This window comes from Microbacterium phyllosphaerae (genome assembly GCF_017876435.1).
Classification (GTDB): domain Bacteria; phylum Actinomycetota; class Actinomycetes; order Actinomycetales; family Microbacteriaceae; genus Microbacterium; species Microbacterium phyllosphaerae.
In genome coordinates this window covers 3,463,455-3,520,342 of record NZ_JAGIOA010000001.1, presented here as the reverse complement: position 1 = coordinate 3,520,342, position 56,888 = coordinate 3,463,455, and the positions used below count along the sequence as shown (strand labels likewise).

Below are 56,888 nucleotides of genomic sequence, written 5' to 3'. Positions count from 1 at the left end.
CAGGGATGCGGGATCGAGCGGATCCTGCGGTGCGAGCGCGCGCAACAGGTCGGTGCCGGTGACGCCGGCGGCTCGCAGCGCGGTGAGCTCTGCCGTGTTCACGCCGACCGGGGTGGGGCCGTTGCCCATGTCGGTGCCGTAGAGCACCGTGCCACCGGCCGCGTGGAAGCGGCGGACGTTGTCGACGGCTGTCTTCTGGGCGTCGCCGTCGTGGACCGACAGCGTCGAGATCCACGAGACGGAGACCGCCTGAGCGGCGATGTCGGCGTCGTCGAGGCGCTCGGTGAAGGGTGCGTGCGCGAGGAATGCGGCGCCGAGGCCTGCCGTGCGCTGCGCTTCTCCGGCGCCTTCGGCATGTGAGACGACCGGAAGTCCGCGCTCGGCCGCGGCGACGACGATCGCGCGGAACAGGTCGTCGGTGAAGACGGGGCCGGCGGCGCTGTTGCTCGTGACCTTGATGCAGGATGCTCCGGCATCCGCCATCTCGGCGACGGCACGCGCGGCCGCGGCGGCGTCGGCGATCTCGCGGACGGAGCCGGCGGGTGCCCAGTCACGGTCGCTGGGGTAGCCGCCGACCGGGGTGAGGAACGCGCCGGCGAACTCGACGGTGACCGCGTGTGGGGTCGAAAACGCACCGCTCACCTCACCTCGCTCGCTCTGCGGGGTCGAAAACGCACCGTAAACCCTCGATTCGGGTGCGTTTTTGACCCCGCCTGGGAGGTCGGGTGCGTTTTGGTCTCCATGGATCGGCGCTGCGGGGAATGCGCGGGCGGCGATCGTGGCGATGACGGCCGGGTTCGCGCCGAGATCGACGACGCGACCGAGTGTCGAGCCGTGCAGCAGAGCGTGGTCGACGAGCTGCAGATGCACGTGGTGGTCGGTGAACCCGCCGACGATCACGCCGTCGAGGCGGGGCAGATCGCGCGCGGGGGACTCCTCGCGCAGCAGCATCCGTCCGTCACGCAGCTCGACGATCCCGTCGCGCCATCCCTCTCCGTCGAAGAATGTGGCGGCGTGCATCAGCCGCCGATCTCAGTGCGCACGGTGTACAGCTCGGGGAAGAACGTCAGGTCGAGTGCGCGCTGCAGGAATCCGACTCCGCTCGAGCCGCCGGTGCCGACCTTCATGCCGATCGTGCGGGCGACGGTCTTCAGATGGCGGAAGCGCCAGAACTGGAAGTTGTCCTCGAGGTCGACGAGGTCTTCGCACGCCTCGTAGAGGTCCCAGTGCTGCTGGTGATTCTGGTAGATCTCGCGGATCGCGGGCACCAGCTCGGGGGTCTCGCGGTAGGGGAGGCGCACGTCGCGGTCGAGGATCTCGGCAGGGATCGGCAGGCCGCGGCGAGACGCGTAGCGCAGGAACTCGTCGTACAGGGTGGGCTTGTGCCACTCGGCGGTGAGCAGCGCGAGATTGGCGGGGTGATCGCTGAAGACGCTCAGCATCTTCTCGTTCTTGTTGCCGAGCGCGAACTCGACAGCGCGGTACTGCACCGACTGGAAACCCGAGGAGTTGCCGAGCGCGCCGCGAAACTGCGCGTACTCGGTGGGAGTGAGCGTGGCGAGGATCGCCCACTGCTGGGTCATCACATCCTGGATGCGCTTGACCCGCGCGACGCGCTTCAGCGCCTCGCGAAGGTCATCGCTCGCGAGCAGCTCGCGGGCGGACGACAGCTCGTGCAGCAGCTGCTTGAGCCAGAGCTCGGTGGTCTGGTGCTGGATGATGAACAACAGCTCATCGTGGTGCTCGGGAACGCTGACCGGGTTCTGCGCGGTGAGCAGCTGGTCGAGCGACAGATACGACCCGTAGGTCATGCGTCCGGACAGATCGGTGACGATGCCGGCCTCGAGCTCGCGCTCGTTGTTCTCGGTGCTCATGGGTCGCTTCCTGTCGTGGGGGACAGGAAGAACATATAACAATCGTGCCGAGCGTCACAATAGTGAAATGTCCATGCCCTCAGGGTAGACCCGGGGCCCGCATCGTCACAGCCTCGGCGTGCGTGGAGGAGCGGTGCGTCGCTCGCCCGGTGCCCCGATCGCCTCGAAGCAGGCCGCGAGGCGCAGCAGTGCGGAGTCGTCATAGGCGCGACCGGCGAACGTCAGGCCGATCGGCATGCCGATGTCTGCCATGAGGCCCATCGGTACCGTGACGGTCGGGATGCCCAGGTGACGCACGGTCAGGTTGCCGTTGGCGATCCAGGTGCCGTTGCGCCAGCCGAGATCAGCGGACGCCACGTTCACGTCCATGTCGGCGGGCCCCACGTCGGCGACCGCCGGGAAGACGACGGCATCGAGCTCGTGCTCGTCCATCCACGCCTCGAGGTCGATCCGACGTGTCTCTTCGAGTCCGCGAAGGCCGTCGCGGAGTTCAGGCATGTCCGCGAATCCGACGCCCGGGTTGTCACGCACCCAGCCGGGGTACTCGGCGATGTCGTCGTCGAAGCCGGTATAGCGGTCGGGGAGCGCCCCCTCGGGGTGCGGGAAGATCGACGCGCCGTCGACCTCCGCGAGCGTGTGCAGCTGGGGGTCTCCGTTCGCCTGCAGGAAGTCCTCCCAGCCCCACGCCGACAGATCGACGATCTCGCGCTGCAGGTACTCCGCAGACACCAGCCCGCGGGTCGCGATCGTGGGCGCACCGGGTCGGTCGCCCTCGTAGTTCGACACCACGGGGAAGTCGACCTCGACCACCGTGGCGCCGGCGCCCTCGAGGTCGCGGCGCGCGGCGTCCCAGCGAGCGACCACCGACGAGCGGGTCTCGATGCGCTGCCCCGTGGGGCCGCCGATTCCCGGCTCGTCACCCGTGCCGGCATCCGGATCTGCGTTGATGTACATGCGGGGGATGCCGATGCGCGCGCCTCGGAGCGCCGCGCCCGCGTCTTCGAGCAGTGCCGGATAGGACTCCGGACGCACCTCGGACGACGACGGCAGCGCCACCCACGGCTGGGCGCGCCAGAAGTCACCGCGCACCTCGGCGTCATCGGCGACGATCACGTCGAGCACCTCGAGCAGGTCTGCCATGGTGCGCGCGTGCGGCACGACGACGTCCATGGTCGGGACGAGCGGCCAGTTGCCGCGCGTCGAGATCACGCCGCGTGAGGGTGTGTACGCGCACAGCGCGTTGTTCGTGGCGGGCCCGCGACCGCTCGACCACGTCTCCTCGCCCAGACCGAACGCCGCGAAGCTCGCCGCCGTCGCGGTGCCCGAGCCGTTCGATGATCCGGAGGCGAAGGGCGCGGTGAGATAGCCGGCGTTGTAGGGGCTCTCGGCGCGGCCGTAGACACCGCGCTGCATGCCGCCGTTCGCCATCGGGGGCATGTTGGTCAGCCCGAGGCAGATCGCGCCGCCCGCGCGCAGTCGCTCGATCGTGAACGCGTCGCGCTGTGCGACCAGGTCGGCGAACGCGGGGCTTCCGGCGGCGGCGGTGAGTCCGCGCACCAGGTAGCTGTCCTTGGCGGTGTACGGGATGCCGTCGAGCGGGCCGAGTGTCTCGCCGCGTGCCCGGCGGGCATCGGATGCCGTGGCCACGGCGCGCGCATCGGGGTTCGCGACGACGACAGCGTTCAGCGCCGTCTCCGTCTCTGGCTCGTCGTAGGCCGCGATGCGGGCGAGGTAGGCGTCGACGAGCTCGACGGCGGTGGCTGCACCGGTCTCGAGCGCTCGCCGCAGATCGGCGATCGAGGCCTCGACGACGTCGATCATGAGTGCACCGCCACGCTCGGCTGCTGCTGGGTGATGCAGTGGATGCCGCCGCCGCGGTCGAAGAGCGGGCGGGCATCGACCGTGACCACGCGTCGACCCGGATAGGCGTCGGCGAGGATCTCTCTGGCCGTGGCGTCGGCCTGCTCGTCGCCGAAGCCGCAGGCGACCACGCCGTCGTTCGTCACGAGGTGGTTGACATAGCTCCAGTCGACGAAGCCCTCCTCGTCGCGCAGCGTGGCGGGCGCGGGCAGGTCGATGATCTCGAAGCGGCGGCCGGCGGCATCCGTCTGCTGTGCGAGGTGCGCGCGCAGCTCGCGTGTCACCGCGTGGTCGGGATGGTCGGGGTTCGCCTGGTCGTGGAGCAGCAGGCGGCCGGGAGAGACGAGGGTGGCGACGATGTCGACGTGCCCGTTCGTGCCGAAGTCGTCGTAGTCGCGGGTGAGTCCGCGGGGCAGCCAGACGGCCTTGGTCGCGCCGATCGTGCGAGCCATCTCGGCCTCGACGCGCTGCCTGTCGGCGAAGGGATTGCGCCGGGGGTCGAGCTGCACGGTGTCGGTGAGCAACACGGTGCCCTCGCCGTCGACGTGGATACCGCCGCCCTCGTTGACGAGCGTCGAGCTGACGAGCTCTGCGCCGACCGCGCCCGCGATGACTCGCGCATGTTGCGCCGCCTTCTGCCACTGCGCCCAGGCGGGGGCACCCCAGCCGTTGAAGATCCAGTCGACGGCGCCGAGAACGCCGGGGCGGTGGTCGTCGATCACGAAGGTGGGGCCGGAGTCGCGCATCCAGAATTCATCGACGGGCGCCTCGACGATGTCGATGCCGCTGCCCAGCATCCGCCGGGCGCGGGTGATCTCGGCCGGATCAACGATCATCGTGACCGGCTCGAACTCGGCGACCGCGTGGGCGACGGCCGTCCAGGTGACGTAGCCCTCTTCGCGCTCGGCCGCGGTCTCGCCGAGGGTCGGCCCCTCGGCGGGGAACGCCATCCAGGTGCGGTCGTGCGGTGCGGTCTCGGCGGGCATGTGCCAGGCCATGATTGTCTCCCTCGCTGCTGATCTCGACCTCGCGGATGAGGAGTCGCGATCGCTATTGAACACGTGTCCAACGAGTGATACGGTAGCCCGTGATGAAGACGACGTCAAGAGCTGCCGCACCCCGCCGGCTGCCGCCCGAGGAGCGTGAGCGCTCGATCCTCGACGGCGCCGTCGCGCTGGCCTCCGAGAGCGGACTCGAGGCGCTGACGGTGCGTGCCGTGGCCGCGCACGTCGGCGTGACGCCCGCCCTCGTGGCCCACTACAGGCCCGTGATGGAGTCGTTCGTCGCCGAGGTGTTCACGGCGATCGTCGCGGCCGAGCGCGACGAGGTCATCGCCGCGTACGACCCCGCCGTCGACCTGCGCGCGAACCTCCTGCGCCTCATCGAGACGCTGCTCGACGACTCGCGAGACGACGTCGCGATGGTCTGGGTGCAGTCGTGGGCGCTCGGTGCGCGGAACGAGGCGCTCGGCGCGCGAGTGCGGGCCGAGATGGACCACTGGCACAGTGCGCTCGAAGACCTCATCACCCGAGCGATCGCCGAAGACTCGGCGCTCCCGGTCGATCCTGCGTCCCGTATCGACGCCGCATCCTCGGCGTGGATGCTGTTGGCCATGGTCGACGGCATGAGTGCCCATTCGCTCGTGCACTGGGCCCCGCGCGACCGCGCCGACCTTGCCCGCCGCACCCTCACGGCCGTGCTCGACGTGCCGGTCGCTCCGGCAACGGTCACCCCCTCACAGCTCGCAGAAACCCACAGGTAAGGACAGCTCATGGGAGCAGAACGCATGCACGCGGCCTCGGCCGAATCGACGGCGATCGTCGATGCGGTGCTCGACTACTCGCGACGACGGATGCTCGCCGCCGACGTGCCGCTCGACAAGCCGCAGAGCCCAGCCGAGCTCAACCGGCTGGTCGGCACGACGATCACCGATGCAGGCCTCGGCTCGCAGCGCGCTCTGAGCGTGTTCGAGCACATCCTCGCTCCCGCGTGCCTGACGACGAGCCACCCGTCGTACCTGTCGTTCATCCCCACCGCGCCGACGATCGCCTCGATCGCGTTCGACCTCGTGGTGTCGGCATCCGGCCTCTACGGAGGCAGCTGGCTCGAAGGGGCAGGAGCCGTGCACGCCGAGAACGAGGTCCTCTCGTTCCTCGCCTCCGAGTTCGGCCTCCCCGACACCGCGGGCGGGGTGTTCGTGCAGGGCGGCACGATCGGCAACCTGTCGGCTCTGGTCGCGGCTCGCGAGTCCGCGAAGGCGAAGCTTCTCGAGGCGGGCAAAGAGCTGCCGACGCGGTGGAAGATCGTCTGCAGCGTCGAGGCGCACTCGTCGAACAAGTCGGCGGCGAAGGTCATGGATGCCGATGTGCTGCTCGTGCCCGCGGGCGACGACGGGGTGCTGCGGGCGGATGCCGTGCGCGAGGCGCTGCGCGAACACGGAGACGAGATCTGCGCGGTCGTGGCCACCGGAGGCTCGACCAACTTCGGCATCGTCGACGACATCGCCGGCATCGCCGCGCTCAAGGACGAGTTCGACTTCTGGCTGCACATCGACGGGGCCTACGGTCTCACCGCGATGCTCGCCCCCGAGGCCCGAGGAATCTTCGCGGGCGTCGAGCGCGCGGACTCGGTCATCGTCGATCCGCACAAGTGGCTGTTCGCGCCGTTCGACTGCTGTGCCTTGATCTACCGCGACCCCGAGGCCGGTCGCCGCGCGCACACTCAGCACGCCGAGTACCTCGACACCCTCACCGACGCGGGCGACTTCAGCCCGTCGGACTACTCGATCCAGCTGACCCGGCGCCCTCGCGGGCTCCCGCTGTGGTTCTCGTTGGCGACCTACGGCGTGACCGCCTATCGCGAGGCCGTGAGCGCGACGCTCACTCTCACGAAGACGATCGCCGCAGAGATCGCCGCCCGCCCCGAGCTGCGCCTCGTGCGTGATCCTCAGCTCTCGGTCGTCGTGTTCGAGCGCGAAGGGTGGAAGCGCGAGGACTACGACCGCTGGTCCGACGAACTCCTCGACTCGCAGCGCGCGTTCGTCGTGCCGAGTTCGCATCGCGGGCGTCCGAACACGCGCTTCGCGATCCTCAACCCGCTCACGACCTTCGACGACCTCGTCGGCATCCTCGACACGATGAAGTAGGCGCGTGCGCCCGATGTGCGGACGCGCGTACGTTTCGCGGACGGATCCGGCCACTTCGTCCGCGGATCGGGTCATGCTCCGCAGATCGTGACGCAGGGCGGCGGCGGCAGGGGACTGCACCGGCGGCAGGGGACTGAGCCGGCGGCAGGGGGCTGCGGCGGGTGGCAGGAGTTCTGCGTCAGCGCCCGGCCAGCACCGCGGCCGTGTCGCTGATTGTGATCTGCGGCGGGTAGAGCCCCATCACCTGCATCGCGGCCGCGTGGTTCTCGGCCGTAGACCCGGCGCACGCGTCGACGACGACCGTGACGTGCGCTCCGGCATCCGCTGCGGCCAGCGCGGTCGAGATGACGCAGCAGTCGGTCGAGACGCCGGTGAGCACGACGCGAGCCCCGCGACCCACGATCGCCTCGATCTCGCCACCCCACTTGCCGAACGTGGGCAGATCGAGGGTCGGATGCGGCGACAGACCGACCGCGTCGGATACGAGGGCGAAGAGCGGGTCACTCGTGGCCTGGTCGGCGAACGGCCAGGCAGCGAAGTACTCGCCCCAGGAGGTCGAGCGGTCGGCGGTCGGCATCCAGCGCGTCACGATGACCCGCTCGCCGAACGAGTCGGCGAGTTCGCGGATGCGGGGGATCACATCGGCGAAGAACGGCGATCCCCACGCCGAGTCGGGCGATGCGAAGATCGCCTGCGGGTCGATCACGACCAGCCAGGAGTCCTCCGCCGACGCCGAAGGGCTACCGCTCACGCCGTCTGCTCCTGGCGACGGATCTTGCCTGCCCTGGCGAACCACGTCACGACGAACGACAGCACCAGCGCGAAGAACACCCCGAGGTTCGCGTACGCCCAGTCTCCGTCGACTCCGCCGACGAGACCGAGCAGGTAGCCCTGCCAGTTGTTCCAGGGCGCGGCATCCGCGAAGCCGTTGAGTACGAAGCCCCAGCCGATGACGCTCGCGACCACCATGGTGCCGATCGAGATCCAGTCCCAGGCGCCGTAGCGACCCCGGCTGTCGAAGAGGGCCTCCTCGTCGTAGTCCTTCCGGCGGCGCAGGATGTCGGCGATCAGGATGCCGGCCCACGACGCCAGCGGAACGCCGAGCGTGATGAGGAAGCTCTGGAACGGGCCGAGGAAGTCGGTGGCGAAGAACACGACGTAGATCGTGCCGATGGTCAGGATCACTCCGTCGATCGCCGCGGCCGACGGGCGGGGGATGCGGATGCCGAGGCTCAGCAGCGTGAGGCCGGAGGAGTAGATCCCGAGCACGGCGCCCGAGACGAGGGCGAGCACGGCGGTGAGCAGGAACGGCACGAGCACCCAGAGGGGCAGGATCGTCGCGAGGGCACCGATCGGGTCGGCCGCGATCGCGGTGCTGAGTTCGTCGTCGGAGCCGGCGAGCAGCACGCCGAACACCACGAGCACCACCGGGGCGATCGAACCGCCCACCGTGTTCCACAGCACGATCGCACCGTCGGATGCCGTGCGCTTCTGATACCGCGACCAGTCGGCGGCGATGTTGATCCAGCCGAGGCCGAAGCCCGTCATCACCATGACGAGTGCGCCGATGACCTGTCCGATGCCGCCGTCCGGCCGGGCCATCACGGCGGCGATGTCGATGGTCGGGGCCGCGAGGATGATGTAGAGGATCGTCACGGCGCCGGTCACCCAGGTGAGCACCGACTGCAGCTTCATGATCGTGTGATAGCCGAGCACGGAGGCCGTCACGATGAGGGCGGCGACGATCAGGGTGGCGATGATCTTCAGCGCGATGCTGTCGCCGTCGCCGCCGAGCTGGGTGATGACGGTGGCTGTGGCGAGCACCGCCATGATCGCGAGGAACGTCTCCCAGCCGATCGAGGTCAGCCACGAGACGATGCCCGGCACCTTCTGACCCTGCACGCCGAAGGCGGCGCGGGAGAGCACCATGGTCGGCGCGGATCCGCGCTTGCCGGCGATCGCGATCAGCCCGCACAGCAGGAACGACACGACGATGCCGATGACCGACACGATCGTGGCCTGCCAGAACGAGATCCCGAAGCCGAGCACGAACGATCCGTACGACATGCCGAACACCGACACGTTCGCCGCGAACCACGGCCAGAACAGGTCGCGCGGCTTCGCCGTGCGCTCGGATTCGGGGATGATCTCGATGCCCGCGCGCTCGATGAGAGCAGGCTTGATGTCCGTCATGCCATCATCCTGGCACTGCAGGAGCGCTGCGGGGGCGCTCCGGTGGCTCAGCCGGCGAAGAATGCTCCCGCCACGCGGGCGAGGTCGTGCAGATCCGAGACTCCGGCGAGCTCGCGCGCCGAGTGCATCGACAGGATCGGGATGCCGACATCGACCGTGCGGATGCCGAGACGCGTCGCCGTGATCGGGCCGATCGTCGACCCGCACCGCACATTGTTGTTCGAGACGAACTCCTGCGTGACGACGTCGGCCGCCTCGCACCAGTTGCGCCAAGCGGCGGAGCCGACCGCATCCGTCGCGTAGCGCTGGTTGGAGTTGAGCTTGAGGATCGGTCCCGAGCCGAGCACGGGCTGCACCACCGGGTCGTGCTTGTGCACGTAGTTCGGGTGCACGGAGTGGCCGACGTCGCTCGACAGGCACCACGATGCGGCGAAGGCGCGGCGACGCTCGGACGAGTCGGCGCCGAGGGCGTCGTACACGCGGCCGAGGATGTCTTCGAGGAAAGGACCCGCCGCGCCGGAGCGCGAGTTGGAGCCGAGCTCCTCGTGGTCGAAGGCGGCGAGGATCGCGATGGGGCCGGTCGCGGGCGTGCCGAGAGCCTCCAGTGCCACAACTCCCGCGTGCACGGAGGCGAGGTCGTCGAGACGGCCGGAGGCGAAGAACGCGTCGTCCTTGCCGAACACCGCGCCGCGCGCCGAGTCGGCGATCACGACGTCGTAGCCGCGGATCTCGGATGCCGAGACGCCGGCAGAGTCCGCGAGCTCCGCCAGGATGTCCTCCTGTGTCGGGTCGCCGAGCCCCCAGACGGGCTGCGTCTGGAACTGCTTGTCGAGCGCGAGTCCACTGTTCGCCTCGCGGTCGAGGTGCACGGCGAGCTGGGGAAGGCGCAGCAGCGCACCTGTGTCGGCGAGCACGACGCGGCCGTCGGCGAGGGCGAGGCGTCCGGCGAGGCGCAGCTCTCGGTCGAGCCAGGAGTTGAGGAGCGGGCCGCCGTAGACCTCGACGGCCACCTGCAGCCAGCCCTTCGACCCGGTGGTCGGCTGCGGCTTGAGCTTGAACCCGGGGGAGTCGGTGTGGGCGCCGAGCACGTGCGCGGGGGTCACGGCCGTCGCATCCGCTGGAACGGTCCACGCGATGGCGGCCCCGTCGCGGACGACGAGGTAGCGTCCTCCGGGAGTCACGTCCCACGCGTCCTCCTCGGCGAGAGGCTCGAATCCGGCATCCTCCAGCCGCCTGGCCACCTCGGCGGCGGCGTGATAGCTCGAGGGCGAGGCGGCGACGAAGTCGGCGAGGTCCTCGGCGTGGGCGAGTGCATCCGGGGTGACGGGCATGAGCGACCTTCCTGAAGGGGGTCCTTCGATCGTAATCGGCGAGGCCGGGGCACCTCGTCGAACCGCCCGTCAGCGGCCGCAGGTCACCACAGCCGATATGACCGGAATACCGGTCTCGATCCGATATCGGCGTTCGATACGGGACCGAATCCAGGCGGGGTCCGGGTCTATGGTCGAGTCGCGAGGTGTGTCGTTCCGAACGATGCGGGGAGACCTCGGGGGAGAAACGCAGGGTACAGCTGTGGCCGCACACGCTCACTCGTCCATTCGTCGCACCATCGCCGGTGCGACGGCCGCACTTCTGATCGCGGTGGGGCTCACGGTCGTCACGGAGACCGTGGCGCCGACGCCGGCATCCGCGGCGCAGAACCCGACCCAGTGCGCAGGTTCGCTCTCGCTCGACAACGGCAGCTTCGAGCAGCCGGTGTTCGCCTCAGGGGTGATCATCGCCGACGAAGCCCTCGTGCCCGGCTGGTTCACGACCGCGACCGACAACCAGATCGAGCTGTGGCGTTCCCCCGGCAACCCCCGCAACTACCCGGCAGGGCAGGGCTCGCAGTTCGCCGAGCTCAACGCCACGCAGGCGAGCACGCTCTACCAGGATGTCGCGACGACACCGGGGCAGACCCTGTACTGGTCGCTCAAGCACCGCGGACGTGAGGGCAATGACACGATGCGCGTCGTGATCGGCGTGCCGGGGAGCACCCTCACGAACGTCAGCGGCTCGCTCACCGACGGCACCGCGGCCTGGGGGACCCACACGGGCTCGTACACGGTTCCGGCAGGTCAGACCACGACGCGCTTCGGATTCCAGGCGGTCAGCAGCGCGACCGGCAACGCGTCCGTCGGCAACCTGCTCGACGACATCGCGTTCGGCACCGGGCCCTGCCTCATCTCGACCAAATCGGTCGCCAACCTCACCCGTGGCGGCACGTCGGCCGAGATCGGCGACACGCTTCGCTACACCGTCACCACCCGCAACGACGGCGGAAACCCGGCCCTCCAGTCGGTCTCCACCGACGTGTTGCCCGCCGGAATCGACTTCGTGCCGGGCTCGATCCGCATCGTGAGCGGACCCGGCGCTGGAACGCTCACCGACGCGACAGGCGATGACAGAGGCGAGTACACGAGCGGGAACCGCACGCTGAGGGTACGCCTCGGCGATGGGGGAACCGCCACGGCGGGCGGCTCCGTCGGCGTGGATGCGGTCACGTCGTACACGTTCGACGCCAAGGTCAGGACGGAGGCTGCCGGCACCACGATCGTCAACGAGGCGCGGGTCGCCTTCCGCGAACCGGTCACCAACATCGACCGCACGTCGACCACGCAGGAGGCACTCACACCGGTGAATCAGGCGGCCGACCTGGCGATCACCAAGACGCTCGACACGAGTCCGCTGGTCGCGGGCCAGCCGGTGACCTTCACGATCGGGGTCACGAACAACGGACCCCAGACCGCAACAGGGGTCACCGTGACGGATGCCGTGCCCGCCGGGCTGACAGCCGTGCAGGCGACGCCGAGTGGTGGATCCTGCACCGTCGGCGCGACGATCTCGTGCGCCCTTCCTGACCTCGCGGTCGGGGCCGGCGCGACGATCACCGTGACCGGTACGGTCTCACCCTCGTTCGAGCCGGGGGCGGCGCTCACGAACACCGCCTCGGTGTCGGGCACGCGCTTCGACGTCAACCTCGCGAACAACACCGCGACCGCGTCGGGCTCCCTGACAGCGATCAGCGATGTGTCGGTGACCAAGTCGTTCTTCCCGGCGGTTCCCGTCGCGGGTCAGAACGTCACCTACACGCTGATCACGCGCAACGACGGCCCGTCCGAGGCCCGCGATGTGCGGCTCACCGACCCGCTCGACCCCGAGACCGCCTTCGTGAGCGTGCTGTCGGATCAGGGCACATGCACCGTGGCATCCGGAATCGTCGACTGCGCCATCGGCACCCTCGCTCCCGGCGCCGTGGTGACCACCACCATCGTCGTCGAGATCGATGCGGATGCCGCCGCCGTCGTGCAGAACTCGGCGAGCGTCACGAGCAGCACGCCCGACTCCGACCCCACCAACAACGTCGACTCCACCAGCTTCCAGCCCGACATCATCGCCGACCTGGCGGTCACCAAAACTGCATCCGCTGCTCAGGTCGCCGCCGGTGACACGGTCGACTTCACCCTCGCCGTCAGCAACCTCGGCGACTCGGATGCCGTCAACGCGGTGCTCGACGACACCCTCCCGGCCGGGTTCACCGTGACCGGGGTCACAGGACCCGCCGGTTCGGACTGCTCGTTCACCGCCGGATCGATCCGGTGCACCTGGGCCGATCTCGTGGTCGGCGGCCCCGTCGATGTGGTCGTCTCGACGGTCGTCGATTCCGACGCGCCCGTGGGCGTCTCGACCAACACGGCGTCGATCGCGTCGCCTGCGGATGACGTCAACACCGCGAACAACTCCGACTCGGTCGATGTCGAGATCGTGCAGAGCGCCGACCTGAGCATCCAGAAGTCCGCTCCCGCCACGGGGACCCCCGGCAGCGCGTTCACCTACACGCTCGTCGTGACGAACGACGGTCCGTCGGTGGCGCGCGGCGCGACCCTCGCCGACACCCTGCCGGCAGGGTTCACCGCCACGTCGGTCGACGACGCGGGCTGCTCCATCGGCGCAGGCGCGGTGACGTGCTCGGTGGGCGATCTCGCACCGGGGGACTCCGTCACGGTGAACGTCACAGGCACGTGGGCGGCGACTGCCTCCGGCACGATCCGCAACACCGCGACGACCACCTCTGCGACGCCGGACCCGAGCACGGCGAACAACACGTCCAGTGTCGACGTGGCGCTCACGCCGAGTGCGGATGTCAGCGTGGTGAAGACGACGTCGACTCCGAGCATCCCGCTTCGCGGTGAGGCGAGCTTCGTGATCACGGTGCGCAACGACGGCCCGTCCGCCGCTGCGGGCGTCGTCGTGACCGAGGTCGCGCCGGCCGGGCTCGAGGTCACCTCGGCGGCGCCGTCGGCGGGCACATGGTCGCCCGCCGATCATCAGTGGACGGTCGGCACTCTGCTGCCCGGCGAGTCCGCCACCCTGGCCGTGACGGCCACCGCGACCGTGGTCGGCACGCTCACCAACACGGCGACGGCGACCTCGCCGACGCCCGACCCCGATCCTTCCGACAACACCGGCACCTCGACGGTCATCGTGACGCCGTCGGCCGACCTGTCGATCGTCAAGACGAGCTCGGTGAATCCGGCTCCCGTGAACGGGTCGATCACCTACACGATCGTCGTGACGAACGGCGGACCGAGCCCGGCATCCGCCGTCGCGATCGCGGACTCCCTGCCGGCCGGCCTGTTGAACCCGACGACTCCGACAGCCGGATGCTCGATCACCGCCGCGCAGCTCGACTGCGCGGTCGGCGCGCTCGCCGTCGGCGCGACGTTCACCGCGACGGTCAGCGGAACGGTCGACCCCGCGATCGCGAGCGCCGCGCTGTCGAACACCGCGACCGTGACATCGACGACGCCGGATCCCGATCCGTCCGACAACAGCTCGACGGTCGAGGTCCCCGTGTCGGGGACCCCTCGCGTCGAGCTCGTCAAGACGGCCGGGGCTCCGGTCGATGCGAACGGCAACGGACGCACCGACGTCGGCGACACCGTCGCCTACACGTTCACGGTGCGTAACACCGGCGACGTGACGCTCACGAGCGCCGCGATCACCGACCCCCTGCTCGGGGGAGCGGTGGCCTGCGCGGCTTTCGGCGCACCGCTCGCGCCGGGGGCGTCGGTGACCTGCGCTCCTGTGGACTACGTGCTCACGCAGCAGGACATCGATGAGGGCACGGTGCACAACGAGGCATCCGTCACCGCCGAGTCCGCGCTGGGCACGGCGACCGACGGCGCGGAGGCGGACGTGATCGTCCCTGCCGTGAACAGCGTCGTGCTGACCAAGGTGCCGAGCCTGGTCGACGACGCCGACAGCAGCTCGGATGTCACAGCCGGTGACACCATCGCCTACACGTTCACCGTCACGAACACCGGGACGACCACGCTCACGGATGCGCAGATCAGCGACCCGATGCTGGGCGGACCGGTCGTGTGCGCGGCTCTCGCGGGGGCCTCGCTGGCCCCGGGGGCGTCTGTGACGTGCGCGCCGGTCGATTACACGCTGACGCAGGGCGACATCGACGAGGGGATCGTGCGCAACACGGCATCCGTCACCGCCGACGCCCCCGTCGGAACGGTGACAGACACGGCATCCGCCTCAGCCGACATCGAGCGCACCGCGGGCATCGATCTGCAGAAGAACGTCGGTCAGGTGCAGGATGCGAACGGCGACGGGTTCATCGGCGCCGGTGACACGGTCCAGTACTCGTTCACGGTGCGCAACACGGGCAACACGACCCTGGACGACGTCGAGATCACCGACCCGCTGCTCGGCGACGATGCGCTGTGCGCGGTCGACGAGCTCGCAGTCGGCGCAGCGAACGACTGCGGACCCTTCACGTACACGCTCACGCAGGCCGATATCGAGAACGGCAGCCGACCGAACACGGCGACCGCGACAGGCACGGGGCCGCTGGGCGCGGTGCGTGACGATGCCTCCGCCGAGATCGTGTTCGTCGGAACCCCCGGCATCTCGCTGACGAAGACCCCGGGGGAGCCGGTCGACGCGAACGACGACGGCATGATCGGCGCGGGCGACACGATCGCCTACTCGTTCCGGATCCGCAACACCGGCACGACCGTGCTGACCGACATCGTGCTCGATGACCCGCTGCTCGGCGGCATCGTCGACTGCCCCGCTCTCGACGGTCTCGCACTCGTGCCGACCGACGTCGTCGATTGCGGACCGGTCGAGTACCTGCTCACTCAGGACGACGTCGACGCAGGCATCGTCCGCAACACGGCGACGGTGACCGGTCAGTCGGTCGCCGGAAGCGCCGAGAGCGCCGACGATGCCGATGTGACCGTGATCGGCACCGATGCGCTCACCCTGCTGAAGTCTGCGGCTGCGGTCGTCGACGCGAACGGCAACGGACGGACGGATGCCGGCGACACCATCGCCTACACGTTCACCGTGACGAACTCGGGAACCACACGTCTCACCGACGTCGCGGTGTCCGATCCGCGCCTGGACGGCGATGTGGTGTGCGACACGACCGACCTCGCCCCCGGCGACTCGGCGCTGTGCACCGGCCCTGCCGCGGTGATCACTCAGGCCGAGATCGACGCCGGGCAGATCGTCAACACCGCGACGGCGACCGGCACAGGAACAGGAGACGTGCCACCGTCCGCCGAAGACACGGTCACGACGCCTCTCGAGGTGCAGCCGGCGATCGCGCTCGCGAAGACCGGAGGCGAGTACGCCGATGTGAACGGGAACGGCAAGGTGGATGCCGGCGACACCGTGCAGTTCCGCTTCACTGTGACGAACACCGGTGCGCGGACGTTGACGGCCATCGCCATCGACGATCCGAAACTCGGCGCGACGCTCGCCTGCGAGATCGCCGACCTCGCGCCCGGTGACACCGCCGCCTGCGGACCGATCGGCTACACGCTGACCACGGCCGATGTCGCGAGCGGCAAGGTCGTGAACGTGGCGACGGTGAGCGGTGCCGCGGGCACCGTCGTCGTCACGGCCGCGGCGACCGCGACGGTCGATCTCGACGTGCTGGCAGTGACCGGTGGCGTCATCACCGGGCTCGGCTGGGCGCTCGCGCTGCTGGCGGTCGGTGCGCTCGTGCTCTTCGTGTCACGCGTGCGTCGCCGGGAGACCGAGCACAGCCTGACGGACTGAGAACTGATGTGAAGCGCCCGGTACGGATCCCCGTGCCGGGCGCTTCACGGTTCTCCGGGCATCCTGCTCCCGGTGTCTGTTCACCTGCTGGTCACCGTCTCCGGGTACTGTCGCTCTCGATAGCGCCTAGGGTTCCGGGGTTCGTCCCGTCTGGTCCGAGCGGCGCCACGGCGCCTCTCCGCAGGGGTGCCGTCATCTGACAGGACAAAAGCCCGGAGGACCCTGTTCGTCGCGCCTCGCGACGGACGGAAGGGTCTCGCATGTCCGCTCTCGCCTTCGCTCTCGTCTTCGCCGCCGCGATCACCCACGCCGCGTGGAACGTCATCGCCCATGGCGTGAGCAGGGCAGGGATGCCGTTCCTGTGGTGGGGTGCGGTCGGCGGCACGGCCGTGTGGATCGGAGTCATCCCGTTCACCGGGGGACTCGGCACCGACGACGTGCAGGGGTTCCTGCTGGGGGTCGGCGTCTCTGCTGTGCTGCATGTGGTCTACATGGCGGTGCTTCAGCGCGGATACCGGGAGGGCAACCTCTCGACGGTCTATGCGACGGCGAGGGGAACCGGACCCTTCCTGTCGGTCATCATCGCCGTCGTGCTGCTGGGGGAGAGTCCGTCGGCTCTCGCGCTCGTCGGCGTCGGCGCGATCATCCTCGGAGTCGTCGCGATCGGCGTCGTCGACCGAGGTCGCTCAGCAGGCTCGCGACGGGGCATCGATCCGGGGCTTCTGTTCGGCCTGCTCACCGGCGTGGCAATCGCGATCTACACGATCTGGGACGCGAACGCCGTGCGCACCTGGAACCTGTCGCCCGTCGCGTTCATGGTCGGCACGATGCTGCTCGAGATCCCGTTCTACTCGATCGGCGTGCGAGGTCGGTGGGCCGCCGTACGCACTCTCGGACGCACGCAGTGGCGCCGGATCGCGGCATTCAGCATCCTGTCGCCGCTGTCGTACATCCTCGTGCTCACAGCCATCCAGATCGCGCCCGTCGCCCTCGTCGCGCCGCTGCGCGAGGTCAGCGTCGTGCTGGTCTCACTGTTCGGCGTCTTCGCGCTGAAGGAGAGCAGGCCGGGATGGCGGATCGCCGCCTCCGCTGTGGTCGCGGTCGGCATCGTGCTGCTCGCGTTGTGAGCACGTGGCGTGAGCATTCTTCGTGCGTGAGATGGGGTGATTGGATTGATGCCGTGCCAGTCGCATGGAGTCTTCGAGCGAGCAGTGCGTCGGATGCCGCGTGGATGGCGGAACTGCGCGCGATCGTCATGCGCCCCGATCTCGAGCGGCTGGATCGATACGATCCGGTGCGCGTGCGGCAGCGGTTCCTCGATGCGTTCGTTCCCGAGAACACGCGTGTGATCGTCGTCGACGGAGAGGACGTCGGTCTCGTCGCGGTCCGGCATGAGAACGACGGAGTGTGGATCGAGCACTTCTATCTCGACCCCGCCGTGCAGGGGCGAGGGCTCGGGTCTGCGGTTCTCGCGAAGCTGCTCGCGGACGGCGGCCAGGAGCACCAGTTTCGGCTCAACGTGCTGCAGGGGAGCCCCGCGAGGCGCCTGTATGAGAGGCACGGGTTCGCCCTCGACACCGAGGACGAGGTCGATGTGTTCATGAAGGCGGCATCGCCGCGGAACTGATCGTCCGCTCGCTCGTGCTTCTTTTCTGCGCGGAGCTCCCGCCCGCCCCACTTCTCACCTGTGCTGGCCACCTTCGGTCCCGCCCGCGGCCACCGGCCCCCGCCCCGAGTCTCACCCGCGCTGGCCTACCTCCTGTCCCACCTGCGGCCAGCCCCCAGGGTCTCACCTGCGCTGGCCTACAGGTCGCATCGGCCTGTTCCGCCTCCGGTCCCGTCTGCCCGTTCTCGCCCGCTGTTCCACCTCCTGTCCCGCTCGCCGATGCCATCCGCCGGTTGGCCCCTGAGCCCATGCACCTGTCTCACCTTTGCTCCCAGGGTCCGGAGACCCATCGCGTTCGTATCTGCTCTGCTCTGCTCTTCTCCTCTCGACTCGAGTCGTGTCTTCTTCTTCACTCCTCCCATCTCCTGTTCTCGTGTCTTCTCGTTCTCTCCTCTCCCGTTTTCGTGTCTTCTCGTTCTCTCCTCTCCCGTTCTCGTGTCTTCTCGTTTTCTCATCTCCTGTTCTCGTGTCTTCGCTTCGCCGTTTCCATCCCACCGTTACGCCTGTCTCTCTGCGGCATTCCGGAAGGCTGGGATACGTGCTCTGATCTGGGGTAAATCGGGGTGGTTTCGGGTCTTGAATGTCGGTGGTTCCGTGTTGACTTGCGGGTATGAACAGCACTGTCGAGCTTCTGGATCGGGTCATCGCCGACCTCGACACTGTGCTGTCCGACGACGCGCTCGCGGGGCTGACCGATGCGCAGCGGATCACGGTGTTGCAGGGTGCGGGGGCGGCGTTCCGGCGGGTCGAGGCGGTGATCGTGGAGACCGTCGCGACGGGGGATGCGGGGGATTTTCCGCATGTGGCGGGGTGTCGGGGTCTGAATGAGTTGTTGCAGCGGATGCTGCGGGTGGATGTGCGGGGTGCGTCGCGGGTCGACAGGGTCGTCGATCTGGTGCGGCGTCCGGTGAGTTTGGCGGGGGAGCGGATGCCGGCCCGGTGGGCGGAGTTGCGGCTCGCGTTGCTGGACGGGGTGGTCGGGGTGGCCGGGTTTGTGGCGGCGACGGGTCCGATCGAGAGAGTGTGGGATCGACTCACGATCGATCAACGGTTGGCGGCGGACGTCGCGTTGGCGGGGTGTGCCCGGGGTCACGGCCTCGCGGCCGACGTGGATGATGGTCCGGACGCGGACGCGGACGCGGACGCGGATGTTGAGGACGGGGAATCGGGTCCGGCGCCGACGGTGCAGGACTTGAAGGCTCTCGCGGAGGATCTCGCGTCGATGTTCGACCCTGACGGGGAAGAACCCAAAGATGAAGACGCGCGTCGTCGGCGGGGGATCACGATCGGCCGGTTGAAAGACGGCATGCATGCGATCCGGGGGTACCTGACCCCGGACGCGGCCGCACAGCTGCAACTCATCCTGGACGCGATCCTCAACCCGAAAGGCGATGGCCCACCGATGCCGGGCGTGCGCTTCGCCCCGAGCGGCGGTGTTGATGCCGATACGGACTTCGATGCGGATGCGCACTCTGACGCGGGCACGGACGATGGCGCGAATGCGGGCGCGGACTTTGGCGCTGGTGCTGGTGCTGGTGCTGGTGCTGGTGCTGGTGCCGACTTTGGTGCGGGTGCGGGTGCGGGTGCGGGTGCGGGTGCGGGTGCAGGTGCAGGTGCAGGTGCAGGTGACGACGGCGAGGGTTCTGATCCGTTCAACTCTGACCCGCGCTGCGTGCTCGATGACCGCACCGCGGCGCAGAAACGTCACGACGCTCTCGCCATGGCTCTCGCGATCGCCGCCCGCCACAAAGACACGCCCACTCTCGGTGGGTCGTCACCGGTTCTGGTCGTGAACGTCGATGCACGAGATCTTGCCGTCTATTCCGGGGGTGCCGCCAGTGCCGCTTTCGGAGGCAACGCATACGGAGCGAGCCGCAATCGCGGCAATGGCGGGTGGGGGACGATCCCCGGATCCGGCGCGCATGTCCCCGTGTCGGTCGCCGCGCAGGTCGCATGCAGCGGGGTGATCCAACGGGTGCTGTTCGATGAGGGGCGGATCATCGGGATCACGACCACCGACCGGGTGTTCACCGTGCACCAACGCCGCGCGATCGTCGCTCGTGACAAGGAGTGTCTGATCCCCGGGTGTCATGTGCCGGCGTCGTGGTGTGAGATCCACCACGTCACCGAACACGCGCGGGGCGGGCCCACCCATACGGATAACGGCGTGCCGTTGTGCTGGTGGCATCACCGAAGTCTCGGTTCCTCCGGGTGGGAGATCCGGATGAATGATGGTGTCCCGCAGGTGCGGGGTCCGAGATGGTGGGACCCCGAACAGCGGTGGCGCACCCCGCGACTCAGCCTCCCGAAGACGCCCGTCCGCTCGATGGCGCTTGCCCGCACCGGCTGAACTGCACCGGCTGACCTGCGGCGACTGACTTGCACAGGCCGAACTACACCGGCTGACCTGCACCGATAGTCAGAGGATTACGCACGCCCAGCACAGGCTCAGCCGCAGACCCGGCTCAGCGAGATACCCGGCTCAGCGAGATACCCGGCTCAGCGAGATACCCGGCTCAGCGAGATACCCGGCTCAGCGAGATACCCGGCTCAGCGAGATACCCGGCTCAGCGAGATACCCGACTCAGCGAGATACCCGACTCAGCGGAACTCGACCAGTCCGGCGTGCGCTGCGGTGACGAGGATCTGCACACGGTCGCGCACATGCCACTTCGACATGATGCGTCCCAGATGGGCCTTCACCGTCCCCTCCGAGACGATGAGCGTCCGCGCGATCTCCGCGTTCGACATGCCCTGTGCGAGACGCTGCAAGACTTCCTGCTCGCGATCGGTGAGCACCTCGAGAGTGCCGTCGCTCGCCACAGGTTCGGTGTCACGCACGTGCTTGATCAGCAGCGAAGCGATCCGCGGCGAAAGCGAGCTCGCACCGCTGTACACCTCGCGGACGCCCTCGAGGATGCTCGCTGCGCTCGAGTCCTTCAGCAGGTAGCCCGACGCGCCGGCGCTGAGCATCGGAAGCACGGTGTCACTGCCGTCGAGAGTCGTGACCGCGAGGATCTTGATCTCGGGCCAGCGCTCGCTGATCACGGCCGTCGCCTCGATGCCGTTCATCTCGGGCATCTGCACGTCCATCATGACCACGTCAGGGCGCTCGCGTTCGACGACCTCGATGCCCTCCAGCCCCGACTCGGCTTCGGCGATCACCGTGATCTCGGGGTCTCGCGAGACGAAGTGAGAGAGCGCGGAGCGCACCAGGGGATCGTCATCGACGATCACAACGCGGATTTGGGACATGCAGGAAGCCTAACCGGGGGTGACCTCAGCCGCGATGTATTGGACTTTTGGCTATCGAGGTCTAGACGAGAGACAGATGTGCGACGTGCAGATCACCGAGAAGATGAATACATCGCTAGTCAAAAGTGCAAGAAATGAGGTGAATCTCTATGTCTTTCTGGAACCAGGTTGGATACTTCTTCGGCTTCTACCGTTAATATATCTGGCGGATAGGAGATACTGAAGCATGGCTTTAAGTCTTTCGAGCAGTGACAGGTCTGATGTCGCGCGGCTCGGCAAGGGCGAGAAGCTGAGCACGATCGAACGGATCGCCATCGTGGCGGTCATCGGAACGATCGTGATCTTCGACATCGTCGGCCTGTTCCTCCCTCCGGGGTTGGAGCCGTTGGCTGCGGTGATTGGGCTCGCGTCATCCGCGGTTCTCGCCCTCTATCTCTGGTCGCCTCTCATCGCGACGTACGCGCTCGCCGTCGTCGTCGCACTCTCTTTCATCCCCGGCATCGAGTCCCAGGTGTTGACGGTCGCCGCATTCGCGGCGGGCCTCATCGTTCGACTGGGTTGGACCTCACTGGTCCTCTCGTATTCGGGTGGTTTCCTCCTCGCGACCGCACTGACGGCGTACACAGATACGCGCGTCGCGGTCAACATCGGCATCTACCTCGTCGTCGCCGTTGTGTCCGGAGCCGTCGGCTTCGCGCTACGCATGGCATTCGCCCGAGGACGCACGCTCGAAGTGCAGTTGGCTGAGAAGGCCGAGCAGGAACGCCAAGCAGTACTCGCCGAACGACGTTGGATCGCCGGCGAGCTGCACGACAGCATCGCTCACCACCTCACGGTGGTGTCGCTGCACGTGCAGATGCTCGACGACGACCGCACCAGTACCGAATCGCAGGAAGCGATCCGCATCGCCGCCCGCAAGGCGATGACCGATCTCCGCTTCGTGATCGATCTCGCCGACGACGGCCCCCGCTCCGAGGGCATGCCGGCAGGCGACCTCGCAGCGTCTGTCGACGAGGCCAAGCAGGAATTCGAGGCCGCCGGGCATCCGGTGCTCGTCAAGGGTGACCCCACGGACGAGCGCATCCCGCGCGCGGCCGAGATCATCTTCGCGCGAATCATGCGCGAGTCTGCGACGAACGCCCTCAAGTACGCCGGTCCGGGTGAGATCGAGATCCGACTCGACATCGACGACGAGATGGCGGGGCTGGTCGTCAGCAGCCCCCTCTCCGTGACTCCGCGTCGCGAGCTCTCCTCCAGTCGCACCGGCATCGGCCGCATGGCTGAGCGCGTGCTCGGAGCGAGCGGCGAGTTCACCGCCGGCGAGGACGATGGTCGATGGGTCGTGACCGCTCGTCTACCGATCGCGCGGTCCGTCGCGACCCCCTGACACGGCACCCCGTACGATCTCCCATCGCGGTCGCGGAATACCGGTATCCAATCCGAGATCCGCGGAATTCCGGGCTTCACGAGCGGAATCCTAGACAAAGGTCTATGTGAGATCTCGACTATAGACCGTGTTCGATGGTGTAGCCGGGCGCTTACATTGGGTATACCCCAGAAATAGCGCATCCCCAGCGCTGTGATCGCGAGCGCGGTCCTTGGAATCTGATCCCCATCGCGCTCGCGATCGGCTTCTCTCCTCCCCAAGGAGTCGAAGCCAGCTGCCCGCAGCCCAGCGTCCCGGAGACGGACGTCGGATTCGGCGCGACGGCGTGCAGCCGTCCGGCAGTGCCGGTCCTACGGCTCTACCCGCCCACCGCACGCATGTAGTGGCCGTCCGTCGATATCCCGGATGCGGCGACCGTGAAGCGCACGACCTCGCTGAGGTACCGGTCTTCCGACGCTTCGAAGATGTGCCCGTCCGCGTCTCTGGAGATCCTGCTCAACCGAAGGATCGGCGTCCCCTGCGGCACGCGCAGTAGCGCAGCATCCTGCTCGTCCGCCGCGACCGCGTCGATCTGATGCTGCAGTCCCACGATCGGATGCCCGACCGAGCCCAGGTACTCGGTGATCGAGATCTCGTCGGGGTCCACGTCGAACAGTCGTCGTCCGACGGCCTCCGTGTAGAAGAGTCGCTCGAGCATCGTCGGCCTGCCGTCGAGCAGCCGCAGACGCACGACGCTCACGATCGTGTCGTCGGGAGCGACGCCGAGCATCTCGGCGCGATCGCCGGCGCGACGCAGGCTCAGTTCCTGGGTCTGCGCACCCGGCGTGACCCCGAGTTCGCGGGCCCAGCGAGTGAACGGGACCGACATGTCGACGGCCTGACTCGCCTTGCGGGCGACGACGCGAGCCGGACGACCGCGACCCGTCTCGATGAGGCCTTCACTCCGCAGCGCGGCCAGCGCATTGCGGATCGGGCCACGCGAGGTGTGCCACCGGTCGGCGAGTTCCGACTCCGTGGGAACGTCATCGCCGGGGCGCAGAGTGCCCTCCGCGATCCGGGCACGCAGGTCGTCAGCGATCTGGGTGTATACAGCTTCGGCCACATAGGCATACTACTTGGGCAACCACCCTGGATGTTCGCATGTTCTGACCGTGTTCATCCCGGAAAACCTCGGATGAACGAACGCTGAACTCTGCCGAGTTAGGTATATATCTCCCGCTTCGGGCTGTCAGAGTGGCTTCTGGATCACCCCTCCCACTCTGAAAGGTCCTCATGAAGCTCCGCGCTCTCCCCGTACTCGCCGGCGCCGCGATCCTCGCGCTCGGCCTCGCCGCCTGTTCCGGCACCGCCGAGGCAACCGGCAGTGCCGGTGCTGACGAGTCGTCCGCCACCAGCGGCTTCGCCGTCGACGAGAACACCCTCGTCTTCGGCGTCGTGCCCGACTCGGTCGACACCGAGACGAACTATCAGCCGCTCATGGACTACATCGCCGAGATCACCGGCAAGACCGTCGAGTACCACGAGTCCACCGACTACGCGGCTCTCATCGAGGCCGCCGTCGCCGGCAAGGTCGACGTCGCCTCGTTCTCGGGCTTCACCTACGTCACCGCGACGAACAACGGCGCGAAGCTCACGCCGATCTCGTCGATCGTGACCGAAGAGGGCCAGGAGCCCGGCTACTACTCCCAGGCGATCGTCCCCGCCGACAGCGACATCTCGAGCATCGAGGACTTCAAGGGCAAGAAGGTCTGCTTCGTCGACCCGTCGTCGACGTCGGGCTACCTCTTCCCGTCATACAACCTGCTCGAGGCGGGTATCGACCCCAAGACCGACATCACCCCCGTCTTCGCGGGCAAGCACGACGTGAGTGTGCAGAAGGTCGGCGAGGGAGTCGAGTGCGAGGTCGGCTTCGCCGAAGACTCCGAGGTCGAGAAGTCGGATGCCGTGAAGGTCATCGACGAGACCATGGTCCCGGGCGCTCCGCTCGTCTACTCCTCGACGCTTCCGGATGACGTCTCGAAGAAGCTCATCGACGGGCTCTCCGAGATCACGATCGACGACATCATCGCCGCCGGTATCGACAGCGCCGACACCGACGCCTTCCGCAGCGTCTTCTACGCCACGAAGCCGGTCGACGATGCGTACTACGACCTGATCCGCGACATCTGCAAGGAGACCGAAGCGGAGCAGTGCCAGGGCTGATCCCCGACCACTGAACGCCGGTCGGGTTCGAGCGCCCTTCGTCGCATCTTCGCAGCAGCGGCGAGAGACGAAGGGCACTCACCCGCAGCCACGCGCATCGCCCCCGCACGACGAACAACCGAGCACCGCACACCCGAACACGACGCACCACTGGAGAGAATGCAATGAATGCGGCATCCGATGCCCTGATCCGCCTGGCGGGCGTGACCAAGAACTTCGGTTCGACGACGGCACTCAAGGATGTGTCGCTGCAGGTGTCACGCGGCGAGATCGTCGTGCTGCTCGGACTCTCCGGTTCGGGCAAGTCGACGCTGCTCCGCCATCTCGACGGACTCGAGACTCCGACCTCCGGTGACATCGAGGTGCTGGGCTCCCAGGTGCCGGCCCTGAGGGGCAGGGCGCTGCGCACGCTCCGTAGCCGCGTGGGCTTCATCTTCCAGCAGTTCGAGCTCGTGCCCTCGCTCACCGTTCTCGAGAACGTGCTCACCGGCTCCCTCTCCGAGGTCAGGGGCCCGCGTCTCGGCCTGTGGGGCTACTCGAAAGCCGCGAAGCTGCGGGCGCTCGGGCACCTCGACCGCGTCGGCCTGCTCGACCGTGCTTACCAGCGCAGCGACACCCTCTCGGGTGGTCAGCAGCAGCGGGTCGCGATCGCGCGAGCGCTCATGCAGAAGCCCGACATCCTGCTCGCCGACGAGCCCGTCGCCTCTCTCGACCCCGAGTCCAGCGATCAGGTGATGGCGCTGATCCGCGAGATCGCCGCCGATGAGGGGCTCACGGTGGTCTGCAGCCTGCACCAGGTCGACCTCGCGATCTCGTGGGCCGACCGTATCGTGGGGCTCCGTCACGGCGAGATCGTGCTCGACACCCCCACCACCGACCTCACCAAGGCCGAGGTCATGGAGATCTACGGCCGCGTCGCCACGACGACCGCCGAAATCCAGGCCGTGCGGGCCGAGCTCACCGACATCACCACGGATGTCGTCGTCGACGCGTCCGAGATCGACGCCGTGCTGACCGAGAAGGCGCGCGTCTCGTGACCCTGCTCTCCGGCCCACCGGCCGCACGGCCGGCACGCGACGCCACCCGCGGCGCGGGCTCGGCATCAGCGACCGTCGCCGATCGCGCTCCCCGACGCCCGATCTCGCCCGAGCGGATCGCCGCCGGGCTCACGTTGCTCGTTCTCGTCGCGCTCGGGATCCTGGCCGTCGACGAGGTGGGCATCTCGATCCCGGCGATGGTGCAGAGCTGGGGCAATGCCGAGAACTTCATGGCCCGCGTCGGAGGGCTCACATTTCCCGAACCCGGGGATCTCGCCTGGCTGATCGCCCTCACTGTCGGGCTGGTGCTGGTCGGTACGCTGCTCGCCGCCGTGTTGTCGGTGCCCATCGCCTACCTCGCCGCATCGAACACGACTCCGGGCAACGGATGGCGTGCCGCAGCGCGATTCGTCGGGGTGCTCACCCGAGCGCTCCCCGATGTGGTGCTCGCGATGGCGTTCGTGCTGATGTTCTCGCTCGGCACTCTCCCCGGCATCCTCGCGATCGGCATCCACTCGATCGGCATGATCTCGAAGATGTTCGCCGATGCGATCGAGCAGATCGACGAGGGGCCCCGCCTCGCGATCCGCGCGGCAGGCGGGTCGAAGATGCAGGAGTTCGCCTCGGGCATCCTGCCGCAGGTGCTGCCGAGCTGGGTCGCGACCGTCCTGCACCGCAATGACATCAACCTCCGTGGCAGTGTCGTGCTCGGCTATGTCGGCGTCGCAGGTCTCGGACTCGAGATGTCGTATGCGTTCAAGGCGCTCAACTACGGCGAGGGTCTCGGCATCGCGCTGGTCATCTTCCTGCTCTGCGTCGCGATGGAGATCATCTCGAGCATGGTGCGCGGCGCGATGCTCGGACAGCAGAAGCAGACCCGTTCGTGGATCGATCGCCTCATCCACCCCCGCCTCGGCGACCGGGTGAGTGACTCCGCGAGCACCAGCCCCGCGTGGGCGGCATCTCCCCGGGCGGCCGTACGTCGGCCGTGGACGGCAGAGCGCGTGCGCAACACGACCGGTGTCGTGATCGCGGTGCTGGTCGTGATCGGCAGCGTGATCGTCAGCCAGATCAACTGGATGGACTTCTTCACGTTCTGGGGCAAGCTCCCCGACGTCGCCGCCAAGTTCTGGCCGCCGTCGTTCGGCAGCTACGAGGCGTCGGCGATGATCGCCGCCATGCGCGACACCGTCGCGATCGCGCTCGCCGCCACCGTGCTCACGCTGGTGCCCTCGCTGATCCTCGGCTCCCTCGCCGCGAGCAACGTCGCACCGAGCTCCGGCGCCCGCGGCGCCGCTCGCTTCCTGCTCGTCGGCATCCGAGGGATCCCGGAGCTGATCCTCGCGATCGTGCTCGTCGTGATCACCGGGCTGGGGGCGCAGGCGGGCGTCATCGCCCTGGCGATCGGCGGTATCGGACTGCTCGGAAAGCTCATCGCCGACTCGTTCGAGGAGGTGGATCGCGGGCCTGAGCGCGCGCTCCGCGCTGTGGGCGCCACCCGTCTGCAGACCTACGCCTCGGCCACGGTGCCGCAGGGCATGCAGGCGCTCATCGGGCACAGCTTCTACATGCTCGACACGAACATCCGCGCGGCGACGATCCTCGGCATCGTGGGCGGCGGCGGAGTCGGCTACTACCTGCTCAATGCCAGCCAGGGATCGCGGTACGAGACGGTCACCGCGATCGTGCTGATGATCCTCGTGACGGTGCTCGTGGTCGAAGGGCTCGCGATGTGGATGCGCAAGGTGTTCCGATGAGCCCCGCAGGCACGCCCGCAGGCAGCCCCGCAGGCACCCCCGCAGGCACCCCCGCAGGCTTGGCGGATCTCGTCGTCGTCGGCTCGGGCATCGTCGGCCTCGGGGCGGCCTACGCGGCCGCGCGTCGGGGCTTGAGCGTCATCGTCGTGGACAGAGCGGATGCTCCGGTCGGAGCGACGATCCGCAACTTCGGCCACCTCTGCATCGGAGCACAGGCGGGGGAGGCGCGCCGCTATGCGGATGCCTCCCGCGACCTGTGGCTGCGCCTGTCACGTGACGCAGGCTTCTGGCTGCGCGAATCCGGCACCCTGGTCGCGGCCCGTCATGCCGACGAGGTCGCGGTGCTCGAACACGCGGCGGCCGAGGGTGGCATCCGGATGCTCGAGACCGACGAGCTGCTGCGACTGGCGCCGCTGCGTGCGGAGGGACTGGTGGGCGGAGCCCACATCGAGACCGACCTGCAGACCGACCCGCGCGCCGCGGCCTCGGCGATCGTCCGGCACCTCTCGCACCTGGGCGTCGAGTTCCGCTTCCGCACAGCCGTGACCGCGGTCTCGGGCGGACGCGTCGACACGACCCGGGGCGCGATCACGGCGGGTGCCGTCGTCGTCGCGGTCAATCACGACATCGACCAGCTGCTGCCCGAGGTCGCCGAGCGCGTCGGCGTCGTCCGCTGCGCGCTCGACATGATGCGCGCGGCGGTGACGCTGCGGCATCCGCTGGCCGCGCCATTGCTGACCGGCTGGTCGCTCGTGCGGTACGGACGCTTCGCCGACGGGCCCGCGACGGCCGCTCTGAGAGAGAGGCTGCATGCGGAGCGCCCCGATCTCGCCGCCCTCGACCTGAACCAGATGTACACGCAGCTGCCGGACGGCACCCTCATCATCGGCGACTCGCACTCCACGTCGACCGCGCCCGACCCGTTCCAGCCGGAGGCCGCGTTCGCCGCCTTCCTGGCTGAGGCGGAAGCGCTGTTCGACATGCCGGCACCCCGCGTGCTGGAGCGCTGGCAGGGCGTCTACGCGAAGGCTGCACAGGACTTCCTCATCGACAGGGGCGATGAGGGGGTGCTGGTGCTCGCCGCGACCACCGGCATCGGAATGACCACGGGTCTGGGGCTCGCCGAAGAGAATCTCACCGCCGCCTTCGGGTGGGCACCCGCAATGGAAGGATCATCATGACCGCTGCACAAGAAGAGAGCCGCGCACTCGAAGAGGCCCGTGCACTCGAACTCGTCGTCCTCGACATGGCCGGCACCACCGTGCTCGATGACGGGGTCGTCGAGACCGCGTTCCAGCGCGCCGCCGAGCGCACCGGGGTCGCTGATCGCATGCCGTGGGATGACGCACTCGCTCACGTGCGAGCGACCATGGGGCAGTCGAAGATCGACGTGTTCACGTATCTCGCCGGGGGCGACCGCGCCGCGGCCGAGCGTGCCACCGCCGCGTTCGAGGGCGCCTACGCGGAGATCGTCGCGGAGCAGGGGGTCACCGAGATCCCCGGTGCGGCGGATGCGATCCAGGGTCTGAAGGATGCCGGTCTCTCGGTCGTCCTCACGACCGGGTTCGCGCCCGTGACCCGGGATGCGCTGATCGACGGCCTGGGCTGGGGCGGTCTCGTCGACCTGGTGCTGTCGCCGGTGGATGCCGGCCGAGGGCGCCCCGCGCCCGACCTCGTGCTGACGGCGCTGATCCGCACGCAGACCTCCTCGGTCGCCGCGGTCGCGGTCGCGGGCGACACCGTCAGCGACGTCGAATCCGGTCGCCGTGCGGGGGCCGGTTTCGTCGCGGGTGTGCTCACCGGCGCCCACGACGTCCGGGCGCTCACGGATGCCGGAGCAGACGCAGTGCTCGCGGATGTGACCGGGCTCCACGGCGCACTCGCCGAGCGCGGTCTGCTGCCTCTCGTCGCGACCGTCTGAATCGGGCGATGACATGGGAACGCTGCTGATCCGTCCTCCCGGCCATCGCCGTGACGTCACCCTGCGCCCGGCCGCGACCGCCATGGTGTGGATCGGCGAGGGGCACGCGCACGAGATGATCGCGGTTCCCGGCGTCGCTCTGGCGGATCACGACGTGCTCGTGGCGGTGGAGATGTCGACGATCTGCGGGTCCGACGTGCACACCGTGCAGGGGCGCCGATCGGCTCCCGTGCCGCTGGTGCTCGGACACGAGAGCGTGGGACGCGTGATCGCGACGGGCGACGCGGGGGCGACCGCGGTCGACGGCACGCCGCTGCGCATCGGCGACCGTGTCGTGTGGTCGGTGACGATCTCGTGCGGCACGTGCGATCGATGCGCACGCGGACTGACGCAGAAGTGCCGCACGCTCGGCAAGTACGGCCATGATCGGGTCGGCGTGCACGGCGATCTCACCGGTGCCTTCGGCACCCACGTGCAGGTGCGAGCGGGCACGACGATCGTGCGGGTGCCCGAGTCGCTGCCGGCATCCGTCCTCGCACCCGCCTCGTGCGCGACCGCCACCGCCTGGGCCGCCGTGGCGCGCGCCGCGCGCGACCACGACCTCGATGGTGCAGCGGTGCGCATCCATGGCGCGGGTCTCGTCGGACTCTCGGCCGCGGCGATCGCCGTCGAGCACGGAGCGACCGTCGAGGTGCTCGATCCCGCGCCCGACCGTCTCGCGCTCGCCGCACGGTTCGGTGCGGCGCAGCTCGACCGTGACCCTGACGTCGTCATCGAGGCATCGGGCCATGCGGTGTCCGAGGCGCTCGCGGGCGTGGGTACCGGCGGGACGGTCGTGCTCGTGGGCAGCGTGTTTCCCGCAGACCTTGTGCCGGTCGACGCCGAGAGTATCGTGCGACGACTGGTCACCGTGACCGGGGTGCACAACTACACCGGCGCCGAGCTGGCCGACGCGGTGGGATTCCTCGCCGGCCGCGGTCGCGCCTATCCGTTCGCGGACGCGGTCGGCGAGGTGCGACAGCTGGCGGCGATCGACGAGGCGATCACCGCCGCATCCGCACCGGGGGCACCACTGCGGATCGGGCTCGTGCCGGGGCGCTGAGCTGTAGCGGGCTCAGCCCTCTTCGCTCAGCTCGCGTCGCTCAGTCCTCTTCGCTCAGTTCTCTTCGGCTGAGTCGGGGTGCGTCGGTGCGTCCGCCTCGACGCTCGCCGCCTCGTCGTAGCCGGGGCGCGACGGCTGCAGCGGCTGGTCAGAGTACTCGCCGCCCTGGCGACCGCCGAAGGGGCGTCCGTGGTCGGCGAACTCGTCGCGGGCGAACACGAGCTCCCACGGGCCGACCGTGAAGCGCGCACCCGTGCGAAGGGTCTGCTTGCGCTCGCCGGGATGCGTGGCATCCGCGTCGGGGTTGGTGTTCATCTCACCCTCGCCGTGGAGCTCCACGACGTACTCGTCGCGGTCGTCGTGCGTGATCGTGGCGTGCACGGGGTCGGCGTCTTCGAGGCGCAGCTCGTTGTCCGCGCCGGATCCGATGCGCACCACGTCGACCTCGAGCGCGAACTCGGAGCGCAGGTCGTCGCGTGAGACGCGCAGACGAGGATTGCCCGCGCCGAACTCCGCGTGAGTCGTCGTGGGGGTGTACCCCTCGTCGGGTCGGTCGTCGATGTGTCGTGCGTTCATGGGTGCCGCCTCCTCGCAATCCCCGCCAGAATATGTGGCGGAGAGAAGCGGGCGGAGGGGGTTGACTTCGCCGCCCTCCACCCGCAAGATCTCCTGCGGAGAAGCTCGGATCACCGGCGGGACCGGAGGCGTGGAGACGTCGTCTGTTCTGCTTATGATCGATGCGATGCACCTGAAACATGGGAGGAGAGGGCTGCATGGGCAAGTTCATCTACGAGGGCAGCGTGAAGACCGAGATCGAGGATCGCGCCCTCACTCACCTGCAGCTCGTGATCACGGCCAAGCTGCGCCGCGCGGAGCCGTTCCCGTTCAGCTGGCGTGAGGATTCGAGCGTCGGCGGCGGTCGCACCACCGTGTGGGTGCAGCCGGGCAGCTCGCTCGTCTTCAAGTACTTCGGCAGCCGGCAGCCGTCGATCAACCGGGCGTGGATCGAGGCTCTCGCCTTCACGGCGAACGCACCGAGCGGCCTGTACCTCGTGCCCGAGCCGCAGGACACCCCGGGCTCGGCTCAGGGCGCCGACGAGGCGCCCGCCGCCCCGGCCGTCTGAGAGTCGGTCCCGTCGTCGAGCTGACCTGACCGGCCCGTAGGCTGGACGGGTGCAGCAGTCCGCGTCATCCCGTCCTCTCGTGGGCGTCGCTCTCGTCGTCTGCTCCTGTCTCTCGCTGCCGTTCGGCGCCGCTGTGGCAGCCCAGCTCTTTCCGGTGCTCGGCCCGTGGGGTGTGACCTCGCTGCGCGTCGCGATCGCCGCGCTGCTGCTGGTCGTCATCGTGCGGCCACGACCCATCCGCTGGAATCGGTCGCAGTGGCTCGCCGCCGTGTTCTTCGGGCTGTCGCTCGCGGGCATGAACGGATTCTTCTACGCCGCGATCGACCGCATCCCGCTCGGTCCCGCCGTCGCGATCGAGTTCCTCGGTCCGCTCGTGCTGGCGGCGGTGCTCACGCGGCGTCTCGCGGATGCGGCGTGGGTCGGTGTCGCGCTTCTGGGCATGGTGCTTCTGGGCGTCGACGGTCTGATCGGCTCCGAGCCGCTGGATCCGCTCGGTCTCGTGTTCATCCTGATCGCGGCGGGGTTCTGGGCCATGTACATCCGGATGAGCGCGCGCGTCGGTGCGATCATCCCCGGCAGCAGCGGCCTCGCGGTGGGGCTCGTCGTGGCCGCCGTGCTGCTCATCCCCGTGGGTGTTCCTGCGGCGGTCACGGTCGCCGGCGACATGCAGCTGCTGCTGCTCGCCGCGGTCACCGCCGTGCTGTCGTCGGTCATCCCGTACAGCTTCGAGCTCGCGGCGCTCCGCCGCCTGCCGCAGCGCGTGTTCGGCGTGCTGCTGAGCCTCGAGCCGGCTTTCGCGACCCTCGCCGGATGGCTGATCCTCGGCCAGAGCGCGACGCCGCTGCGGATGCTCGCGATCGCCCTCGTGGTCGCGGCCAGCGTCGGCACCACGCTCGGGGTGCGTCGACAGCGACGCCGAGCGGATGCCGAGAACGACCGCGACGACGAGGGCGAACCCGACGACGAGACCGGGCCCTTCACCGCTCCCATTCCGCTGCCGGAATGACCCTGTCCGCGCCAGGCGGCGGTTCTGCGTCAGGCGGCGACCACCCGTCAGGCGGCGACCACCCGTCAGGCGGCGACTGTGGCGGGCACGGGCAGAGGGTAGCGGCGGCGCAGCAGTGAGCGCTGCACGAGCGTCCACACGACCGTGACGGTGAGATAAAGCGCCGCAGCGAGCGGAACGAACACCGCGAACACCGCCGTCAGGTAGTGGAGCGCACTCGTGACGCGCACCATGGTCGGCGAGTTCGAGGGAGAGTCGCCCTCGACCGGTGCCGGGGTGAAGACGCGACGCGTGATGTCGGCCACGACGAGCATGATGACGATCAGCACGCCGAACACCAGCAGGGTCGACGGCGACGCGGTGCCGCCGAACACCGACGAGATGAGGCTCGTGCCCAGCGGAGCGCCGAACAGGTCGTGCGTCAGCAGGTCGTTGGGGTGGCCGGCGATCTCGGGTCGGATGAAGAGCGTGTAGAGCAGCCCGACGACGGGTGCCTGCGCGAGCACGGGCAGCATGCCGGCGAACGGAGACGTGTTCTCGGAGCGGTAGAGCTCGAGCATCTCCTTCTGCAGGCGTTCGGGGTTCTTCTTGTGTCGGCGCTGCAGTTCACGCAGCTTCGGCGCGAGTCGAGCCCTCGTCTGCTCGGCTCTGGCCTGGGAGAAGCCGACGGGGATGAGCAGGGCGCGTACGAGCAGCGTGACGAGCACCACCGCGAGAGCGGCGGCGGATGCTCCGGCGAGAGGGTCGAGCAGTGAGGCGAGCCCGGCAAGGGCGCCGTACGCCGCATCCAGAAGGGCGGTCAGGGGAGGGAAGGCGAAGATGTCCATGGAAGTCCGTTCGTGTGTCGGGAAGGGTCGGCGAAAGCCGCGCAGTCCCGTACGAGGACGGACTACGCGGGAACGGCGACTCCCGGCGCACGAGGGCGCGGGTGACCGGCGGCATCCGGATCGCTCTGGGCGAGTAGCGTCGAGACGTCGATCGCCCGCAGCGGATGCGGGGCGGTGCTCGGCGAGGTCGGTGCGACACTCAGTGCGACGACGATCGTGAGCGTGGTCAGAGCGATCAGCGCGATCGCGACTCCGAGGGCGGCGGCATCGGGCATCGCGACGACGCCGAGCGCGGACGCGACGAAGCCGAGCATCTGCCCGAACCACTCGCTCATGCGCGCCTCCCTCACAGCGAGCGTAACACCGGCATCCGGGAGCAGGATCGGTTGGCGGGCCCGCCGCGACGCAGCGGGGCGGCGATAGCCTCGAAGAATGACTGACCTGTGCGAGCTGCTCGGCATCGAGCATCCGATCTTCCTCGGCCCGTTCGGCGGACTCTCGTCCGTGGCACTGGCCGCCGCCGTCAGCGACGCCGGCGGCCTCGGCGGATACGGCCTCTACGGCTACGACGGCGATCGCATCCGCTCGACCGTGGCGGCCCTGCGCGCGGCGACGTCTCGTCCGTTCGCGGTCAACATCTGGCTGCCCACCGGCGACGAGGTCGCGCCGAATCCGCAGCACACTGTGTTCGCCCAGGCGCTCGAACCGTTCTTCGAGGCCGTGGGCGTCGAGGTTCCGAGCAGGCCCGACCGCTACCTGCCCCCGCTCGACGAGCAGCTGGACGCCATCTGGGAGTCCGCGCCGCCCGTGCTCAGCACCGTCTTCGGAGCGCCCTCGGTCGAGATCGTCGACGAGGCCCACAGCCGCGGCATCCGGGTCGTGGGGGCAGCGACGACGGTCACCGAGGCCACTGCGCTCGCCGACGTCGGGGTCGACGTCGTCGTCGCGACGGGGCTGGAGGCGGGCGGGCATCGGGTGTCGTTCCTGCGTCCTCCCGAGGAGTCGCTCGTCGGCACGTTCGCGCTCATCCCGCAGGTCGTCGATGCGGTGGATGTGCCGGTGATCGCCGCCGGCGGGATCGCCGACCGGCGCGGAGTCGCTGCGGCGTTCGCGCTCGGGTCCTCTGGCGTGCAGGTGGGCACCGCGTTCCTCGCCACCGCCGAATCCGCTGCGAACGACGCGCACCGCGACGCGATCCGCACGACCGCCGCCGACGCCACCGTGCTCACCCGGGCGATGAGTGGGCGTCTCGCTCGCGGCGCCCGCAATCGCGTCGTGCGGGCGATCGAGGCCAGCGGAACGATCGCACGGTTCCCGATGCAGAACTGGCTCACGGGTCAGTTCCGCGCGGCGGCCGGACAGCAGAACCTCGGCGAGCTGCAGTCGCTGTGGATGGGCCAAGGCGCACCGCTCGCACGCTACGCCACCGCGGCGGATGCGTTCGCCGAGCTGCTGGCGGGGGTGCCGCCCAGGCTGTGATCGGTGCCCCTGACCGTGGATCCTGGCTAGGAAGATGGCTAGGATGGCCTCATGTCAACGCACAACGTGCTGGAGGCGCGGAACAGCCTCTCCCGGCTGATCGCCGAATCCCAGGCCGGGGGAGACGTCATCATCACCAAGCGGGGAACACCCGTGGCCAGGATCGTTCCTGTCGGTCCGGTCGACGTGGTGCGCAGCGGACGGCTTCTCGTCGAGTGGATCGAGGGGAATCCCCTTCCTGAGCGACTCACCCGCGAAGCGTCGGAACTCGATGCTCAGATCGAAGACAGCCGAGATTCCTGGGAATGATCTATCTCGACTCGTGCATCCTCATCTATGCGCTCGAGGACTCCGGCCCACGCGGCGACGCGGTGAGAAGAGCGCTCGCAGCGGTCGACTCACCAGTGGCATCCAGCCCTCTCGCCCTGCAGGAATGTCTCGTCGGACCACTGCGAGATCGCAATGTCGAGGTGCGAGACCGGTACCTCGCGCTGTTCGATCGGATCGAGATCGTCGATCTGGACGTGGCCGTGTTCGTCCGGGCCGCAGAATTGCGCGCGGACTTCAGGCTCAAGACCCCCGATGCCGTGCATCTCGCCGCAGCCCAGCTCTCGGAGTGCACGGAGCTCTGGACGAATGACAAGCGTCTGGCGACCGCCTCGCGTGGGCTCGCTGTCGACGTGATCGGCTAGATACGCCGCACAGCTCCCGCTCCTGCTCGACTCAGAGGATGACGGTCGACCGGCCGTGCACGATCACGCGGTCCTCGGCGTGCCACTGCACGGCACGTGCGAGCACCAGGCGCTCGACGTCGGCACCGCGGCTCTGCAGGTCGGCGGCGGACTCGGAGTGCGTGACGCGGGTGACATCCTGCTCGATGATCGGGCCCTCGTCGAGGTCGGCCGTCGCGTAGTGCGCGGTGGCACCGATCAGCTTCACACCGCGGTCCTTCGCGCGTGCGTACGGGTTCGCGCCGATGAACGCGGGCAGGAACGAGTGGTGGATGTTGATGATCGGTGCGCCGAGGCCTTCGATGAAGCCGTCGGTGAGGATCTGCATGTAGCGAGCCAGCACCACGAGGTCGACGTTGCCGCTCAGCAGCTCGAGCTGCCGCTGCTCCATCGCCTGCTTGTCGCCCGAGGGGATGTGCACGAACGGCACGCCGAACGAGCGCACCGACTCTGCGAGGTCGGGATGGTTGGAGACGACCATGGTGATGTCGACGTCGAGCTGGCCGCGCTGGGTGCGCCACAGCAGCTCCATCAGACAGTGGTCGTACTTCGACACGAAGATCGCGACGCGTTTGCGACGGGCCGTGTCATGCAGCGACCACTCCATACCGAACCGTTCGGCGACCTGTGCGATGTCGGCCTCGAGAGCGGGTCGCGCGGCCGAGAGGCCGGGCAGGTGGATCACCGTGCGCTGGAAGAACCGACCACCCTCGGAGTCGGTCGAGTGCTGGTCGAGCGAGATGATGTTCGCGCCGTGGGCTGCGAGCACACCGGCGACGGCGGAGACGATGCCGGGCTGATCGTCGCAGGCGATCAGCAGGCGGGCGGTGTCGGGCTGAGACATGGGGACTCCTCGGGGGTGTGCATCGATTCTGCCGTGGATGCGACCCCCGGGCGAATCGCGGTCCTACCCTGGAGGGATGCAGGAGATCGGCCGTACGGCTTCGCAGCTTCTCGCCGACGCGAGGGAGGCGCTCGCGGGCGCTCCGAAAGAGGGGCTCGGCGAGGAGCGCGACTCGCGCTGGCGCGGCCAGCGGATCGTCCGCGTCGGCGAGGCCTGGCACCTCGGCGCGCTGCTGCTCACCGACACCCACACGCTCGCCACGTCTGAGGTGCTGCGCGCCGCCGATCCCGGTCGGCGCGGGTACACGGCCGAGTCCGCACGTGAGCGTGCCGCTCGGCGGGCGCTCGCGCTGCGCGGAGGCTTCGGTGAGGGCGAGGTCGCCCACATCGGCTGGACGGTGATCGACGTGGAGGCGGTGGACGCGGGCGGGGAGTCCGGCCCCCTGAAGCTGATCGACGGCGTGCCGTCGGTGCACTGGAGCACGGCGGGCGGGTGGATGCCGCTGGAGGCCTACCTACGCGAGCGCGTCGAGCTGCTGCGAGGCTGAGCTCAGGCCGCGGCGAACGTCTGCGCGAACCGACGGAGGAGCGCTGCGCCCTCGGTCACGGATGCCGAGAGCACCTGCCCCTGCACGAGGTCGAACTCGTCGGGGTCGAAGTACCCGGTGGTGCGGTAGAACGTCATGCGGTCGGCGAAGTCGCGCGGCGTGGGTTCGGGGTGGAACTGCGCCGTGTACAGGTGCGTGCCCACGCGGTACGCCTGCACCGGGCACGTGTCGTTCGTGGCGAGCAGCACAGCGCCCTCGGGCACGGCGGCAGCGCTCTCCTTGTGTGCCGTGAACACGGTGAGTGCGGGGGCGCTCGGGCCGAACACCGGATCCGCTGCCCCGGCCTCGGTCGTCTCGATCACGGTGGCGCTCGCCGACTCGGGAGTGTCCGACGTGACCTCGCCGCCGAGCATCCGCGTGACGACCCCGATGCTGAAGCACGTGAAGAACGCGGCGATCTCGCTCGCGATCGCCCGTCGGGCGATCTGCTCGAGATCGGCCTCGACCCGCAGCTGCACCGGAGACTTGTGCGCATCGCTCACGTTGAACGGCGAGCCTCCGACCACGACGCCGGCGTATCGCGCGAGGCGGGCCGGGTCCAGACGCTCGGTCAGCAGATCGAGGCGGTCCACGACATCGACGCCGAGCGCCCGTCGGAACGAGGCGTGCTCGGCATCCGCCGCCCCCAGCTCGGGGCGCACACAGACGTAGAGAAGCGAGACCACCACGAGAGTCTAACGACGACCTCGTCGCTCTCCGGTCACCGCGAGGAGTTCGAGGTGCGGCCGCGGACGATTCCGATGAAGGTCTCGACGTCGGGGGTGGTGTGATCGCGACGCCAGGCGAGCGCCACCGTCGACAGCGGTCCGTCGATGAGGGGTCGGTGACCGGCATCCTTGCGGTGGTGCAGACGCGCCAGCGACATCGGGACGATCACGATGCCCGTGCCGGTCGCGGCGGTCGCGATCGCGTCGGCGACAGGAAGCGGCGCGAAGGTCGGTGCGACGGCTCCGGGGATGTCGAGGGGACCGAGCGGATCGTCGATCGGCGTCATCACGACCTCACCGGCGAGGTCGGCGAGGGTGAGCTCGTCGACGGCGAGCAGGTGCGACTCGATCGAGGCGACCACGACGGGCACCTCGTCGTAGAGGGTGATCACATGCAGCGAATCGTCGGCCAGGGGCAGACGCACGATCGCCGCGTCCAGGTCGTCGAGGGACTCGGTCTGGGTCGCGACCTCGATCGGCACGAGCTCGACCGGCACGTGGGGCATCCGCGTCTTCCAGGCATCGATCCACTTTCCCGGCGTGGCTCCCGGCACGACGCCGAGGCGGAACGTGCGGGGCTCTTCGGGTTCGGCCTCGGGGGCGTCGAAGACGACCTTGGCGGTCTTCTTCGGCGGCTTGGGCGGCGGGAAGCGCTGCGCCGGGGCGGCCTTGTTGCGGCGCACGGGCGAACCCTTTCCGGCGCGCCCCGCCGGTCGTCGTCCCTGAGTCGCCATGTGCTCCAGGGTACCCGCCGTCGTCAGGCTGCGAGCCAGAGGCCCTTCGGGTCTGTGGCCACCGTCAGGCCGGCGGCGACGGTCTCGTCATCGCCGATACGAGCGCCTCGGACGATGCGTGCTCCGGCGCCGACCTCGGTGCGGACTCCGATGTGCGCGCCATCACCGACGGCTGCACCCTGGCCGATGTGTGCGTGCGCGTCGACGTGCGCACCCTCGCCGATCACGGCATCCGGTTCGATCCAGGCGCCGCGGGCGATCGTCGCCCCGGCGCCGATGCGTGCTCCGGGCTCGATGTACGCACCCGCCTCGATGAGCGCCTTCGGGTGTACCTTCGCGCCGTGCGCGACGAGTCCTCGACCGTTGGCGTGCTTGCGGTAGCGCAGCGTCGCTCCCTGGTCGTTCTCGATGTCGACGTAGTTCTTGCCCACGATTCCTCCCCGTGTTCCGGAGTGCTCCGGATATATCAATAACCACGGGGTCGCCGGATTCATTCCCCAGCATGGAAGCGGGTCGTTCCGAGCATGGAAGCGGGTCAGCGCTGGCAGACGGGACACCAGAACGTGATGCGTTCTCGGGTCGGATCCGCGCCCTGCTCCCCGCGGAGGATCAGGGTGCCGCACCGTCGGCAGGGGCGTCCTGCCCGGCCGTACACCCAGGTGCCCTGGCCGGGGCGATCGACGCCCGTGAAGGTGCGGTGACGCCGATCGCGGTTCACCCGGATCGTGCGCACGCCGAGGTCGAGGAGGGCGGCGACGTCGACCTCGGGGGCAGGCGTGGTCGGCAGAACTCCGCGCAGGAACAGCAGCTCGGCCGCGTATTCGTTGCCGAACCCTGCGACGTTGCGCTGGTCGAGCAGGGCGACGTGGATGCTCCGGGTGTCGGCGCTCAGACGCCGCGCCGCCTCGGCCGCATCCCAGTCCGGACCGAGCGGATCCGGACCCAGATAGCCGACGAGCTCGTCTTCGTCGCGCGTCGGCACGACCTCGATCTCGGCGAGATCGATGCCCACGGCCTCGCGTTGCGCGGTGCCGACGATCGCACGGACCTTGAACGCCGGATGCCGCCATTTCTCACCCGCGCGGTAGACGAGCCATGCGCCGTCCATGCGCAGATGGGAATGCAGGGTGCTGTCGCCGATGCGCAGCAGCAGGTGCTTGCCTCGCGCGATGGAGGAGCGGATCGGCTGGCCGGTCAGATCCAGGGTCGCGAAGCGGGGGACGCGCAGGTCGAAGCGGGCTACCTCGCCGCCGACCAGCGCCTCATCGAGCCGCTTCGCGGCGCGGAAGACGGTATCGCCCTCGGGCATCAGATGCGACCCGGCCCAGGGGGCGGCAGAGGGGCGGACGCTGCTCCGGTCGCGGGCGGCAGGGGGAGAGGCGCTTGGCCGGAGCCCGGCGAGGAAGGCGGGCGAGTGTCGTGAGCGACCGCCTGCAGGGGCGTCCGCTGCATCATGGTGCGGGCGAGGGCCGTCGCACCCGCGACCGCGGCCGGCATGACGGCGACCGCGCCGCCGGGGATCAGGAAGCACAGCTGGGTGGCCACGCCGAAACCGAGCACTCGCGCCCTGCTGCCACGGAACAGCGCGGCGCGGTCGACCGGGGTGAGGTCGCGGGCGTCGAAAGCGCGGCTCGTGAGCTCGCGTGCCAGCATCCGCCCCGACAGCACGACGCCCGTCACCGCCGCGAGGAACCCTCCGGCGAGCGGAATGAGGCCCACGACCAGCACGAGGATCGCGATCAGGATTCCGAGGACGACGAGGCGGAGGCCCTCGCCGACCGCCATCCAGAAGCCGCCGCCGTCGGAGGGAGGTGCGTCGCCGAGATCCGTCTCGACTGCGCGCCAGATGCGCTGATAGAAGGGATCGCCGATCGCGAGGGCGAGGGCGCTGAACACCGCGCTCGCGAGGGCGAGGGCGGCGGCGAAGATCACGACCCCCACGGCGGCCCGGAGTGCGGAGCGCCAGGCGGGGATCCACCCGTCGGCGAACGGCGTCAGTGCGTCGGAGATCGGTCCGAGCGAGAGGGCCAGAGGGATCAGTCCGGCGAGCAGGACGACCGCGGCGATGATGCCGGGAACGAGTCCCAGGGCCATCAGGCCGGGGCGGCGGCGCCAGGTGCCGAAGCCGCGCAGCAGAGTGCGGATGCCGTCGAAGAACTCCCCGATCATGCGTCCAGCCTAGGAGCAGCGATCACGGCCACCGTCAGATCGCCTTGCGGAGTGTGTAGCCGCGGGGCGTCGCGACGAACCCCGCCTCCTGCAGCGCCAGGGCGAGATCGGTGCCGTACACGCCCTCGCCGTTGACCTTCTCGACCGTGAGGGTGTCGAGGCGTCGTGCACGAGCGGTCGCGGCCAGATCCGTCGCGGCGGCGCGCAGCACGTCGGCATCGTCGGTGAAGCACAGCACGGTGCGCCCGCCGCGTTCGAGGTAGAGGGTCAGAGATCCGTCGACGAGTACGACCAGACCGCCGGCCTTGCGTCCGGGGCGGTGCGACACGTCGTCGCGCTTCGGCCAGCCGAGCGCGGCTCCGTAGGGGTTGGCGGGGTCGGTCGCGGCGAGCGTGACGGCCTTCCGCGGGGGTGGATCGGCGAGGCCGGCGAAGGTGCGAAGGCGGTCGACGGTGGCGGATGCTGCGAACTGCGCGGCACCCAGCCGCTCGATCACGTAGCCGCGGCGGCAATGCCCGGCCTCCTCGAATCCGGCGAGCACCCGGTAGGTCTGGGCGAAGCCGCCGGGCACACCCTCGGCCTGCACGGCACCGCGGGTCACGACGCCGTACCGGTCGAGCAGCAGCCCCGCCGTGACGGTCGCTCGGCGAGCGGCGTCGGTGTCGACCGAGGCGAGCAGCGACCAGCGTCCGCCGATCGACGACGGTCGCACTGCGGTGCGGGCCAGCGACATGCCCCGGTACGTCCGCGTACGCGGTGCGCGCCTCGTGACACGGTGCGCCTGCGAACCGCCCGCGAGCAACGAGCGGATCGGGGCGAACGTGTCATTGGTCACTCGGCCCGCCCAGGTGAGCGCCCACAGTGCTTCGAGCACGGACTGCTCGTTCTCCGCGGCGGTCATCTCCTTCAGCTGGGAGGCGAAGTAGGCCCCGCCGGCCTCGAGTGCGACCAGCGCACGGGCTTCCAGCGAGTCGGCGGCGATCTCGTCGTCGGGCTCGGGCAGGGTGAAGGGCGCGAGATCGGCCGGATGCAGCGAGACCCAGCCGTCGCGACCGGGCAGGGTGCCGTGACCCGACCAGATGACCTCTCCCGACGCGGTCAGCTCGTCGAGCAGGGCAGGGGAGTAGTCGCGCACCCGTGAGGGGAGCACGAGTGACTCCCAGGCACTCGCGGGGATGGGAACGCCGGCGAACTGCTCGATCACGGCGAGGACGCCGTCGAGACCTTCGAGCGGGCGGCCGAGGTGCTGCCAGTCGGGAAGGAACCGCGCATACGCCTCCGGCGACACGGGCTCGACGCTGCCGCGGATCGCGGCGAGCGACCGCATCCGCAGACGCCGCAGCACTTCGGTGTCGCACCACTCGGTCTCATTTCCCGAGCCGGAGGCCTCAGGGAGGAAGTATCCGCTGGTGAGGCGCCCCGAGTGCTCGAGCCGCTGCAGGGTGTGTCGCGCGACGGCCGCACCGAGGCCGAAGCGCGTCGCGACGGCATCCGTGGTGAAGGGGCCGTGCGTGCGGGCGTACCGCGCGACGAGATCGCCGAGCGGGTCGGCGAGGGGTTCGAGGAACGCCACGGGGATGCCGGTGGGCAGCGCCGCGCCGAGCGCGTCGCGCAGTCGCCCGGCATCCTCGATGGCGGCGACGCGGGTCGTGCCGGCGACCGTGACGGGGATCGCGCGTCGTGCGGCGATCAGCGCATCGAGATGATCCGCGGCCGACCCGGTCTCGGGGTCGAGCCGCGCGTCGATCTCGGCAGCGTCCATCGGACCGAGCATCCGCAGCAGGTCGGCGACGCCCTCGAGTCCCCGTGCGCGCCGCTCGGGGTCGAGGCGCTGCGCCTCGCGCTCGAACTGGGCGATGACGTCGGGGTCGAGCAGCTCGCGCAGCTCGACCGTGCCGAGCAGCTCACCGAGAAGCGCGGGGTCGACCGAGAGGGCGGCCGCACGGCGCTCGGCGAGTGGCGAGTCGCCCTCGTACATGAACGCGCCCACATAGCCGAACAGCAGATCGCGTGCGTAGGGCGAGGGCTGCGACGGCTGGGTCTCGACGAGTCGGATGCGGCGGTCGGCGATCGACACCGCGAGTCTGCGCAGCGACGGCAGATCGTAGACGTCCTGCAGGACCTCGCGCAGCGTCTCGAGGATCACCGGGAAGGTCGGGTGCCGACGCGCCACCTCGAGCAGCTGCGCCGACCGTTGGCGTTGCTGCCACAGAGGTGTGCGCCGGTTGGGATTCGTGCGCGGCATCAGCAGGGCACGGGCAGCGCATTCGCGGAACCGGGAGGCGAACAGCGCGGATCCGCCGACCTCCTGCGTGACGAGCTGCTCGAGCTCGTCGGGGTCGAACACGAACAGCTCTGCGCCGGGCGGCTCGGCCTCGGCATCCGGGATGCGCACGATGATGCCGTCGTCGCTCGCGACCGCGGAACCCTCGACACCGAGGCGCTCGCGGATGCGCGCGTTGATCGCCAGAGCCCAGGGCGCGTGCACCTTCATGCCGTAGGGGGAATGCAGGATGACCCGCCAGTCGCCGACCTCGTCACGACCGCGCTCGACCGTTAGGGTGCGATCGGTCGGCAGCGTGCCCGTCGCCTCGCGCTGCTCGGTCAGGTGCGCCATGAGGTTCATCCGCGCCTGCTCGTCGAGCCCCGCCTCGATCAGCCGCTGCGCCGCCTTCTCGGGCGTCGCCGCCGACACCTCTCGAGAGAACTTGCCGAGCGCCTCGCCCAGCTCGAACGGACGGCCGATGCCGTCGCCGTGCCAGAACGGCACCTTGCCCGGCTGGCCGTACGCGGGGATGACGTTGACCCTGTCGTGCGTGATCTCGGCGATCCGCCAGCTCGTCGTGCCGAGGGTGAAGACGTCGCCGACCCGCGACTCGTAGACCATCTCCTCGTCGAGCTCGCCGACACGGGCGCCGGTGGATTCGCCGGCCACGAACACCCCGAACAATCCGCGGTCGGGGATCGTGCCGCCGCTCGTGACGGCGATGCGCTGAGCGCCAGGGCGCCCGGTCAGTGTGCCGGCATCTCTGTCCCACACCAGCCGCGGCCGCAGCTCGGCGAACTCGTCAGAGGGGAAGCGCCCGGCGAGCAGGTCGAGCGTCGCCTCATATGCCGACCGGGGGAGCGACTGGAAGGGCGCCGAGCGCCGCACGGTCTCGAACCACTCCTCGACGCCGATCTCGCCGAGGGCGCTGGCGGCGACCGTCTGCTGGGCGAGGATGTCGAGCGGATTGCGCGGCACCTGGATCGCCTCGATCTTGCCCGCCAGCATCCGCTCGGTGACGATCGCGGTGTGCAGCACGTCGCCGCGGTGCTTCGGGAAGAGAGCCGCGCGGCTGATCTCGCCGACCTGGTGGCCCGCTCGTCCGACTCTCTGCAGCCCGGATGCGGCCGACGGCGGCGCCTCGACCTGGATCACCAGATCGACCGCTCCCATGTCGATGCCGAGCTCGAGGCTGCTCGTCGCGACGACGCAGCGCAGCACGCCGGACTTGAGTTCTTCTTCGACCTGGGCGCGCTGCTCCTTCGAGACCGAGCCGTGGTGGGCCTTGGCGAGCACGGGGTCGGCCCCGGCGGTCGCGCCGGCCTGCGCCATCATGGCCGCGGGCACCGATGCCTCGGGCAGGGCGACGCCGATGCGCTCGGAGTAGATCTCGTTCAGGCGTCCGGTGAGACGCTCGGCGAGACGGCGCGAGTTCGAGAACACGATGGTCGACTTGTTCTGCAGGATGCGGTCGACGATCGCCTCCTCGACGTGCGGCCAGACCGAACCCGTGACCTCCGTGTACTCGGCGTCGGCGGAGTCGCCGGCATCCTTCGGCGCTCCGGGAGGTGGCGGCGGGTTCGTCATGTCGTCCATGGGGACGACGACGCCGAGCTCGAACGTCTTCGACGCCGGTGGGGCCACGATCTCGACCGGGGCGGCACCGCCGAGGAAGCGCGCGACCTCATCGATCGGGCGCACCGTGGCGGAGAGGCCGATGCGCTGAGCGGGGCTCTCGTGACCGTGGGAGCGGCGCAGGGCGTCGAGCCGTTCGAGGCTCACCGCGAGGTGGGCGCCTCGCTTCGTCGCCGCGACCGCGTGCACCTCGTCGATGATGACCGTGTGCACGTCGCGCAGTGTCTCGCCGGCGCGGCTGGTGAGCATCAGATACAGCGACTCGGGGGTGGTGATGAGGATGTCGGGGGGATCGGAGACGAGCTTGCGGCGATCGCTCGACGTCGTGTCGCCCGACCGCACGCCGACCGCGACGGCGGGAGCTTCGACGCCCAGCCGCCGCGCCGACTGTCCGATGCCGATCAGCGGAGAGCGCAGGTTGCGCTCGACGTCGACACCGAGTGCTTTCAACGGGGAGATGTAGAGGATGCGGGTGCGCGATGAGTCCTTCGAGCGCTCGGCGTCGCCGCGTTCGATGCTCGCCGTGCGCTCGCGGAAGACGCTGTCGATCGCCCAGAGGAAGGCCGAGAGCGTCTTGCCCGACCCGGTCGGAGCGACGACGAGTGCGTGCTTGCCCGCCGAGATCGCGTTCCAGGCCCCGGCCTGAGCGGGTGTGGGTGCGGGAAAGGCACCCCGGAACCAGTCTTGAGTGGCAGGGGTGAAACGGTCGAGCACGTCGCTCATCCCTCCATCATCACCCGTGCCACCGACATCGGCGTCGCCATTGTCGGAGGGTGAGGGCATGCTGTAGGCATGGCAGCGCACACGACGAACTATGTGAGCACGTTCATCGAGGTGGCAGACGACTGTCCCGTCGACCATGCCGAAGAGCCGCCGACGGGTGAGAAGCCCACGATCGCCGCGCTTCACTACCGACTGATCGCGCAGGAACCGTATGTGCACACGTCCGACGACGTGATCTTCACCACCCATGCGCTGCGCACCGGGATCGACCCCGACGACGTCGCCGCACGTGAGGCGTTCTTCTCGAAGGGGCAGCCCTGCCTGCGCTCCTCGCCCCTGGGCAAGCGATACGGCTGGGGCATCGCTCACGACGCCGAGGGACGGGTCGCACTCGTGCCCCGAGAATCCGAGGACTACGCGGTCCTCGCCGCCGACCCCGCGACCGCCCACACTCGGGCGATGCGGAGCCGGCGGGCCTGACGTCAGATCGCGGCGAGCGAGCCGTCCGGCTGGATCTCGAGAGTGAGATCGAGGCCGAGCCTCGCGAGGAACGCGTCGTCGTGACTCACCACGAGCACCGCGCCGCGGTACGCGCGGAGCGCCTCGACGAGCTGGTCGACCGTGTCGATGTCGAGGTTGTTCGTCGGCTCGTCCAGCACCACGAGGTGTGGCGCCGGGTCGGAGAGCAGCAGCTTCGCGAGCGCCACGCGGAACCGCTCGCCACCTGACAGCGCCGCGACCGGCCGCTCGGCGGTTGCACCTCGGATGAGGAACCTCGCGAGTCGGTTGCGCAGCTCCTTCTCGGGCACCTGCGGGGCGGCATCCGCGATGTTCTCGAACACCGAACGGTGCTCATCGAGCCCGTCGACGCGCTGCGGCAGGTAGCCGACGCGGTCGGTGAGAGCCGTCGCCGTCAGAGCCGGACGTTCCGTGCCGAGAGGCACCTGTGCGGAGTCGTGCCCTCCGTCAGCGGCATCCGCCATCAGCCGTTCGAGCAGCGTCGTCTTGCCGGCACCGTTGGGCCCGATCAGCGCGACGCGATCGGGTCCCTGAATGATCCACGAGTGCTCGCCGTCGCCGATCTGGGCGATCCGGCGGCTGCGCGACACCTGCGGATCCGGCAGCTCGATCTTCATCGAGGCATCGGAGCGCAGGCGCCGCCCCGCCTCGTCGAGAGCCGTGCGCGCAGCATCCTCCTTCGCGCCGACCTCGGTGCGCAATCTGCCCGCCGACACCTCGGCGGCCATCTTGCGACCGTGCGCGATGATCTTCGGCACGCGCTTCTCGATCTCGGCCTTCTTCGCCGTGCGGGCACGGTGGGCGAGTTTCACCTCGGCCTCGATTCGCTGACGCTTCTCCTTTCGGAACTCCTGTTTCGCGGTGACCTCGGCCTGGCGCGCCGCCTCCTGCTCGGCGTCCAGCCACGCGCGCCACTCGGAGTACGGGCCCCCGAACACGCTCAGTGTCTGGGCATAGAGCTCGGCGGTGTCGTCCATGAGTTCGAGCAACGACAGATCGTGGCTGACCACGATCAGTGTGCCCTTCCACGACCTGACCATCGACGCCAGCTTCGCGCGGGCGTCGCGATCGAGGTTGTTGGTCGGCTCGTCGAGCAGGGTGATCGGAGCGCGCCGCAGACGGATGCCGGCGATCGCGACGAGCACGGCCTCACCGCCCGAGAGCTCGCCGACGGTGCGGTCGAGGAATTCGGGTGCGAGACCGGCTTCGGCGAGCGACATCTCGGCGCGTGCCTCGATGTCCCACTCGTCGCCGACGGCATCGAAATGGGCCTGATCGACGTCGCCGGCGCCGATCGCCCGGACCGCGTCCAGAGGCGCGGCGATTCCGAGCAGATCGGCGACCCTGCGATCGACGTCGAGCGTGAGCTGCTGCGGCAGGTAGGCGACCTCACCGGTCGCGGTGAGGAACCCCGAGGTCGGGGTCAGCTCGCCGGCCATGAGGCGCAGCAGCGTGGACTTGCCCGCGCCGTTGCGACCGACGAGACCGGTGCGACCGGAGCCGAACGAGCCGGACACCGCATCGAGCGCGGTCGTACCGTCGGGCCAGGTGAAGGTGAGACGGTCGAGAGTGACCGAGGAATGAAGAGTGGGGATTGACATGGTGTCGCCTGTCGAGTGCGAGGGTGCACTGACACCGGTCACCGATGGTCCCGTCTGAGCGGGACGCGCAGTCGAAAGAGACAGCGGTGATGGTCTGCCGTGGAGTCGGCGATCGTCGGGTCAGCGCGCGAAAGAGTGGGCGCGGAGGCGACGGATCAGATCAAAGGACTTCCAGACACGGCGGACAGGACTCCACGACGATACCCGGGCGTGTCGCGTTCCCGCAACCCCGGGCGTGTCGCAGTCGTCGTTCAGCCCTTCGCCGCGCGCTCCAGCCACTTCGCGAGGAAGGTGTGCACGTCTCGGAGTTCGTCTTCGGAGATGCTGTGCGTGAGCCCGGTGTACACGCGGCCCGACAGCTCGGAATGCGCCGGAAGCCACTGCGCCGTGTGGGCGACGCGCGCCTCGGGAATCACCTGGTCATTGGTGCCGCGCCCCCAGAAGACGTGGGGCTTCGCCTCGGTCAGTGCGTCGTCGTTCGGCAGCTCTCCCTCGGCGACGTATCCGCTGAGCGCCACGACCGTGGCGACCCGTTCGGGGGAGAGGCGCATGGCCTGGAGCGCGACGGCCGCGCCCTGCGAGAAGCCGAGGAGGGCCACGGTCGGAGCATTCGCCGCAGCGCCGTCGAGCCAACGCAGAAACGCCTCGGCGGCCGCGGTGACGGAGTCGGAGTTGCGCCCGTCGAGGCCCTCGATCGCGTACCAGGAGCGACCGGGCATCGGCCACGGGGGAGCGAGTGGCGCGGCGACGGATGCCACGGCGATGCCCTTCGGCAGGTAGGGCATCAGTCCGAACAGGTCGTGCTCGTCGGCACCGTAGCCGTGCAACAGCACCAGCAGCGGTGTGCCCGACCGATCCGGGGTGGACCAGCGCGTGAGGGCGTCGTCGATCGTCAGTTCTTCGCTCACGTGCACCATCCTGCCAGTGGGGTCTGACACGGGTGCGGCCCGGAGCCCGAATCGTATGCCGGTGACGGCTGTCAAGTCGGTGTCCGGTCACGGGTGCGGCTGGTAGAAAGGACACATGTCCGTCCGCACACCTGATCCCGAGCCCGAGCCCGAAGACGGTCTCGGAGGTTTCGACTCCGCGCAGACCCCGTCTCGTGACGGCAATCCGGGCTGGCTCAGCGACTTCGAGCTCGAAGAGGCGCGCCGCCGTCTGCCCATGCTGTACGTCGAGGCGATCCCTGTGCGCACAGACGGGTCGGGCCAGGTCATCGAGATCGGCATCCTGCTGCGCTCCACTCCGATGGGTGAGATGACGCGCACGATCGTGTCGGGGCGGGTGCGCTTCGGCGAGACGATCCGCGACGCGCTGTTCCGTCACGTCGAGAACGACCTGGGTCCGATGGCCTTTCCGCTGCTGCCGCCGCAGCCGCTGCCCTTCACGGTCGCCGAGTACTTCCCGATCCCTGGGGTCAGCGCGTATCACGACGACCGGCAGCACGCGGTCTCGCTCGCTTTCGTGGTGCCCGTGACCGGCACCTGCGAGCCGCGCCAGGACGCGCTCGAGGTCACCTGGTTCACCCCCGAGGCCGCAGGCTCCGACGCCGTCGCCGCCGAGATGGAGGGCGGCCGCGGCACGCTGATCCGCCAGGCGCTCGCGAACCTCGGACTGCTGCGCTAGACACCGAGGGCTGGTGCGACGGAGTAATTTCTCCATCGAGTGTGGCGCGGAACTGTATTCCGGTGTATCTATATCTCAGGTGATCTGTCCAGAGCGCCGTGTCTGACGGCGGTCTCGTGGCCACGTCCTGTGCCCGAGAGGATGCCTCATGGTGTTCCCTGCCCTCACCCGTTCGTCGCGCGTCGCGGCCATCGGCGTCGCTGCCGCTCTGCTGGCGTCGACACTCGTCGCGGTTGCGGCGCCGGCGTCCGCATCCGGACCGGTCGCGGCGATAGCACCTGCAACGGTCGTCGCTCCGGCACACGCCGGGGTCGCCGATCAGCTGCCCCTCGCTCTGGGAGATGCCGCGGTCCTCGTCGCCACGCCTCCCGCAGATGCACCCCAGGGCTCGGCTGACATCTCGGGAACGATCGTCTTCCCGGCGGCGCCGACGACGGGTCGCACCTTCGTCGTGGCCTACGCAGCCGACGGCGACGCCTCGACGCCGGTCGCGGCGGCATCCGTCGCTCTCGACGGAACCTATGTGCTGCGCGCGCCGATCGGCGATCTCACCCTCTCGGTGCTCTCGGAGGGGCGGGCGGTGCTCGACACCGAACCTGCGGCGGTCGCGCTTCCGGCCGAAGGGCTCACGGGCCAGGACGTCGCGCTTCAGCCCTCTGCGCTGATCTCGGGCGCCGTCACAGGGCCGGCGGGCGTCAGCCTTGCGGGCAACAAGGTGGCGGTCGCGGTCTATCCGGTCAATGGCAGCGGCGAGACCGCGGTGGCCGCGAACTACGTCACCGACGGTGGCACCTACGCGGTCGGCGGGATGCCCGTCGGGCAGTACCGGGTCGCGTTCCTGTCAGCCGCACCGGGTGCGGTGTCGGAATGGTGGAACGATTCCCCGACGTTCGCCAAGGCGACGACGGTGCAGTTCGATGGATCGTCCGTCGCCTCGGGAGTCTCGGCCGTTCTCGCCGCCCTCCGTATCATCGACAGCTCCACCCCCACGGTGGCCGGTACCGCCACGGTCGGCCAGACGCTCAAGGTCACGCCCGGCGCCTGGACCACGGGCGCGGTGCTGAGCTACCAGTGGTACGCGGATGGAGTCGCCATCTCGAAGTCGACCACGTCGTCTCTGGTGCTCGCGGCCGCGGTCGGTGGCAAGAGGATCACCGTCACGGTCACCGGTTCGAAGACCGGGTTCGCGCCGAAGTCGCTCGTTTCCGCCGCCACCGGAGCGGTACTGCGGTTGCTCGCCGCTCCCGTGCCCACCGTCGCCGGTACGGCGACCGTCGGGCAGACGCTCACGGCCAAGCCCGGCACCTGGACAGCAGGCACGAAGCTGGCGTACCAGTGGTACGTCAACGGTGTCGCCGTCTCGAAGGCGACCGCGGCCTCGTTCAAGATCCCGGCATCCGCAGCCGTCAAGACGATCACCGTCGTCGTCACCGGTACGAAGGCGGGGTATGCGACGGCGGCCAAGCGCTCGACGGCGACCGCTGCGGTGAAGGGGATCCTCGCGGCTCCGGTGCCCGGGATCAAGGGCGCGGCGCTGTTCGGTTCGCGCCTGACCGCTGCGCCCGGCACCTGGACGAGCGGCACCAAGCTCTCGTACCAGTGGTACGCGAACGGCAAGGCGATCAAGGGTGCGACGAGCTCGTCGCTCGCGCTGACCGCAGGTCTCGTGCGGTCGCGCATCACGGTCAAGGTCACCGGCACGAAGAGCGGATACATCTCGGCGGCGAAGGTGTCGGCGGCGACCGGAGTCGTCAGCTACCCCGCGCAGGCGAAGCCCGTCTCGACCTGGAACTGCCTGGCCTGGGCGCCGATCAAGGGCAACGCGAGCTCGATGATCTACCACGTGAAGTCCGGCGCGTATTACGCCAAGACCAAGCCGGAGGCCTGCTTCTCGAGTGAGGCGGCGGCCGTGAAGGCCGGATATCGCAAGTCGAAGCGCTGAGCGAGACCCCGCATACGAAGAGACCCACCGTCATGAGTTCTGACGGTGGGTCTCTTCGTATGCCGCGACCGCGACCCGATGCTCAGCGCGAGGTGAGGCGCGCGAGCTCGGCGACGAACTCGTCGACGTCGGACTCCTCGGTGTCGAAGCCGCACATCCAGCGGACCTCGTTGCGCGCGGCATCCCAGTCGTAGAAGCGGAACGACTCGCGCAGCTGGTCGGCGATGCCGTCGGGAAGCTGAGCGAAGACGCCGTTCGCCTGGGTCGCCTGGGTGAAGGTGACGCCGTTGATCGTGCCGTCGGCGATGCCTGCCTCGATCGACCCGCGCAGGCGCTGGGCCATCGCGTTCGCGTGCTGGGCGTTGCGCAGCCACAGGTCGCCCTCGAGCAGGGCGATCAGCTGGGCGGACACGAAGCGCATCTTCGACGACAGCTGCATGTTGAACTTGCGCGAGTACTGCAGGCCGTTCGACGCCTCGGGGTTCAGCACCACGATGGCCTCTCCGAGCATGGCGCCGTTCTTGGTGCCGCCGAAGCTCAGCACGTCGACGCCGGCGTCGCGGGTGAAGGCGCGCAGCGGCACGTCGAGGGCGGCGGCGGCGTTCGAGATGCGGGCGCCGTCGAGGTGCAGGGTCATGCCGCGCTCGTGCGCGTGATCGGCGAGTGCGCGGATCTCATCGACGGAGTACAGGGTGCCGAGCTCGGTCGACTGCGTGATCGAGACGACGAGCGGCTGCGCGCGGTGCTCGTCACCCCAGCCCCAGGCCTCGCGGTCGACGAGCTCGGGGGTGAGCTTGCCGTTCTCGGTCGGCACGGCGAGGATCTTGAAGCCGCCGATCTTCTCGGGGGCACCGCCCTCGTCGACGTTGATGTGCGCGGTGGATGCCGAGATCACGGCGCCCCAACGCGGCAGCATCGACTGCAGTCCGGTGACGTTCGCACCGGTGCCGTTGAAGACGGGGAAGGCCTGGACGCCCTCGCCGAAGTGCGTGCGGAAGACCTCCTGCAGGCGCTCCGTGTAGGCATCCTCGCCGTACGCGACCTGGTGGCCGCCGTTCGCGGTCGCGATGGCCGCGAGGACCTCGGGGTGGACGCCGGAATAGTTGTCGCTGGCGAAGCCCCGGACAGCGGGGTCATGCTGAATAGTCACCGGACAAGCCTACGGGGCGGATGCCGGTCCCGATCTGTGCACGGTGTCCCGATCTGCGCGCTGTTCCGCCGGATTCGTCCGCAGCGCGGGGCCGCGTCCGCGGATCGGGACCCCTACCGGATGTCGGATGCCGCGCCTACCCTCGAACTCATGGAGCGCACCGCAGCGAAGACCGCCTTCGCGAACGTCCTCGTCAACACGCTCATCGCGAACGTGACGACGAGCTTCCTGTGGTTCGCCCTCACATTCTGGGTCTACATCGAGACGCAGTCGGTGCTCGCGACCGGTGTCATCGGCGGCGCGTACATGCTGTTCATCGCCTTCTTCGCGATGTTGTTCGGCACGATCGTCGACCGCAATCGCAAGCACACCGTGATGCTGCTCTCGAGCGTCATCTCGACCGTCGCCTTCCTTGTCGCCGGCCTGCTCTACCTGTGGCAGCCCGAATCCGCGCTGCTCGACCTCGGCGGTCCGTGGTTCTGGGCGTTCTCGGCGGTCATCCTGTTCGGCGGGGTCATCGAGCAGCTGCGCAACATCGCGCTCTCGACGACGGTCACGCTGCTCGTGCCCGAAGACCGACGGGCCAACGCCAACGGCCTCGTCGGCACCGTGCAGGGCCTCGCGTTCCTCGTGACGAGCGTGTTCTCGGGCCTGTCGATCGGTTTCCTCGGCATGGGCTGGACACTCGCGATCGCCATCGGCGCCATGGTGCTCACGTTCGTGCACCTGCTCTTCATCCGCATTCCCGAGGGCGCGCCGACACCCGACCCCGACGCCACGAGCGCGCTCGACTTCCGCGGCAGCGTGAAGGCCATCCGTCTCGCTCCCGGGCTCTTCGCGCTGATCATCTTCTCGACCTTCAACAACCTCATCGGCGGCGTGTACATGGCGCTGATGGATCCGTACGGGCTGACCCTGTTCGACGCCCAGATGTGGGGATTCGCGCTCGCGTTCGCCTCGACGGGCTTCCTGATCGGTGGCGGCCTGGTCGCGAAGTTCGGTCTCGGCGCGAAACCGATGCGCACACTTCTGCTCGTCGTCATCGCGATGGGGCTGCTCGGGTCGGTGTTCATGCTGCGCGAGTGGTGGCCGCTCTACGTCATCGGCATGTGGATCTACATGGCGCTCGTGCCACCGGTCGAGGCCGCCGAGCAGACGATCATCCAGAAGGTCGTCCGCTACGACCGGCAGGGTCGAGTGTTCGGAGTCGCCGCCGCGATGGAGGCCGCCGCCGCACCGATCACGGCGTTCCTGATCGCGCCGATCGCCGAGTTCCTGATCATCCCGTACATGAAGACAGACGCCGGTCAGCGGCAGTGGGAGTGGCTGCTCGGCGAGGGAGAGGCCCGAGGCATCGCGCTGATCTGCCTGTTCGCCGGCATCATCATGGTGATCGCGGGAACACTGGCGTTCTTCACGAAGTCATACCGCAAGCTCACGGAGCTCTACGCGAATGCGCCGGAGCAGGACCCGAACGCGGAGAACACCGACGGTGCGGAGGGTGCCGAGGGCGACCACGCCGCCGGCGAGGCAGAGGAAGCTCCGGCCCGAGCTGCCCCAGGTGAGAAGGGCCGAGCCCCGAGGCCCGACGCCCCGCCGCCCGTGCGCGGGCTGCCGCCAGAGGTCCCCGAGATCAGGCGCTGACGCAGGCAGAGGCGAGACGGTGACGAGGGCGGGGTCGCGGCGCCCGAACTGATCGGCTCCGTCAGTCGAGCGTGATGATCTGGTCGTTGAGGTCCGTGGCGTCGGCGTCCCACAGGGCGAGGACACGCGGCACGAGGGATGCCGGATCGAGAGCCTTCGCGCGGAAGACGACGGATGCCGCCCGCAGCGGCTCCGCGGCATCCCGCGCGGCCTTCGCGAAGCCCTGTGCGACCGCGCGGGTCCATGCCTCGCTCGCCGCCTTCACGGCCGCATAGTTCGCACCGCCCGCGAGAGGGCGACCGACCGCAGTCGACGAGACGATCACGAAGCGACCGGCCTCCGACGCACGCAGCGCGCTGTCGAACGCCCGGCTGGTCGCTCGCACCGCGTCGAGAGCGGGGAGGAGGGCTGCGAAGTCGGCATCCGACTGTCCGGCGAGCCCGCCGCCGCCACGCCAGCCGCCGACCAGGGGGATCACGGCGTCGACGGCGCCCAGACGCGCGGCCAGGTCTGTCATCGAAGCGAGGGAGGTGGCGTCCGCCACCTCGACCTCCGCGCCGACCGCCCGCAGGGATTCCAGGCGGTCGGCGGAGCGGCCTGTCGCGACAACCCGCGCACCGGCCTCGACGAGTGCGCGCGCGAGGGCGAGGCCGGAGTCGCTGGTGGCTCCGGCGAGGACGATCGTTCGATCCGTGACGCTCATGTGCTCAACTCTCGTGAAGAAACAGGTCTGCGGCCACCCCGGGCAGGAATGGCCGCAGACGCTGCGTCCGGTCGCCCCACGCGACCGAACCCCAGAAATGCGCGATTCGAGTCAGTCGTCGGTGCCCCGGATGCCGACGGTCGACTCGATGACCGTCTTCATCTTCTTGTCGAGGGTCTCGAAGAACATCGACAGCGGGAACTCGTCATCCATCACGGCATCCGTGTACCCCTTGGGCGCGCCGGCGAGGATCTCGTCGGGCAGGCCGCGGGCCCACTGCGATGCCGGGTGCGGCGTGAGCGTTCCGCGCACGAGCTCATACGCGGCGAGCCAGTGAGCGACCTTCGGACGGTCGATCGAGTGCCAGTACAGGTCGTCGATCGCGTCGCCCAGAGCCACGACGGCGTCCGGCACGTTGTCCCAGTCGAATGCGAGGGCGGTGTCGGTCCAGTGCAGCACTCCACGCTGGTGCAGCCAGGCGAACAGCAGCTGTCCGCCGACGGCGTCGTAGTTGCGCGTGCGCGTGCCGGTGATCGAGAAGCGGAAGATCCGGTCGAAGATCACCGCGTACTGCACGAGGTGCGCGTAGTCGTGCATCTCCTGCTCGGTCTCGGTGAGCTCCTCGCCCGCGGCGATGCGGGCGGCGAGAGTGCGCTCGATGTTCACCGACTCGCGGAACGCCGTCATGTCGCAGCGCATCTCCTCGAGCGAGTAGAGGAAGAACGGCATCCGCTGCTTGATCATGAACGGGTCGAACGGAAGATCGCCGCGCATGTGGGTGCGGTCGTGGATGATGTCCCACATCACGAACGTCTTCTCGGCCATCTGCTGGTCGTCGAGCATCGCGGCAGCGCGTTCCGGCAGATCGAGGTTGGTGATCTCGGCCGCCGCACGGGTGACCCGGCGGTAGCGAGCGGCCTCGCGGTCCTGGAAGATCGCACCCCACGTGAACGACGGGATCTCACGCATCGCGACCGTCTCGGGGAACAGCACGGCCGAGTTCGTGTCGTACCCGGGAGTGAAGTCGACCAGGCGCAGCGAGACGAACAACTTGTTGCCATAGTCGCCGGCCTCGAGGGCGGCGATGAACTCCGGCCAGATCGTCTCGACGATGAGCGCCTCGACGAGGCGATCGCTCGAGCCGTTCTGCGTGTACATCGGGAAGACGACCAGGTGACGGATGCCGTCGACGCGGTGCTGCTGCGGCTGGAAGGCCATGAGCGAATCGAGGAAGTCCGGCACGCCGAAGCCCTCCGAGACCCAGCGGTCGAAGTCGACCACGGAGGCGGCGAGGTAGTCGGCGTCGTGCGGGAAGGCAGGGGCGAGAGCGCGGATGCCGGAGGTGATCGCGGCGACGAGGTCGCGGGCGGCGGCGTGGTGCGCGGCATCCGGGATCGAGCCGTCCTTGATCTGCATCTCGCGGATCGCGATCGCCGCATCCTTCAGCTGCGCCCAGGCGGTGCTCTGCTCGGCGATCGATGCGTCCTCGACGACCTCGGGTTCGCCGACGATGGCCTGAACAGCAGTGCTGTGGGCGGAAATGATGGACATCGGGACCTCCGATCGGAGAGTTTGACGGAAAGATTCCGGCATATACGGAATCCTGACGATAATCTTACATCCATGGATGATTCTGTCGACCGCGCGATCCTGGCCGCGATCTCTCGCGACGGGAGGGCCACACTGTCCCAGCTGTCGGATGCTGTGGGCCTGTCGGTGTCGGCCGTGCAGTCGCGACTCCGTCGCCTCGAGACCCGCGGAGTCATCACCGGATACCGAGCGATCCTCGATCCCGAACTGGTCGGCACACCGCTGTCGGCGTTCATCGAGATCACCCCTCTCGACCCCGCCCAGCCCGACAATGCGCCCGAGCTTCTCGAGCACCTCGACGCGATCGAGGCGTGCCACTCGATCGCCGGTGACGCGAGCTACATGCTGTTCGTGCGGGTCGCCTCGCCGCGTGCGCTCGAAGAGCTCGTCCGCGACATCCGCCTGGCCGCGAACGTGAGCACCCGCACCACGGTCGTGCTGCAGACCTACTACGAGCACCGGCCGATCATCGCCGTCGGCCCAGAGGCATCCGTCGAGGCCTGATCGCACTCTGGAACAACGGCGTCGCAGCGGCCATACTGTGACAGATCTCTCACCGCAGAGGATCCCACCGCCCGCGCAGACTCCCAGGAGCACCCATGTCCTTCCAGGCATACCTCGACAAGGTCGAGACCCAGACCGGCCTCACCCCGCGGCAGTTCATCGAGCTCGCCAAGGAGCAGGGTTTCGACGAGACCACGAAGTCGACCGTGGTGCTCAACTGGCTCAAGGAGGAA

At 69.1% G+C, this 56,888-nt stretch carries 49 protein-coding genes (2 of these 49 cut by a window edge); 25 read left to right on the top strand and 24 right to left on the bottom strand.

Annotation, left to right across the window (positions count from 1 at the left end; all coding sequences use genetic code 11):
- From JOF42_RS16710 to JOF42_RS16695, 4 genes are all read right to left on the bottom strand, one after another.
- Positions 1-1,020: the 5' portion of an amidohydrolase family protein gene (locus JOF42_RS16710; RefSeq protein ID WP_210098835.1), read on the bottom strand. Its footprint begins 135 nt before the window's first position; 1,020 of the gene's 1,155 nt are visible here — the first part of the coding sequence; it begins with the start codon at positions 1,018-1,020; its stop codon lies off the left edge, out of view.
- The gene (locus JOF42_RS16705; RefSeq protein WP_056313088.1) at positions 1,020-1,874 is read right to left on the bottom strand and encodes a tryptophan 2,3-dioxygenase; all 855 of its coding nucleotides are present in this window, start codon (positions 1,872-1,874) and stop codon (positions 1,020-1,022) included. Before JOF42_RS16705 ends, JOF42_RS16710 begins: the two co-directional genes overlap by 1 nt.
- 105 nt (positions 1,875-1,979) lie before the next feature.
- On the bottom strand, positions 1,980-3,695 hold the full coding sequence (locus tag JOF42_RS16700) for an amidase (protein WP_210098834.1): 1,716 nt from the start codon (positions 3,693-3,695) through the stop codon (positions 1,980-1,982).
- Positions 3,692-4,732: an agmatine deiminase family protein gene (locus JOF42_RS16695; protein ID WP_210098833.1), complete on the bottom strand. Its 1,041-nt coding sequence runs from the start codon at positions 4,730-4,732 to the stop codon at positions 3,692-3,694. Before JOF42_RS16695 ends, JOF42_RS16700 begins: the two co-directional genes overlap by 4 nt.
- A gap of 92 nt (positions 4,733-4,824) precedes the next feature.
- On the opposite strand from JOF42_RS16695, the gene JOF42_RS16690 reads away from it, so the two are divergent.
- Both JOF42_RS16690 and JOF42_RS16685 read left to right on the top strand, forming a co-directional pair.
- Positions 4,825-5,496, top strand: coding sequence for a TetR/AcrR family transcriptional regulator (locus tag JOF42_RS16690; protein WP_210098832.1), 672 nt, complete (start codon positions 4,825-4,827; stop codon positions 5,494-5,496).
- 9 nt (positions 5,497-5,505) lie between these two features.
- The gene (locus JOF42_RS16685; protein WP_210098831.1) at positions 5,506-6,879 is read left to right on the top strand and encodes a pyridoxal phosphate-dependent decarboxylase family protein; all 1,374 of its coding nucleotides are present in this window, start codon (positions 5,506-5,508) and stop codon (positions 6,877-6,879) included.
- 178 nt (positions 6,880-7,057) lie between these two features.
- Here the strand turns inward: JOF42_RS16685 and JOF42_RS16680 are convergent, their stop codons facing one another.
- The 3 genes from JOF42_RS16680 to JOF42_RS16670 are packed head-to-tail and all read right to left on the bottom strand — an operon-like array spanning position 7,058 to position 10,403.
- A complete protein-coding gene (locus JOF42_RS16680) occupies positions 7,058-7,630 on the bottom strand; it encodes a cysteine hydrolase family protein (protein WP_210098830.1) in 573 nt (190 codons plus the stop codon).
- A complete protein-coding gene (locus tag JOF42_RS16675) occupies positions 7,627-9,072 on the bottom strand; it encodes a purine-cytosine permease family protein (RefSeq protein ID WP_210098829.1) in 1,446 nt (481 codons plus the stop codon). Before JOF42_RS16675 ends, JOF42_RS16680 begins: the two co-directional genes overlap by 4 nt.
- Before the next feature lie 47 nt (positions 9,073-9,119).
- Positions 9,120-10,403, bottom strand: coding sequence for a M18 family aminopeptidase (locus JOF42_RS16670; RefSeq protein ID WP_210098828.1), 1,284 nt, complete (start codon positions 10,401-10,403; stop codon positions 9,120-9,122).
- Between the two features lie 241 nt (positions 10,404-10,644).
- On the opposite strand from JOF42_RS16670, the gene JOF42_RS16665 reads away from it, so the two are divergent.
- The 4 genes from JOF42_RS16665 to JOF42_RS18000 all read left to right on the top strand — a co-directional run bounded on the left by JOF42_RS16665 (position 10,645) and on the right by JOF42_RS18000 (position 20,213).
- Positions 10,645-16,197: a CLIPPER-2 domain-containing protein gene (locus JOF42_RS16665; RefSeq protein ID WP_210098827.1), complete on the top strand. Its 5,553-nt coding sequence runs from the start codon at positions 10,645-10,647 to the stop codon at positions 16,195-16,197.
- Between the two features lie 260 nt (positions 16,198-16,457).
- Positions 16,458-17,324 (top strand): EamA family transporter, encoded by an 867-nt coding sequence (locus tag JOF42_RS16660; RefSeq protein WP_210098826.1) that lies wholly within the window; start codon positions 16,458-16,460, stop codon positions 17,322-17,324.
- 104 nt (positions 17,325-17,428) lie between these two features.
- Complete coding sequence (locus JOF42_RS16655) at positions 17,429-17,824, top strand: GNAT family N-acetyltransferase (RefSeq protein ID WP_245341359.1); 396 nt, start codon at positions 17,429-17,431, stop codon at positions 17,822-17,824.
- Between the two features lie 700 nt (positions 17,825-18,524).
- On the top strand, positions 18,525-20,213 hold the full coding sequence (locus JOF42_RS18000; RefSeq protein ID WP_307803629.1) for an HNH endonuclease signature motif containing protein: 1,689 nt from the start codon (positions 18,525-18,527) through the stop codon (positions 20,211-20,213).
- Between the two features lie 251 nt (positions 20,214-20,464).
- Here JOF42_RS18000 and JOF42_RS16645 read toward each other — a convergent pair whose 3' ends face one another.
- Entirely contained in the window at positions 20,465-21,118 is a 654-nt protein-coding gene (locus JOF42_RS16645) for a response regulator (RefSeq protein ID WP_245340835.1), read from the bottom strand.
- 226 nt (positions 21,119-21,344) lie between these two features.
- Here JOF42_RS16645 and JOF42_RS16640 point away from each other — a divergent pair, with 226 nt between their 5' ends.
- On the top strand, positions 21,345-22,505 hold the full coding sequence (locus JOF42_RS16640) for a sensor histidine kinase (protein WP_210098824.1): 1,161 nt from the start codon (positions 21,345-21,347) through the stop codon (positions 22,503-22,505).
- 358 nt (positions 22,506-22,863) lie between these two features.
- Here JOF42_RS16640 and JOF42_RS16635 read toward each other — a convergent pair whose 3' ends face one another.
- Positions 22,864-23,607: a GntR family transcriptional regulator gene (locus tag JOF42_RS16635; RefSeq protein WP_210098823.1), complete on the bottom strand. Its 744-nt coding sequence runs from the start codon at positions 23,605-23,607 to the stop codon at positions 22,864-22,866.
- Positions 23,608-23,777: 170 nt separating this feature from the next.
- Here JOF42_RS16635 and JOF42_RS16630 point away from each other — a divergent pair, with 170 nt between their 5' ends.
- The 6 genes from JOF42_RS16630 to JOF42_RS16605 all read left to right on the top strand — a co-directional run bounded on the left by JOF42_RS16630 (position 23,778) and on the right by JOF42_RS16605 (position 30,524).
- Positions 23,778-24,707, top strand: coding sequence for a phosphate/phosphite/phosphonate ABC transporter substrate-binding protein (locus JOF42_RS16630; RefSeq protein WP_210098822.1), 930 nt, complete (start codon positions 23,778-23,780; stop codon positions 24,705-24,707).
- 164 nt (positions 24,708-24,871) lie between these two features.
- Complete coding sequence (phnC, locus tag JOF42_RS16625; RefSeq protein WP_245340834.1) at positions 24,872-25,744, top strand: phosphonate ABC transporter ATP-binding protein; 873 nt, start codon at positions 24,872-24,874, stop codon at positions 25,742-25,744.
- The gene (phnE, locus tag JOF42_RS16620) at positions 25,741-27,501 is read left to right on the top strand and encodes a phosphonate ABC transporter, permease protein PhnE (RefSeq protein ID WP_307803628.1); all 1,761 of its coding nucleotides are present in this window, start codon (positions 25,741-25,743) and stop codon (positions 27,499-27,501) included. Before phnC ends, phnE begins: the two co-directional genes overlap by 4 nt.
- Entirely contained in the window at positions 27,498-28,682 is a 1,185-nt protein-coding gene (locus JOF42_RS16615) for a TIGR03364 family FAD-dependent oxidoreductase (RefSeq protein ID WP_210098821.1), read from the top strand. Before phnE ends, JOF42_RS16615 begins: the two co-directional genes overlap by 4 nt.
- Positions 28,679-29,422 carry an HAD family hydrolase gene (locus JOF42_RS16610; RefSeq protein WP_210098820.1) on the top strand — a complete coding sequence of 248 codons (744 nt, stop codon included), beginning with the start codon at positions 28,679-28,681 and terminating at the stop codon, positions 29,420-29,422. Before JOF42_RS16615 ends, JOF42_RS16610 begins: the two co-directional genes overlap by 4 nt.
- A gap of 13 nt (positions 29,423-29,435) precedes the next feature.
- Positions 29,436-30,524: an alcohol dehydrogenase catalytic domain-containing protein gene (locus JOF42_RS16605; RefSeq protein ID WP_210098819.1), complete on the top strand. Its 1,089-nt coding sequence runs from the start codon at positions 29,436-29,438 to the stop codon at positions 30,522-30,524.
- A 54-nt stretch (positions 30,525-30,578) separates the two neighbouring features.
- Here JOF42_RS16605 and JOF42_RS16600 read toward each other — a convergent pair whose 3' ends face one another.
- Entirely contained in the window at positions 30,579-31,100 is a 522-nt protein-coding gene (locus JOF42_RS16600; protein WP_210098818.1) for an FHA domain-containing protein, read from the bottom strand.
- Between the two features lie 197 nt (positions 31,101-31,297).
- On the opposite strand from JOF42_RS16600, the gene JOF42_RS16595 reads away from it, so the two are divergent.
- Complete coding sequence (locus JOF42_RS16595; RefSeq protein WP_210098817.1) at positions 31,298-31,648, top strand: DUF7882 family protein; 351 nt, start codon at positions 31,298-31,300, stop codon at positions 31,646-31,648.
- Between the two features lie 49 nt (positions 31,649-31,697).
- Positions 31,698-32,654, top strand: coding sequence for an EamA family transporter (locus JOF42_RS18245; protein ID WP_210098816.1), 957 nt, complete (start codon positions 31,698-31,700; stop codon positions 32,652-32,654).
- A gap of 65 nt (positions 32,655-32,719) precedes the next feature.
- Here the strand turns inward: JOF42_RS18245 and JOF42_RS16585 are convergent, their stop codons facing one another.
- A complete protein-coding gene (locus JOF42_RS16585; RefSeq protein ID WP_210098815.1) occupies positions 32,720-33,481 on the bottom strand; it encodes a YidC/Oxa1 family membrane protein insertase in 762 nt (253 codons plus the stop codon).
- Positions 33,482-33,543: 62 nt separating this feature from the next.
- Complete coding sequence (locus JOF42_RS16580) at positions 33,544-33,816, bottom strand: DUF6412 domain-containing protein (RefSeq protein WP_210098814.1); 273 nt, start codon at positions 33,814-33,816, stop codon at positions 33,544-33,546.
- 97 nt (positions 33,817-33,913) lie between these two features.
- On the opposite strand from JOF42_RS16580, the gene JOF42_RS16575 reads away from it, so the two are divergent.
- From JOF42_RS16575 to JOF42_RS16565, 3 genes are read left to right on the top strand one after another with little or no spacing between them, the layout of a single operon-like run.
- Entirely contained in the window at positions 33,914-34,960 is a 1,047-nt protein-coding gene (locus JOF42_RS16575) for an NAD(P)H-dependent flavin oxidoreductase (protein ID WP_210098813.1), read from the top strand.
- Between the two features lie 51 nt (positions 34,961-35,011).
- A complete protein-coding gene (locus JOF42_RS16570; RefSeq protein ID WP_210098812.1) occupies positions 35,012-35,269 on the top strand; it encodes a type II toxin-antitoxin system Phd/YefM family antitoxin in 258 nt (85 codons plus the stop codon).
- Complete coding sequence (locus tag JOF42_RS16565; RefSeq protein WP_210098811.1) at positions 35,266-35,652, top strand: type II toxin-antitoxin system VapC family toxin; 387 nt, start codon at positions 35,266-35,268, stop codon at positions 35,650-35,652. Before JOF42_RS16570 ends, JOF42_RS16565 begins: the two co-directional genes overlap by 4 nt.
- A gap of 31 nt (positions 35,653-35,683) precedes the next feature.
- Here the strand turns inward: JOF42_RS16565 and purU are convergent, their stop codons facing one another.
- Complete coding sequence (purU, locus tag JOF42_RS16560) at positions 35,684-36,535, bottom strand: formyltetrahydrofolate deformylase (RefSeq protein WP_210098810.1); 852 nt, start codon at positions 36,533-36,535, stop codon at positions 35,684-35,686.
- Between the two features lie 76 nt (positions 36,536-36,611).
- Here purU and JOF42_RS16555 point away from each other — a divergent pair, with 76 nt between their 5' ends.
- Positions 36,612-37,082, top strand: a complete 471-nt coding sequence (locus JOF42_RS16555) for a glutaminase (protein ID WP_210098809.1) — start codon at positions 36,612-36,614, stop codon at positions 37,080-37,082.
- A gap of 2 nt (positions 37,083-37,084) precedes the next feature.
- Here JOF42_RS16555 and JOF42_RS16550 read toward each other — a convergent pair whose 3' ends face one another.
- The 6 genes from JOF42_RS16550 to JOF42_RS16525 form a co-directional block, all read right to left on the bottom strand.
- The gene (locus tag JOF42_RS16550) at positions 37,085-37,807 is read right to left on the bottom strand and encodes a glutamine amidotransferase-related protein (protein WP_210098808.1); all 723 of its coding nucleotides are present in this window, start codon (positions 37,805-37,807) and stop codon (positions 37,085-37,087) included.
- A 35-nt stretch (positions 37,808-37,842) separates the two neighbouring features.
- Complete coding sequence (locus JOF42_RS16545) at positions 37,843-38,583, bottom strand: LysR family transcriptional regulator substrate-binding protein (RefSeq protein ID WP_210098807.1); 741 nt, start codon at positions 38,581-38,583, stop codon at positions 37,843-37,845.
- 23 nt (positions 38,584-38,606) lie between these two features.
- A complete protein-coding gene (locus JOF42_RS16540; RefSeq protein ID WP_210098806.1) occupies positions 38,607-39,014 on the bottom strand; it encodes an LbetaH domain-containing protein in 408 nt (135 codons plus the stop codon).
- 104 nt (positions 39,015-39,118) lie between these two features.
- The gene (locus JOF42_RS16535) at positions 39,119-39,892 is read right to left on the bottom strand and encodes a DNA-formamidopyrimidine glycosylase family protein (protein WP_210098805.1); all 774 of its coding nucleotides are present in this window, start codon (positions 39,890-39,892) and stop codon (positions 39,119-39,121) included.
- Complete coding sequence (locus JOF42_RS16530) at positions 39,892-40,752, bottom strand: EI24 domain-containing protein (protein ID WP_210098804.1); 861 nt, start codon at positions 40,750-40,752, stop codon at positions 39,892-39,894. Before JOF42_RS16530 ends, JOF42_RS16535 begins: the two co-directional genes overlap by 1 nt.
- Before the next feature lie 34 nt (positions 40,753-40,786).
- Entirely contained in the window at positions 40,787-45,376 is a 4,590-nt protein-coding gene (locus JOF42_RS16525; protein ID WP_210098803.1) for an ATP-dependent helicase, read from the bottom strand.
- 69 nt (positions 45,377-45,445) lie between these two features.
- Between JOF42_RS16525 and JOF42_RS16520 the strand changes: the two genes are divergently transcribed.
- Positions 45,446-45,856: a DUF6157 family protein gene (locus JOF42_RS16520; RefSeq protein ID WP_210098802.1), complete on the top strand. Its 411-nt coding sequence runs from the start codon at positions 45,446-45,448 to the stop codon at positions 45,854-45,856.
- 2 nt (positions 45,857-45,858) lie between these two features.
- On the opposite strand, the gene JOF42_RS16515 is transcribed toward JOF42_RS16520, so the two are convergent.
- Positions 45,859-47,496: an ABC-F family ATP-binding cassette domain-containing protein gene (locus JOF42_RS16515; protein WP_210098801.1), complete on the bottom strand. Its 1,638-nt coding sequence runs from the start codon at positions 47,494-47,496 to the stop codon at positions 45,859-45,861.
- A gap of 251 nt (positions 47,497-47,747) precedes the next feature.
- A complete protein-coding gene (locus tag JOF42_RS16510; protein ID WP_210098800.1) occupies positions 47,748-48,413 on the bottom strand; it encodes an alpha/beta hydrolase in 666 nt (221 codons plus the stop codon).
- Positions 48,414-48,519: 106 nt separating this feature from the next.
- On the opposite strand from JOF42_RS16510, the gene JOF42_RS16505 reads away from it, so the two are divergent.
- Together JOF42_RS16505 and JOF42_RS16500 are read left to right on the top strand one after the other, a co-directional pair.
- Positions 48,520-49,122, top strand: a complete 603-nt coding sequence (locus JOF42_RS16505) for an NUDIX hydrolase family protein (RefSeq protein ID WP_210098799.1) — start codon at positions 48,520-48,522, stop codon at positions 49,120-49,122.
- A 148-nt stretch (positions 49,123-49,270) separates the two neighbouring features.
- Positions 49,271-51,064 carry a sunset domain-containing protein gene (locus JOF42_RS16500; protein WP_210098798.1) on the top strand — a complete coding sequence of 598 codons (1,794 nt, stop codon included), beginning with the start codon at positions 49,271-49,273 and terminating at the stop codon, positions 51,062-51,064.
- A gap of 82 nt (positions 51,065-51,146) precedes the next feature.
- Here the strand turns inward: JOF42_RS16500 and JOF42_RS16495 are convergent, their stop codons facing one another.
- Entirely contained in the window at positions 51,147-52,214 is a 1,068-nt protein-coding gene (locus tag JOF42_RS16495) for a threonine aldolase family protein (RefSeq protein WP_210098797.1), read from the bottom strand.
- Between the two features lie 150 nt (positions 52,215-52,364).
- Here JOF42_RS16495 and JOF42_RS16490 point away from each other — a divergent pair, with 150 nt between their 5' ends.
- Positions 52,365-53,858, top strand: a complete 1,494-nt coding sequence (locus JOF42_RS16490; RefSeq protein ID WP_210098796.1) for an MFS transporter — start codon at positions 52,365-52,367, stop codon at positions 53,856-53,858.
- 61 nt (positions 53,859-53,919) lie between these two features.
- On the opposite strand, the gene JOF42_RS16485 is transcribed toward JOF42_RS16490, so the two are convergent.
- Both JOF42_RS16485 and JOF42_RS16480 read right to left on the bottom strand, forming a co-directional pair.
- A complete protein-coding gene (locus JOF42_RS16485; RefSeq protein ID WP_210098795.1) occupies positions 53,920-54,561 on the bottom strand; it encodes an SDR family NAD(P)-dependent oxidoreductase in 642 nt (213 codons plus the stop codon).
- A 111-nt stretch (positions 54,562-54,672) separates the two neighbouring features.
- Entirely contained in the window at positions 54,673-56,112 is a 1,440-nt protein-coding gene (locus tag JOF42_RS16480; RefSeq protein ID WP_210098794.1) for a DUF6421 family protein, read from the bottom strand.
- Between the two features lie 72 nt (positions 56,113-56,184).
- On the opposite strand from JOF42_RS16480, the gene JOF42_RS16475 reads away from it, so the two are divergent.
- Both JOF42_RS16475 and JOF42_RS16470 read left to right on the top strand, forming a co-directional pair.
- Positions 56,185-56,655 carry an Lrp/AsnC family transcriptional regulator gene (locus tag JOF42_RS16475; protein WP_210098793.1) on the top strand — a complete coding sequence of 157 codons (471 nt, stop codon included), beginning with the start codon at positions 56,185-56,187 and terminating at the stop codon, positions 56,653-56,655.
- Between the two features lie 95 nt (positions 56,656-56,750).
- Positions 56,751-56,888: the 5' portion of a DUF4287 domain-containing protein gene (locus JOF42_RS16470; RefSeq protein WP_056312982.1), read on the top strand. The gene runs 153 nt beyond the window's last position; only the first 138 of its 291 coding nucleotides appear in the window; the start codon lies at positions 56,751-56,753; its stop codon lies beyond the right edge, outside the window.

What these genes read in the sequence shown, in the direction of transcription:
- JOF42_RS16475 (WP_210098793.1), top strand. Translation starts at nt 56,185, where the DNA reads ATGGATGATTCTGTCGACCGCGCGATCCTGGCCGCGATCTCTCGCGAC.
- JOF42_RS16690 (WP_210098832.1), top strand. Translation starts at nt 4,825, where the DNA reads ATGAAGACGACGTCAAGAGCTGCCGCACCCCGCCGGCTGCCGCCCGAG.
- JOF42_RS16565 (WP_210098811.1), top strand. Translation starts at nt 35,266, where the DNA reads ATGATCTATCTCGACTCGTGCATCCTCATCTATGCGCTCGAGGACTCC.
- JOF42_RS16685 (WP_210098831.1), top strand. Translation starts at nt 5,506, where the DNA reads ATGGGAGCAGAACGCATGCACGCGGCCTCGGCCGAATCGACGGCGATC.
- JOF42_RS16505 (WP_210098799.1), top strand. Translation starts at nt 48,520, where the DNA reads ATGTCCGTCCGCACACCTGATCCCGAGCCCGAGCCCGAAGACGGTCTC.
- JOF42_RS16575 (WP_210098813.1), top strand. Translation starts at nt 33,914, where the DNA reads ATGACTGACCTGTGCGAGCTGCTCGGCATCGAGCATCCGATCTTCCTC.
- JOF42_RS16530 (WP_210098804.1), bottom strand. Translation starts at nt 40,752, where the DNA reads ATGATCGGGGAGTTCTTCGACGGCATCCGCACTCTGCTGCGCGGCTTC.
- JOF42_RS16520 (WP_210098802.1), top strand. Translation starts at nt 45,446, where the DNA reads ATGGCAGCGCACACGACGAACTATGTGAGCACGTTCATCGAGGTGGCA.
- JOF42_RS16605 (WP_210098819.1), top strand. Translation starts at nt 29,436, where the DNA reads ATGGGAACGCTGCTGATCCGTCCTCCCGGCCATCGCCGTGACGTCACC.
- JOF42_RS16655 (WP_245341359.1), top strand. Translation starts at nt 17,429, where the DNA reads ATGGCGGAACTGCGCGCGATCGTCATGCGCCCCGATCTCGAGCGGCTG.
- JOF42_RS16660 (WP_210098826.1), top strand. Translation starts at nt 16,458, where the DNA reads ATGTCCGCTCTCGCCTTCGCTCTCGTCTTCGCCGCCGCGATCACCCAC.
- JOF42_RS16695 (WP_210098833.1), bottom strand. Translation starts at nt 4,732, where the DNA reads ATGGCCTGGCACATGCCCGCCGAGACCGCACCGCACGACCGCACCTGG.
- JOF42_RS16580 (WP_210098814.1), bottom strand. Translation starts at nt 33,816, where the DNA reads ATGAGCGAGTGGTTCGGGCAGATGCTCGGCTTCGTCGCGTCCGCGCTC.
- JOF42_RS16570 (WP_210098812.1), top strand. Translation starts at nt 35,012, where the DNA reads ATGTCAACGCACAACGTGCTGGAGGCGCGGAACAGCCTCTCCCGGCTG.
- JOF42_RS16615 (WP_210098821.1), top strand. Translation starts at nt 27,498, where the DNA reads ATGAGCCCCGCAGGCACGCCCGCAGGCAGCCCCGCAGGCACCCCCGCA.
- JOF42_RS16485 (WP_210098795.1), bottom strand. Translation starts at nt 54,561, where the DNA reads ATGAGCGTCACGGATCGAACGATCGTCCTCGCCGGAGCCACCAGCGAC.
- JOF42_RS16595 (WP_210098817.1), top strand. Translation starts at nt 31,298, where the DNA reads ATGGGCAAGTTCATCTACGAGGGCAGCGTGAAGACCGAGATCGAGGAT.
- JOF42_RS16500 (WP_210098798.1), top strand. Translation starts at nt 49,271, where the DNA reads ATGGTGTTCCCTGCCCTCACCCGTTCGTCGCGCGTCGCGGCCATCGGC.
- JOF42_RS16490 (WP_210098796.1), top strand. Translation starts at nt 52,365, where the DNA reads ATGGAGCGCACCGCAGCGAAGACCGCCTTCGCGAACGTCCTCGTCAAC.
- JOF42_RS16630 (WP_210098822.1), top strand. Translation starts at nt 23,778, where the DNA reads ATGAAGCTCCGCGCTCTCCCCGTACTCGCCGGCGCCGCGATCCTCGCG.
- JOF42_RS16645 (WP_245340835.1), bottom strand. Translation starts at nt 21,118, where the DNA reads ATGTCCCAAATCCGCGTTGTGATCGTCGATGACGATCCCCTGGTGCGC.
- phnC (WP_245340834.1), top strand. Translation starts at nt 24,872, where the DNA reads ATGAATGCGGCATCCGATGCCCTGATCCGCCTGGCGGGCGTGACCAAG.
- JOF42_RS16555 (WP_210098809.1), top strand. Translation starts at nt 36,612, where the DNA reads ATGCAGGAGATCGGCCGTACGGCTTCGCAGCTTCTCGCCGACGCGAGG.
- JOF42_RS16700 (WP_210098834.1), bottom strand. Translation starts at nt 3,695, where the DNA reads ATGATCGACGTCGTCGAGGCCTCGATCGCCGATCTGCGGCGAGCGCTC.
- JOF42_RS16480 (WP_210098794.1), bottom strand. Translation starts at nt 56,112, where the DNA reads ATGTCCATCATTTCCGCCCACAGCACTGCTGTTCAGGCCATCGTCGGC.
- JOF42_RS16600 (WP_210098818.1), bottom strand. Translation starts at nt 31,100, where the DNA reads ATGAACGCACGACACATCGACGACCGACCCGACGAGGGGTACACCCCC.
- JOF42_RS16610 (WP_210098820.1), top strand. Translation starts at nt 28,679, where the DNA reads ATGACCGCTGCACAAGAAGAGAGCCGCGCACTCGAAGAGGCCCGTGCA.
- JOF42_RS16525 (WP_210098803.1), bottom strand. Translation starts at nt 45,376, where the DNA reads ATGAGCGACGTGCTCGACCGTTTCACCCCTGCCACTCAAGACTGGTTC.
- JOF42_RS16515 (WP_210098801.1), bottom strand. Translation starts at nt 47,496, where the DNA reads ATGTCAATCCCCACTCTTCATTCCTCGGTCACTCTCGACCGTCTCACC.
- JOF42_RS16535 (WP_210098805.1), bottom strand. Translation starts at nt 39,892, where the DNA reads ATGCCCGAGGGCGATACCGTCTTCCGCGCCGCGAAGCGGCTCGATGAG.
- JOF42_RS16705 (WP_056313088.1), bottom strand. Translation starts at nt 1,874, where the DNA reads ATGAGCACCGAGAACAACGAGCGCGAGCTCGAGGCCGGCATCGTCACC.
- JOF42_RS16670 (WP_210098828.1), bottom strand. Translation starts at nt 10,403, where the DNA reads ATGCCCGTCACCCCGGATGCACTCGCCCACGCCGAGGACCTCGCCGAC.
- JOF42_RS16585 (WP_210098815.1), bottom strand. Translation starts at nt 33,481, where the DNA reads ATGGACATCTTCGCCTTCCCTCCCCTGACCGCCCTTCTGGATGCGGCG.
- JOF42_RS16675 (WP_210098829.1), bottom strand. Translation starts at nt 9,072, where the DNA reads ATGACGGACATCAAGCCTGCTCTCATCGAGCGCGCGGGCATCGAGATC.
- JOF42_RS16545 (WP_210098807.1), bottom strand. Translation starts at nt 38,583, where the DNA reads ATGGCGACTCAGGGACGACGACCGGCGGGGCGCGCCGGAAAGGGTTCG.
- purU (WP_210098810.1), bottom strand. Translation starts at nt 36,535, where the DNA reads ATGTCTCAGCCCGACACCGCCCGCCTGCTGATCGCCTGCGACGATCAG.
- JOF42_RS16640 (WP_210098824.1), top strand. Translation starts at nt 21,345, where the DNA reads ATGGCTTTAAGTCTTTCGAGCAGTGACAGGTCTGATGTCGCGCGGCTC.
- JOF42_RS16510 (WP_210098800.1), bottom strand. Translation starts at nt 48,413, where the DNA reads ATGGTGCACGTGAGCGAAGAACTGACGATCGACGACGCCCTCACGCGC.